Below are 57,671 nucleotides of genomic sequence, written 5' to 3'. Positions count from 1 at the left end.
CGCCGAGGACTGCGTCACGCAGCAGGGCATACGCCTCGCGGTGCGCGCGGTATGCGTGTTCAAGGTCGGCGACGACGCCGTGTCGATCGCCAACGCGGCCCGGCGCTTCCTGTCCGAGCAGAACCGGATGGACGAACTGGTCGGCCGTATCTTCGCCGGACACCTCCGGTCCATCATCGGCGGGCTGACCGTCGAACAGATCATCCGCGAGCGCAACCGCGTGGCCCAGGAGGTCGTCGCGGGCAGCCACGGCGAGATGGAGAAGCTCGGCATCGTCGTGGACGCCCTTCAGATCCAGGAGATCGAGGACGCCACCGGCTACATCAACAACCTCGCGGCTCCGCACGCGGCGGCGGTCGCGAGCCAGGCGAGGATCGCCCAGGCCAGGGCCGACCAGGAGGCCACCGAGCGCGAGCAGCAGGCCGCCGCGCTGAAGGCCGAGTACGAACGGGACACCGCGATCAAGCGGGCCGGTTTCCTGGCCGAGACCGAGCAGTACAACGCCCGTGCGGCGCAGGCGGGCCCGCTCGCCCAGGCCAAGGCGACCCAGCAGGTCATCGAGGAGCAGACGGCTCTGGCGGAGCGGCAGGCCGGGCTAGCGGCGCAGCGTCTGGAGGCCGAGGTCAGGCGTCCGGCGGACGCCGAGGCGTACCGGCAGCGCACGCTCGCCGAGGCCAAGCGCGACCAGGTCAAGTTCGAGGCGGACGGCGGTGCCTACGCCGAGCGGACCCTCGCCCAGGCCCAGGCGGACGCGAACTCCGCGCGCGCGGCCTCGCTGCGCGACGGCAACCAGGAGCTGATCGCGGCCAACCGGGTCGTGGAGAACCTGCCGGCGCTCGCCGAGGCGGCGGCCCGCGCCATGTCCGGCGCGACGCTCACCGTCCTCAACGGCACCGACGGTGTGAACGAGGTGGCGGCCGGCGTGGTCGGGCAGGGCCTGGCGATCCTGCACTCGCTCCAGCCGGCGACTCCCCCGGCGGAGCCGGCGGACCCGGCGGTCAACGGCCGCCCGTCGCTCCGCGCGGCGGACAAGGCACCCGAGAAGAAGTGAAGAACGAGGAGGACCGGGCATGGACGAGCAACGGGCGGGCCGTCTGGTCGCGGCACTGCGGGCGCGGAACGTGATGGCGCACGTGGTCGACGCGGGGGTCTACGAGTTCGGCGTACGGGTGGTCCTGGACGAGGACCTGGAGGCCCTCTGGGACATCGACGGGGCGGCGGGACTGGACGCGGAGGTCGTCAGCGAGGGCACCCTGGTCGGCTTCGTCCCGCACATCCCCGGCTCGGAGGACTTCACGGACGACCAGATGGTGGAGGCGATAGCCCGAACGGACTACTCAACAGAGGGCCTACACCCCCCAACAGACACCCCACCCAAGACAAACCAACAACCCCCCACCCCCCGCAGATCCCACTGGCTACACCGCTCATAGCCAACGGCACACACACAAGGGGCGCGGGGAACTGCGCAAAACCCCAGCCCCGCACGGCCCGCACTGCACAACGATCCGCACCCCCCGACAAGGGGCGCGGGGAACTGCGCAAAACCCATCCAACGGCTACCTCACAGGATGCCCAGCCTCCCGCAACACCCTCTTCACATCCCCAATCCGCAAATCCCCAAAATGAAAAACAGAGGCAGCAAGCACCGCATCAGCGCCGCAGGCAACCGCGGGCGCAAAATCCGCGAGGCGCCCCGCACCGCCGGACGCGATGACCGGAACGGAAACATGCTTGCGAACCGCCGCGATCATCTCCAGGTCGTACCCGTCCTTGGTCCCATCGGCGTCCATCGAGTTGAGCAGAATCTCCCCGGCCCCCAACTCGGCGGCCCGGTGCGCCCACTCCACGGCATCGATGCCCGTACCCTCACGCCCTCCGTGCGTCGTCACCTCGAACGTCCCGGCAGGGGTCCGGCGGGCGTCCACGGACAGCACGAGGACCTGCCGCCCGAATCGCTCCGCGATCTCCCGGATCAGCTCGGGCCGCGCGATAGCCGCGGTGTTGACGCCGACCTTGTCCGCGCCGGCCCGCAGCAGCTTGTCCACGTCGTCGGCGGTCCGTACGCCACCGCCGACGGTGAGCGGGATGAAGACCTGCTCGGCGGTCCGGCGCACCACGTCATAGGTGGTCTCGCGGTTGCCGGACGAGGCGGTGATGTCGAGGAAGGTGAGTTCGTCGGCGCCCTCGGCGTCGTACACCTTGGCCATCTCGACGGGGTCGCCCGCGTCGCGCAGGTTCTGGAAGTTGACGCCCTTGACGACCCGGCCGTTGTCCACGTCCAGGCAGGGGATGACCCGGACGGCCAGGGTCATGTCACCCTTCGTCATCGGCTCTCCTCCGCCGTGTCTCCGGCGGGGGCTCCCCGGAAGGCTTCGATCTCCACTTCGACCAGGATGCGCGGGTCGACGAAGCCGGTCACGACGACGAGGGTCGCCGCGGGGCGGACCGCGCCGAACAGCTCCAGATGCGCGCGGCCCACCGCGTCCACGTCCCGTACATGCGTGAGGTACATCCGCGTACGGATCACGGAGTCGGCACCGAGGCCGAACTCGCCGATCGCCGCGAGGGCGTTGGCGAAGGCGACCTTGGCCTGCTCGTAGGGGTCGCCCTCGCCGTGCAGCACGGGACCCCGGAACGAGGTGGTGCCGGCGACCAGGACCCGGTCGCCCGCCGCGACGGCGCGCGCGAAGCCGATGGAGTCCTCCCACGGGGACCCGTTCTGCACCCGCCGGACGGCCTCGGTCATGACGCGACCGCCTTCAGCGCCTCTTCCAGCGTGAACGCCTTGGCGTACAGCGCCTTGCCGACGATGGAGCCCTCGACGCCCTGCGGGACCAGTTCGGCGATGGCGCGCAGGTCGTCGAGCGAGGAGACGCCGCCGGAGGCGACGACCGGGCGGTCCGTGGCCGCGCAGACACTGCGCAGCAGGTCCAGGTTGGGGCCCTGGAGGGTGCCGTCCTTGGCGATGTCGGTGACGACATAGCGGGCGCAGCCCTCGGAGTTGAGGCGCTCCAGCGTCTCGTACAGATCGCCGCCGTCGCGGGTCCAGCCCCTGCCGCGCAGCGTGGTGCCGCGTACGTCGAGGCCGACGGCGATCTGGTCGCCGTGCTCGGCGATGACCTTGGCGACCCAGTCGGGGGTCTCCAGGGCCGCCGTGCCGAGGTTGACGCGGGTGCAGCCGGTGGCGAGGGCGGCGGCGAGCGAGGCGTCGTCGCGGATGCCGCCGGACAGTTCGACCTTGATGTCCATGGCCCGGGTGACCTCGGCGATCAGCTCCCGGTTGTCGCCGGTGCCGAACGCGGCGTCCAGGTCGACCAGGTGCAGCCACTCGGCGCCCGACCGCTGCCACGCGAGGGCCGCCTCCAGCGGGGAGCCGTACGAGGTCTCCGTACCGGACTCGCCGTGCACCAGGCGGACGGCCTGGCCGTCGCGGACGTCTACGGCGGGGAGGAGTTCTAGCGTCTGAGCCATGATCAGAGGGTCTCGATCCAGTTGGTGAGGAGCTGGGCGCCGGCGTCACCGGACTTCTCGGGGTGGAACTGGGTGGCCCACAGGGCGCCGTTCTCGACGGCCGCGACGAAGGGATCGCCGTGGGTTGCCCAGGTGACCAGCGGGGCGCGTATCGCCGGGTTCGTCGTCTCCAGGGTCCAGTCGTGGACCGCGTAGGAGTGCACGAAGTAGTAGCGGGCGTCCGTGTCGAGGCCCGCGAAGAGCCGTGAATCCGCGGGGGGTACGACGGTGTTCCAGCCCATGTGGGGCACGATCTCGGCCTTCAGGGGCGTGACGGTGCCGGGCCATTCGTCCAGGCCCGCCGCCTCGACGCCGTGCTCGATGCCGCGCGCGAAGAGGATCTGCATACCGACGCAGATGCCGAGGACGGGCCGGCCGCCGGAGAGCCGACGGTCGATGATCCAGTCGCCGCGCGCGCCGAGCAGGCCCTTCATACAGGCGGCGAACGCGCCGACGCCGGGCACGAGGAGTCCGTCGGCGTTCATGGCCTTGTCGAAGTCGCGGGTGATCTCGACGTCGGCGCCCACGCGCGCGAGGGCGCGTTCGGCGGAGCGCACGTTCCCGAAGCCGTAGTCGAAGACGACCACCTTCTTGGGCGAGGTGCTCATCGGCGGCCTCCTCAGTTCCAGTAGTCGAGCCGCAGCACACCGGCGACCAGGCACATGCCGGCGCCGATGGACAGCAGGGTGATCAGGGACCGGGGCATCCCCTGCTTGAAGAAGGAGATGATCCCGCCGACGAGGAAGAGCCCGACGACGATGAGGACGGTGGCGAGTCCGTTCATGGGATTACAGCGCGCCCTTCGTGGAGGGGAGGATGCCGACGGCGCGCGGGTCGCGCTCACTCGCGTACCGCAGGGCGCGGGCCAGGGCCTTGAACTGGCACTCCACGATGTGGTGGGCGTTGCGCCCGTACGGCACGTGGACGTGCAGCGCGATCTGCGCCTGCGCGACGAAGGACTCCAGGATGTGCCGGGTCATCGTCGTGTCGTACGCGCCGATCATCGGCGCCATGTTCTCGGGCTCGGTGTGCACGAGGTAGGGCCGCCCGGAGAGGTCGACGGTGACCTGGGCGAGCGACTCGTCCAGCGGGACCGTGCAGTTGCCGAAGCGGTAGATGCCGACCTTGTCGCCGAGCGCCTGCTTGAAGGCGGCGCCGAGCGCGAGTGCGGTGTCCTCGATGGTGTGGTGCGAGTCGATGTGCAGATCGCCCTCGGTCTTCACCGTGAGGTCGAACAGGCCGTGCCGGCCGAGCTGGTCGAGCATGTGGTCGTAGAAACCGACCCCGGTCGACACCTCGACCTTGCCGGTGCCGTCCAGGTCGATCTCGACCAGGACGGAGGTCTCCTTGGTGGTGCGTTCGGTTCGGCCGACGCGGTTCATGCGCTCTGCTCCTTCTTCAGTTCACGTACCGCGTCGAGGAACGCGTCGTTCTCGTCGGGGGTTCCCGCGGAGACCCGCAGCCACCCCGGTACGCCGTTGTCCCGGACCAGGACGCCCCGGTCGAGGATGCTGCGCCAGGCCTCGTGCGCGCCGCCCTCGCCCTCGAAGCGGCCGAACTGCACGAAGTTGGCGTCGGACTCCACGACTTCGTAGCCGATGGCCCGCAGTTCGGTGACGAGCCGGTCCCGCTCGGTCTTCAGCTGCTCGACATAGCCGAGGAGCGTGTCGGTGTGCTCCAGGGCGGCCAGCGCAGTCGCCTGGGTGACGGCCGACAGGTGGTACGGCAGCCGGACGAGCTGCACGGCGTCCACGACGGCGGGGTCCGCGGCGAGATAGCCGAGGCGCAGCCCGGCCGCGCCGAACGCCTTCGACATGGTCCGCGAGACGACGAGATGCGGCCGTCCCTCGATGAGCGGCAGCAGCGAGTGGCCGTGGCTGAACTCGACGTACGCCTCGTCCACGATCACCATCGACGGCTTCGCGGCCTGCGCCGCCTCGTACAGCGCGAGGACCGTCTCGGGCGGAACGGCGTTGCCCGTGGGGTTGTTGGGGGTGGTGAGGAAGACGACGTCGGGCCGGTGCTCGGCGATGGCGCGCCCGGCCGCCTCGGTGTCGATCGTGAAGTCGGGGCGGCGCGGCCCGGAGATCCAGCCGGTGCCGGTGCCGCGCGCGATGAGGGCGTGCATGGAGTACGACGGTTCGAAGCCGATCGCCGTGCGTCCGGGGCCGCCGAAGGTCTGGAGGAGCTGCTGGATGACCTCGTTGGAGCCGTTGGCCGCCCAGACGTTCTCGCGGGTGACGGGGTGCCCGGCGGTGCGGGTGAGGTAGGCGGCGAGTTGGGTGCGCAGCTCCACCGCGTCCCGGTCGGGGTAGCGGTTGAGGTTCCGTGCGGCCTCACGGACCCGCTCGGCGATCCGCTCGACCAGCGGTTCGGGCAGCGGGTACGGGTTCTCGTTGGTGTTCAGCCGCACGGGGACGTCGAGCTGGGGCGCCCCGTAGGGCGACTTGCCGCGCAGCTCCTCGCGGACGGGGAGGTCGTCGATGCGTACGCCGGTCGCGTGGGGTACGCCAGTCTGGTGCACGTCGCTCACTTGCTCTCGGGAACCTTCCATCCGAACCTCGCCTTGACCGCCGCTCCGTGCGCGGGCAGGTCCTCCGCGTCCGCGAGCGTCACGACATGGTGGGCCACGTCGGCGAGCGCGTCGCGGGTGTAGTCCACGATGTGCAGGCCGCGCAGGAAGGACTGTACGGACAGGCCCGAGGAGTGGCAGGCGCAGCCCCCGGTCGGCAGGACGTGGTTGGAGCCCGCGCAGTAGTCGCCGAGCGAGACGGGCGAGAAGGGGCCGACGAAGATCGCGCCGGCGTTCTTGACGCGGTCGGCGACGGCGGCGGCGTCGGCGGTCTGGATCTCCAGGTGCTCGGCGCCGTAGGTGTCGACGACACGCAGGCCCTCGTCCACTCCGTCGACCAGGACGATCGCGGACTGGCGGCCCTCCAGGGCGGGCACGATCCGGTCCTCGACGTGCTTGGTCGCGGCGATCTGCGGTTCCAGCTCCTTGGCGACCGCGTCGGCCAGCTCGGCCGAGTCGGTGACGAGGACGGCGGCGGCGAGCGGGTCGTGCTCGGCCTGGCTGATCAGGTCGGCGGCGACGTGCACCGGGTCGGCGGTGTCGTCGGCGAGGATCGCGATCTCGGTGGGGCCCGCCTCGGTGTCGATGCCGATCCGGCCGGTGAAGTACCGCTTGGCGGCGGCGACCCAGATGTTGCCGGGGCCCGTGACCATGTTCGCCGGGGGGCAGGACTCGGTGCCGTACGCGAACATCGCGACGGCCTGGGCGCCTCCGGCCGCGTACACCTCGTCGACGCCGAGGAGGGCGCAGGCGGCGAGGATCGTGGGGTGCGGCAGCCCGCCGTACTCCTTCTGCGGCGGCGAGGCGAGCGCGATGGACGCGACGCCCGCCTCCTGCGCCGGGACCACGTTCATGATCACGGACGAGGGGTAGACGGACCGGCCGCCCGGCGCGTACAGGCCGACGCGCTCGACGGGGACCCACTTCTCGGTGACCGTGCCGCCCGGGACGACCTGGGTGGTGTGCGGGGCGCGGCGCTGGGCGCGGTGCACGGTCCGGGCGCGGCGCACGGACTCCTCCAGGCTCGCGCGGACCGCCGGGTCGAGCCGGTCCAGCGCGTCAGTCAGCGCGGCGGCCGGCACCCGGACGTGGTCGAGCTGGACGCCGTCGAACTTCTGCGCGTACTCGATGAGCGCCGCGTCGCCGCGATGATGCACGTCCTCGCAGATGGGCCGGACCTTCTCCAGGGCGGCTTCCACGTCGAACTCGGCACGGGGCAGCAGATCGCGGAGCGCTCCGCCCTCGGGGAGGGCGTCGCCGCGCAGATCGATTCGGGCCAGGGAAAGAGAGTGCACGAGCCCAATTCTCGCAGACCGGCCGAGATCGCCGGGCGCCCGTATCAGTGGCTGATACACCACCCCTCGGACCCCATGGACGCACTCAGCGTGAAACCATCCTCACCTTTCGTGTTCGGACAGTGACTGAGCGGGCATCCCGACTATGGCGAACCCGTGAGTAGGTGAGTCACGCGGGGCGCGGACAGCACGGGGAGCCACGGGGAGCACGCACAGCAACAAACGATCAACGACGACGAACAACGGGGACAACACGGAGAGTCACGGAGCGCACGGAGAGGGCGAGTGTGGTGATCGACGGCACCGGGATCGGCATCGGGGACCCGCCGGACGGGCTCACCGCCACCGAGATCGGCATGTGGCAGGCGTTCCGCAACGGCAGTGTGTACGACCTGCGCAGAGGTGACCCGGCGGCCGACGACCCGCACGGCGGCCTCCCCTGGGGTCCCGAGCGGACAGTGCGGGCGCGCGTGATGTGCATGCTCCTCCTGGACGGACCGCCACCGCTGTCCGGCCGCGTCGCGTCCCTGAAGCTGACGGGCCTGCGCATCACGGACGTGCTGGACCTGGCGGGCGGACAGATCGTGCCGTATGTCGAGCTGAAGTGGTGCCGCTTCGACCACGAGGTGCTGCTGCCTGAGGCCCGGTTCACCACGCTGCGCCTTGTCGACTGCTCCGTGCCGCGCCTGGAGGCGGCCCGGGTGCACACCGAGGGCGACCTCCATCTGCCGCGCTGCCGCTTCCGCCACGGCATCCGCCTCACCGACGCGCACATCACCACGGACCTGCTGCTCAACCAGGCCGTGGTGCACGGCGACCGGCGCGGCAAGGCGCTCATGGGCGACGGAATGAGCGTGGGCCAGGACCTCCAGGCCGAGCTGATGGAGGCGCACGGCGAGCTGAGCCTGCGCGGCGCCAAGGTCGGTGTCTCGCTCAGCCTGCGCGGCAGCCGGCTCAGCCATCCGTACGGCAGGCAGGCGCTCAACGCCCCGCAGCTGACCGTCGAGCGGTCCCTGTATCTGACCCCGGCGAGCGTCGGCGACCCGCTGTTCACCAGCGGCACGACGCCCGCGCGCGGGACGCTTGTGCAGCGGTTCGAGTGCCAGGGCGGGATCCGGCTCGACGACGGGCGGTTCGGGGACGCGCTCGACCTGACGCACGCCCGGTTCACCCTCAAGGACGACCAGGAGCTGTCGCTGCGCCGGGTGCAGACCCCGGAGCTGCGGTTTCTCGGCGAGCGGCCCCCGCACGGCCGGGTCGTCCTGTCGGGCGCCCGCGTGGTCAACCTGGTCGACAAGTCCACCAGCTGGCCGGGCCCCGGCAGCCTGCAGATGGGCGGCTTCAGCTACGAGAACCTGGTGCCGGTCGGCAGTTTCCCGCTCACCCGGCGCCTGGAGTGGATCGCGGCGGCGACCCCCGAGTACAGCCCGGAGCCGTACGAACGCCTCGCGGCCGTGCTGCGCGACAGCGGCGAGGACGCCGACGCGCGCGAGGTCCTGCTCGCGAAGCAGCGCCGCCGCCGCGAGACCCTGCCGCCCGCCGCGAAGCTCTGGGGGTACGCCCAGGACTGGACCGTCGCCTATGGGTACCGGCCGGGCCGGGCCGCCGTATGGATGGCGGTGCTCTGGGCGGTGTCCGCGATCGCGTTCTCGCACGCGGACCACCCCCCGGTGAGACCGGGCGAACACCCCGAGTGGAACGCGCCACTCTTCGCCCTGGACCTCCTGGTCCCGGTCATGAACCTGGGCCAGGACGGCTACTGGAGACTGACGGGCACCTGGCAGTGGGCGGCGACGGCGGTCATCATCCTGGGCTGGATCCTGGCGACGGCGGTGGCGGCGGGCGCGACGAGACTTCTCAGCAGGGGCTGACACCGGGGCTCACGGAGGCCGACGGGACGCCTGGGGCAGCCGCCCCGGATCCCGCCAGGCCCGGAGGCCATTAGGCTTGCCCGTCGTGACCACCGTCCGGCTCCCGCTGTTCCCGCTCAACTCGGTTCTGTTCCCGGGGCTCGTTCTCCCGCTGAACGTGTTCGAGGAGCGCTATCGCGCCATGATGCACACCCTGCTCAAGACTCCGGATGGGGAAGCGCGCCGGTTCGCCGTCGTCGCGATCCGCGACGGCCACGAGGTCGCGTCCACCGCTCCGGGGCTGCCCGACCAGACGGCCGTACCCGAGCGCGGCCCCACGGCCGGCTTCGGCGACGACCCGATGGCGGCGTTCCACACCGTCGGCTGCATCGCCGACGCGGCCACGCTGCGGGAGCGCGCCGACGGCGGCTTCGAGGTCCTGGCCACCGGCACGACCCGGGTGAAGCTCCTGTCGGTCGACGCCTCGGGCCCGTTCCTCACGGCCGAGTTGGAGGAGCTGCCCGAGGAGCCCGGGGACGAGGCGGGCGCCCTGGCCGAGGGCGTGCTGCGGGCGTTCCGCGCCTATCAGAAGCGCCTCGCGGGCGCCCGTGAGCGTTCGCTGTCGACCAGCGCGGACCTGCCGGACGAGCCGTCCGTGGTGTCGTACCTGGTCGCGGCGGCGGCCGTACTCGACACGCCCACGAAGCAGCGGCTGCTCCAGGCCCCGGACACGGCGTCACGCCTCCGCGACGAACTGACCCTGCTGCGCGCCGAGACGGCCGTGATCCGCAATCTGCCGTCCCTCCCCGCGATCGACCTGACCCGAGGCCCCACCAGCCTCAACTAGTCCCCACGAGAGTTCCGAGAGTTCCTTCACCCATGGCCAAGAAGTCCAAGAAGCAGCAGCAGTCCGGTGGTACGCCCGCCACGGTCGCCCTCACGGCGGCGGGTACGGACTTCACGGTCCACGCGTACGAGCACGACCCGGCGCACCCCTCGTACGGCGAGGAGGCGGCCGAGGCGATGGGGGTCTCTCCGGAGCGGGTGTTCAAGACGCTCGTCGCGGACGTGGACGGCGAGCTGACGGTGGCCGTGGTGCCGGTCGCCGGTTCGCTGGACCTGAAGGCGCTGGCGGCGGCGGTCGGCGGCAAGCGCGCCACGATGGCCGACCCGGCGGCGGCGGAACGGGTCACCGGCTATGTGCGCGGCGGTATCTCCCCGCTCGGTCAGCGCAAGAAGCTGCGGACGGTCCTGGACGAGTCGGCGGGGACGCATCCCACGATCTGTGTGTCGGCGGGCCGCCGGGGCCTCGAAGTCGAGCTGACCCCGGGCGACTTGGCGGCCCTCACGGACGCGGTACTCGCCCCGGTGGGACGCGGCTGACGCACGCCCCTGACCGCCGCGCGACCCCTCGACGGCGACGCCGTCTTCGGTTAAGTACCGAGGACATGTCGAAGAGGACGCGGAAGCGCAAGTGGCGGATCAGGAAACGCCGGGCGAACCATGGACGGCGCCCGGCCTGAGAACGTGAGCACGGCCCCGTCGCGTACCCGCGCTACGGCTGATCGCGTGGCGGTCGCGCGTCGCGCGGGGGCGGCTGCTTCCCGTAGGGCCCGACCGGCGGCGCGGGGGGACGGCCGTCCTGGGGGCCGTAGGTGAAGGGGTGCGGGCCCTGCGGAACGTACGGGCTGGGGTACGGGTACGGATCGGGGTCGCGCGGTCCGAACAGGCCCGTCAGACCGAGGTGCACCAGAAGGGCGGCGACCGGCCAGGCGAGCAGGGCGCCCTTCGCCTTGAGTTCCAGCGGGGCGTCGAAGGTGATGCCCTTGCCGACCTCCTTGGCGTGCGCCACGACGTCCTGCGTGGGACCCAGCCAGACACCGAAGCGCCAGGCGACGACCGAGCCGAGCAGTCCGCCCAGCGCCAGCGCGGCGACCAGCGGGATCCCGCCGCGCCTGCGCACCAGGAACACCACCAGGGCGGTGACGGCGCCGAACCCCAGGCCGAGCAGGGTAAACGTTCCGTCGATGGCGATGGCCTGCTCGCCCTCGGTGTCCTTGAGGTACACGGCGTCGGCGGACGCGATCAGCGGCACGCGCGGGGACAGCCAGAGCCACAGGAGCCCGAGGAGGAGTCCGCCGACGGTGATCGCGAGGGTGATCACGGCGGCCTGCCGCAGTTCGGTCTTCATACCGGGGCCGTCCTCCTCGTACGCCGTAGGGGGTACCTGCCCACCGGTGTACGCGGCCCCCCAGGGCTGGTGCGGCGGCTGGTGGTGCGGCGGCGGAGTCAGCGGTGCGGTCACCCTGACATCGTGCCAGGCCCACCGCGCCCGCGCGTCACCGGACGGCTGCCCGGCGGTACGCCCAGGTGGCCGCCGCCAGGGAGACGACGCCGACGGCGGCACAGACCCCCAGGTCGACCGCGACGGCCGCCCAGTCCGGGTCGGGTCCGAAGGTACGGGCGAACGCCTCGACGCCGTAGGTCGAGGGCAGGAGGTCACGGGCGTACTGCACCGCGACGGGCAGCCGGTCGGCCGGCAGCACGCCGAGGAGCAGCGCCGCCGACATGCCCAACTGGCCGAGGAGCGTTGCCAGTTCGGGCCGGGGTGCGAGCAGGCCGAGGGCGGCGCCGAGCCCGGCGAGCGCGGCCCCCGCGAGCGGGACGACTGCGGCGAGGATCCACAGATGCGTGAGGGGCAGTTGGAAAAGAGCGCAGCCGACGACGGCGGTGGCGAGGGTGCCGGGCACCGTGAAGGAGGCGTACGCGGCGGCGGCGCCGAGGACGACGGCGGCCGGGGGGACCGGGAGCGTGGCGTAGTGGTCGAGGCCGCCGTCGGCGCGGAGCCTGCCGAAGTACTGGGCGAGCAGGTTCAGGGCGACGAAGGCGACGACCAGGACGCTCGATCCGGCGACCACGGCGCGCGCTTCTCCCCCGCCGTCGACGACGCCCCGCATCAGGACCATGATCCCGACGGACTGGAAGGTGGCGACGAACAGCAGCGGGATCCTGGCGACGCGGGCGCGGGAGAGCTGGGCGCGGTAGACGGCGGCGAGGGCCGGGCGGAGCCGGGTGCGGGGCGCGAGGGGCGCGGGGCCCTCCGGGGCGGCCGGGTGTCCGTGCTGCGTCCGGCGGGCACCGGACAGCGCCTCAGCGGGTACGACACTCACCGTGCGAGGCTCCTGTCTCTGCGAACGTCTGTGCGGCTGACCGTGTGACCGTTTGTGCGGCTGTCGCTGACTTCGCGGCTGCGGGTGGTCGAGGTGATCGAGGTGGTAGGGGTGGTCGGGATCACGCCTTCACCAACCCCTTGGCGGTGCTGTCGCTGCCGCCGAGCGCCAGGTAGACGTCCTCCAGGCTGGGGGTGGTCAGTGTGAAGTCGTCCAGGGCGGCGAAGGCGGCGCCGCCGGTGACGGCCGCGACGGCGGCGCGGGCCTCGTCGGGGGCGAGCCGCATGACCCAGCGGCGCCCCTCCTCGACGGCGGACGACCGCAGCGCGGCCACCTCCGGGATGTCCAGCGGCGCGCGCTCGCGCCAGACCAGGTCGACCCGTACCTCACCGGCGACCTGCTCCTTGAGCCCGGCCGGGGTGTCGCAGGCGATGACGCGGCCCCGGTCGAGTACGGCGACGCGGTCCAGTACGGTCTCGGCCTCGATGACGTTGTGCGTGACCAGCAGGACCGTGGTGCCGTGTTCGGCGCGGCGCCGGTCGACGGCGGCCCATACGGCGCGGCGGGCGACCGGGTCCATCGCGGTGGTGGGCTCGTCCAGGACGAGCAGCGACCGCTCGCCGACGAGGGTCGCGGCGACGCAGGCGAGGCGGCGCTGTCCGCCCGAAAGCTTGCTGAGGGGGCGCCCGGCGAGCGGGGTGAGGGCGAGTTCGTCCAGGACGGTGTCCCGTGCCCTGCGCGCCGCCCGGAGGTCGAGCCCCCGCAGCCGCGCGGTGGTCTCGGCGGCGAGCGAGACGGTCAGCTCGTCAAGGGCGCTGGACTCCTGCCCGAGGTAGGCGAGGATGCGGGCGGCCCGGTCGGGGTGGCGGACGATGTCGTGGCCGAGGATCTCGACGCTGCCGGAGTCCGGCCGCATCAGACCGGTCAACTGGCGTACGAGGGTGGACTTGCCGGCGCCGTTGGGGCCGAGCAGGCCGAAGATCTCGCCCCGGCGGATGTCGAGCCGTACACCGTCGTTGGCCCGCACCTCGGGCGCCGCGGGTGTGCCGCGCCGGCCACGGGTGGCCGGGTAGGTCTTCACCAGATCGCGCACCGCGCACACCACATCGCCGTCTTGTCCCGGATGTGCGGTGCGCGTACTCACGGGCAGAGAGCCTACGGGGTCCCGCCGCCCCGGTAGGGCTCCGGGGTCGGCGTCACCCTCCTACCGCTGGGGACACCGGCTGGGTACGCCGGTGGGGACCGGTCAGTTTCCAGGCACCGGTGCGGCCGGTTCCGCCGTGCTGATGTCGATTTCCCGCCAGAATCCGGCTCTGATCGCATACCGGTCGTGCTCGTCGATCTGGTCGTCCTTGTGCGCGAGCAGACCGAACCGGGCGGCGTACCGCAGCAGTTCACCGTCGATGCGGTGCGGGATACGCGGATACATGGTCGACAGCTTCTGGAGGACCGCCGGGTCGGGCATCCGTGCCATCCAGCGCCGTGCGAACACCTGCCCCACCTCGTAGGGGTCGCCGCCGACCGTGGTGATGTCCTCCTCGCGGTCGGCCCAGCGCTGTTCCGCGGTGGTGAGCTGCGCGAGCGTCGGCAGGGACGCGGCGTCGGCGGGCTCGGTGGTCAGCCCAGGCCGGTCCACCCAGCCCTTGTCCGACGACCACCGGAGGGTGGCGCCGGCCGGGTGCTGGGCGGGGTGCTGCTGGGCGGGCTGTGCCCCGGGACCGCGCAGGGCGGCGAGGTCCTTGGGGGTGGGTACACCCTTGGCGGCGGCCCCGCGCTCCCCCGAGCCGTTCTCCGTACGGGCCGCCGACTCGTGCTGCACCCCGGCCTGCTCCTCGATCCCGGCCCGCTCCACGGCGGCGCGCTCGACGGCGGCGCGCTCGGCTGCGGCGGCGGCCATCGCGGACTCGGGCAGGGGCGCCGACAGGATCGCCGCGATCTCGGGCCGGGGCGCGGGCGGCGGCGCGCACACCCCGCCGAGGTCCTTGGCGCGGACGGCCTTGGTGATCCAGGCCCGGTCGAGCACCCGCCGCTCGTCGGCCTCCGCGACCAGGTCCTCGGACTGGTTGTAGTCGCCGTCGGCGGCCTGTACGGCCCACAGGTGGACGGCGACGCCGTGTTCCTTGGCGGCCATCATCCCGGGCAGCAGATCGCCGTCGCCGGTCACCAGGACGACATCGGAGCACGCTCCGTTACGGGCGAGTTCCGTCAGCTCTGCGTGCATGGCGGCGTCGACGCCCTTCTGCGCCCACCGTCCGTCGCTCCGGGTCAGCGCACCGAGCCGTACCGTCACGCGCGGCATCACGCGCAGCCTGCGGTGCTCCGGCTGCGGCACCCGGTCCGGGGCGCCGTCGAACCAGTAGATCCGCAGCAGCGGGCGCTCCGTGTCGGACTCGGCGCGCTCGCGCAGTCCCTGGATCAGGGCGGCGTGATCGACGGTGATGCGTGAGCGGGACGGCTCCCCGGCGAGGAGACTCGCGGCGGCCCCCAGCAGATACCCGGCGTCCACCAGGACGATGCAGCGGTCCACGCGATCCACCCTCTTTCCCTGATGAGGTGTCCTGAAGGACCCCTCCAGGACAGTCGGAGGCCCGCACAGGTCAACGCATGCGGGTTCGCTTCGGGTTTCCTTCGAGTCTGCCCGACCGTGCGGGGCTTAACGGCCCGAACTCGATCTTCGGCGTGGCGGATCCGGAGTTCACTCTCCGACAACCCCTGTTTCGCTCTCCGACAACCCTTATTACGCACGGTAATTCTCCGAAATGCGCTGCTTGTCATCGTATGTGAGTCTGGTCGCGGTCCTGGAGCCCAGATCCACCTCAGGAGGCAGATCACCATGGCCAAGAACAAGAACCGCAAGCAGGGCAGTGAGCAGAAGCGGGCCTCGCAGGCCGAGCGCGCCGCCGAGCGGGCGCAGTCGGCCTCGACGGAGTCCCGTTCCGAGTCGCAGTCGATGGGACAGGGCACGCCCTCGGACGTTGCCCGCAAGCACCAGCGCCGCTTCGGCCACAACTGACCTTGCCGCCACAGAGCGCGCACCTTTCACCTGTGCATCACGCGGAGGGGCACCCGGATCACCGGGTGCCCCTCCTGCATGCCGGGCGTGTGCCGGGCGCGGGCCTGCCGCGCGGGTCGGTCTCAGCCCGCCAGGCAGGACGGGCCGAGCAGCACCTTGAGGTCGCCGAAGAGCGCGGGGTCGGGCTGCACCCGGTGCCGGTCGAGCCGCAGCACCGTGGTCTTCCGGACGCCCTGGAGCTTGATCCGTACCTCGCTGTTGCCCTTGTGGTGGCTGAGGATCTCACCGAGGCGACTGACCATCGGCGGGGTGACCTTGACCGTCGGAATGGTGATCACCACGGGCGCGTTGGTCCCGGCGTTCGACAGGTCGGGGACCTGCATCTCCATGGCGACGAGCCGGGGCACGTCCTCGCGCTTGTCGAGCCGGCCCTTCACGAACACGACCGCGTCCTCGACGAGTTGCGTCGACACCAGTTGATACGTCGCCGGGAAGAACATGCACTCGATGGAGCCCGCCAGATCCTCCACCGTGGCGATGGCCCACGCATTGCCCTGCTTGGTCATCTTCCGCTGAAGCCCCGAAATGATGCCCCCGATGGTGACCACGGAACCGTCCCCGTAATCACCCCCGGTCAACTGCCCGATTCCCGCGTCCGCCTTGTCGGAGAGCACATGTTCCAGACCGAACAGCGGATGATCGGAGACATACAGGCCGAGCATTTCCCGCTCCTGCGCGAGGAGATACGTCTTCTCCCACTCGTCCTCGGTGAATTCGACATCGAGCCCGAACCCCGGCTCACCGTCCGCCTCGTCGCCCGCACCGCCGAACAGGTCGAACTGACCCTCGGCCTCCTTGCGCTTGACCTGCACCACATTGTCGATCATCGGCTCGTACTGCGCGGTCAACCCCTTACGGGTGTGCCCCATCGTGTCGAACGCACCCGCCTTGATCAAGGACTCCGTCGTGCGCTTGTTGCACACGACCGCCTCCACCTTGTCGAGATAGTCCGGGAACGACGCGTACTTCCCCTTCGCCTTACGGGACTTGATGATCGACTCGACCACGTTCGTACCGACATTCCGCACCGCCGACAGACCGAACAGGATCACGTCGTCACCCTGCGCCGCGAAGTTCGCCATCGACTCGTTCACATCCGGCGGCAACACCTTGATCCCCATACGCCGGCACTCGTTCAGATAAACGGCCGACTTGTCCTTGTCGTCCTTGACCGAGGTCAGCAGCCCTGCCATGTATTCGGCGGGGTAGTTCGCCTTGAGATACGCGGTCCAGTACGAGACGAGTCCGTACGCGGCGGAGTGCGCCTTGTTGAACGCGTATCCGGCGAAGGGGACCAGGACGTCCCACAGGGCCTGGATCGCCTCGTCGCTGTAGCCGTTGTTCTGGGCGCCGGCCTGGAAGATGGTGAAGTTCTTGGCCAGTTCGTCGGGCTTCTTCTTGCCCATCACACGGCGCAGGATGTCGGCCTCGCCGAGCGAGTACCCGGCGATGATCTGGGCGGCCTTCTGCACCTGCTCCTGGTAGACGATCAGGCCGTAGGTGACGTCCAGGACCTCCTTGAGGGGCTCCTCCAGCTCCTTGTGGATGGGGGTGATCTCCTGCTGGCCGTTCTTGCGCAGGGCGTAGTTGGTGTGCGAGTCCATGCCCATCGGGCCGGGACGGTAGAGCGCCGAGACGGCGGAGATGTCTTCGAAGTTGTCCGGCTTCATCAGCCGCAGCAGCGAGCGCATGGGGCCGCCGTCGAACTGGAACACGCCGAGCGTGTCACCGCGCTGAAGGAGTTCGAAGGTCTTCGGATCATCGAGCGGGAGACCCAGAAGATCGATGTCGACGCCCTTGTTGGACTTCACCATCTTGACGGCGTCGTCCATGATCGTCAGGTTGCGCAGGCCGAGGAAGTCCATCTTCAGCAAGCCGAGCGATTCACATTGCGGGTAGTCCCACTGTGTAATCGTCACGTTGTCCGTGTGCCGCACCCAGATCGGCGCGTGGTCCACGATCGGTTCGCTGGACATGATCACGCCGGCCGCGTGCACGCCCATCTGCCGGACCAGGCCCTCGACGCCCTTGGCGGTGTCGATGACCTTCTTCACGTCCGGCTCGTTCTCGTACATTCCCCGGATCTCGCCCGCCTCGCTGTAGCGCGGGTGCGTGGGGTTGGTGATGCCGTCCAGATCGATGCCCTTGCCGAGGACGTCGGCGGGCATCGCCTTGGTGAGCCGGTCCCCCATCGCATACGGATAACCCAGCACGCGCGCGGAGTCCTTGATGGCGTTCTTCGCCTTGATCTTTCCGTAGGTGCCGATCATGGCGACCTTGTCGGCGCCGTACTTCTCGGTGACGTACCGGATCACCTCGACGCGCCTGCGCTCGTCGAAGTCGATGTCGACATCGGGCATCGAGACGCGCTCGGGGTTGAGGAACCGCTCGAAGATCAGACCGTGCGGGATGGGGTCGAGGTCGGTGATGCCCATGGCGTACGCGACGATCGAGCCGGCCGCCGAGCCGCGCCCCGGGCCGACCGCGATGCCCTGCTTCTTGGCCCACATGATGAAGTCGGCGACCACGAGGAAGTAGCCGGGGAACCCCATCTGGATGATGACATCCATCTCGTAGTCCGCCTGCTTCTGGCGGTCGTCGGGGACTCCGCCGGGGAAGCGGCGCTCCATACCGAGCCGGACTTCCTCCTGGAACCAGGTGACTTCGGTGAAGCCGTCCGGGATGTCGAACTTCGGCATCAGGTTCCGCGACTCGAACATGCCCGACGTGTCGACCTGTTCCGCCACCAGGAGCGTGTTCGCACACCCCTCCTGCCAGGCATCCGACGCGTCGACCGCGTACATCTCGTCCGTCGACTTCAGGTAATAACCCGTACCGTCGAACTTGAACCGGTCCGGATCCGACAGGTTCTTGCCCGTCTGGATGCACAACAGCGCGTCATGCGCCGTCGCCTCATGCGCATACGTGTAATGCGAGTCATTGGTGACCAGCGGCGGAATCCCGAGCTTCTTGCCCACGCGGAGCAGGTCATCCCGGACCCTGCGCTCGATGTCGATGCCGTGGTCCATCAGCTCCAGGAAATACCGGTCCTTGCCGAAGATGTCCTGATAGTCGGCGGCGGCCTTCACCGCCTCGTCGAACTGGCCGAGCCGCAACCGGGTCTGAAGCTCACCCGAAGGGCACCCGGTCGACGCGATCAGCCCCTCGGACCACTGCGCGATGGTCTCCTTGTCCATCCGCGGCCACTTCTGCAACCAGCCCTCGGCATACGCGTCCGACGACAACCGGAACAGATTGTGCAGACCCTTGCTGTTCGCCGCCCAGATCGTTTTATGCGTGTACCCACCCGAACCGGACACGTCGTCCCGCTTCTGGTGCGGCTGCCCCCACTGGATCTTCCGCTTGTTGCGCCGCGACTCCGGCGCCACATACGCCTCGATCCCGATGATCGGCGTCACCCCCGCCTTCTTCGCCGTATGGAAGAAGTCGTACGCCCCGTGCAGATTGCCGTGGTCGCTCATGGCGATATGGGACATGCCCATCTCATTGCACGCCTTGAACATGTCCTTCAGCCGCGCGGCACCGTCCAGCAGCGAGTACTGGGTGTGGACGTGCAGGTGCGTGAACGGCGGTTTCGACACGGTGCGGCCTCCAGCGGAAAACGGTCGGCGACAGTCTGGGGGAACAGCGTGGAAGTCTACGTCTCCGCACTGACAACGGACGGGCGGTCGGGGGTACGGTCGGCCCCGCGCCCGGATGCGCCGAGGGGCGTCCGGGGAGTATCCGGGGACTACCCGCGGGAGTACCGTCACCGGGCACTGACGGACGGTCTCGTCCGTTGGACCGGTAGGGCGGCTGTCACGGGCGCCCTCCCCCATGCCGCGCGTCACCCACCACGGTCCCGCACGATCCGCACCACCAGGAGGCACCCAGCGATGTCGGTCCCGCAGCCCAGCGCCGAGCAGCGTGGCGAAGAGATACTCGCCGTTTTCGACACCGCCTTCGGTGAGCTGCTGGCCGCCGATCCGGCCGCGTTCCGGGTGAAGTTCCGCAAGATGGCGTCCTCGGCGTTCGCCTTCTACCGCGGCACGGCCTGCCTCTTCTACCACGACCTGGACGCGGCGGGCCCGGAGCGTTCCGACGGCGGCGCCGTCGGCGGTTCCTACCTGGACGACCGCACCGCGCGCGTATGGATCCACGGCGACCTGCACGCGGAGAACTTCGGCACGTACATGGACGCCCAGGGCCGCCTGATCTTCAATGTGAACGATTTCGACGAGGCGTATGTCGGCCCCTTCACCTGGGACCTGAAGCGCTTCGCCGCGTCGGTCGCGCTCGTGGGGTACGGCAAGGCGCTGAGCGACGAGCAGATCACCGAGCTGGTGCGGATCTACGCGGGTGCGTACCGCGAGCGCATCCACGCGCTGGCGACGGGCGCGAAGAGCGACGAGGTGCCGCCGTTCACGCTGGACACCGCCGAGGGGCCCCTCCTGGACGCGCTGCGGGACGCCCGCTCGCTGACCCGGTTCGGGCTGCTCGACTCGATGACGGAGATCCGTGACTTCGAGCGCCGTTTCGCGCCGGGCGGCGGCTCCATCGAGCTGGACGCGGCCACGCGGTACAAGGTGCTCGCGGCCTTCGACGGCTATCTGGAGACGCTGCCGGACTCGTCCCTGGATCGCCCGGACTCGTATCGCGTGAAGGACGTCGTGGGGCGGCGCGGGATCGGGATCGGATCGGCGGGGCTGCCGTCGTACAACATCCTTCTGGAGGGCAACAGCGACGCCCTGGAGAACGATGTGGTGATCTACCTCAAGCAGGCCCAGACCCCGGCGGTCTCGCGGCATGTCACGGACCGCGCGATCCGGGAGTACTGGCAGCACGAGGGGCACCGCACGGTCATCTCGCAGCGGGCGCTCCAGGCGCACGCCGACCCGTGGCTGGGCTGGACCGAGCTGGACGGCGCGGGACAGCTCGTCGCGGAGGTGTCGCCGTACGCGGTGGACCTCGACTGGTCCGACATCGACGACCTGGAGGAGATCGCGGCGGTCGTCGCGGACCTGGGCCGGGCGACGGCGACGATGCACGCGGCGGCGGACGACGAGAGCGGCCACTCGGAGCTGGTCCCGTTCTCCACGGAGCGCGCCATCGACGCGGCGATCGCCGCCGACGAGGACGGCTTCGGCGACCTCCTGGTGGACTTCGCGCACAGCTACGGCGCCCGCGCGCGCAGCGACCACCAGACCTTCGTGGACCTCTTCCGCAACGGCCGGATACCGGGCCTGTAGGACCGGTCGACCACCGGGGCCCAGGCCCCCGACCCCGACCTCCGGCACCCACAGGAACCCTTTAGGGGTCTCTTATGGGCGGCCATGGGACACTCCTCGGCGATGGACATATCAGGGACGCAGCTCAGGGCCGTGCGCGCGGCGCTGTTCACGGCGGTTGTCGTGACGCTCTCCACCGCGTCGCACGTCCTGCTGTCCCGGGCCCCGCTGCCGCTGGCCACGGTCGGCGTGATCGCGGCGGCCGTCTTCGTCCTCGCCTTTGTGCTCGCCGGGAGCCGTGAGCGCGGCTTCGGCCGGATCGCGGCGCTGCTGATCCCCCTTGAGCTGGCCGCCGACACCGTGTTCACGACCGGGCAGCACGTCTGTTACGGCCCGGCGGGCGGCCCGGTCGCGGGCCCGCTGCGCTCGGTCGGCCTGGACGTGCTGTGCGGTGGTACGAGTGTGGGCGCCCCGCTGGCCCGGATGACGGGCGGCGAGGACAGCCGAGCGGCGGCCCTTCTCGCGCAGGCCCAGCCGGGCACCGCCTGGCTGCTGCTCGGCGCGCATGTCGGCGTCGGACTGCTCGCCGCGGCCTGGCTGCGGCGGGGCGAGCGGGCGCTGGCCCAGCTCATCGGCGCGGTGGCCGCGAGCACGTTCCGGCCGCTGCTGATCGCGGTCGCCGCGGTCACGGCGCGCCGGGAGCCGGTGCGCCGCGTGCCGCGCCCGGCGCTCACCGCGCGTATCGCGCGCCCCCGGCTGTGGGCGCACTCCGTGGGACGCCGGGGACCACCCCGCGCACCGGCCTTCGGCTGAGCAGGTTCCGCCCGAGCGGGATCCAAGGCCCGTCGGCCGAGCAGGAGCAGTCCCCCACCCCGTACCCCGCCCCGGGCGGGTGCGTCATCACGTCATCACACGGAGAACCCCATCATGAGCAAGAGGAACAGCCAGGCAGCGAAGTCGGCGGCGCGTGAGCGGCTTCGGGTCGAGCGCGAGCAGCAGGCGAAGCGGGCGAAGGCCAAGCGCCAGGTGGTCGTGGCCCTGTCGATCGTCGGTGTGCTGGCCGCCGCGGGCGGTATCTCGTACGCGGTCGTGCAGGCGAACAAGCCGACGTACTGGGAGTCCGCGAAGAACGCCAAGCTGGTCGAGCCGGCGAACACCTCCGGCAAGAACGGCACGACCGTGATCATCGGCGAGGACAGCGCCAAGAAGACGCTGAAGGTGTACGAGGACGCGCGCTGCCCGGTCTGCGCCCAGTTCGAGCAGACCGTGGGCTCCACGGTCGAGAAGGACCTCAAGGACGGCAAGTACAAGATCCAGTTCGTGGGCGCCACCTTCCTCGACCGCACCGGTGAGGGCTCGCGGAACGCGCTCAGCGCGCTGGGCGCCGCGCTGAACGTCAGCCCGGACGCCTTCCTCGCCTACAAGACGCAGCTCTACTCGGCGAAGTACCACCCCGAGGAGACGGACGACAAGTTCAAGAACGACGCGTACCTCATCGAGATCGCCGACCAGGTGCCCGCGCTGAAGGGCAACGCGAAGTTCGAGTCGGCGGTCAAGGACGGCACGTACGACCGCTGGGCGCTGGAGATGTCGAAGGTGTTCGACGACAACAAGGACGGTGTCCAGGGCACCCCGTCCTTCGTCATGGACGGCAAGAAGGTCACCGACTCCGGCGGGCAGAACGCGCCGATGACGGTCGAGGAGTACAACACCGCGATCGACGCGGCGCTCAAGGGCTGAGCCACCGCCCGGCGGTCCGGCGGGCCGGGCGGCCGATAGCCGGGGGGACCCTGCGGGGCGACGTACGGCGAAAGGGCGGGCGAACACTTCTACGTTCGCCCGCCCTTCGGCTCTACCCACCAGTAATGTCATCGTCCGTGACTCACGGACCTCACGGACACGACACATCCAGCAGCCCCAACTCCCTTGCGCCGCGCCGTCGTACGGTCGTCAAGGCCGCCGCCGTGACCGCCGCGCTCGCCCCGCTCGCCCTCCCCGCGCAGGCGCGTGCCGCCGCCGACGGGCCGGCCTTCCTGCACGGCGTCGCCTCCGGCGACCCCCTGCCCGACGGCGTCCTGCTGTGGACCCGGGTGACCCCGGACCCGGACGCCGTGCCCGGTTCGGGGCGCGGCGCGGACACCGAGGTGCGGTGGGAGGTCGCGGCGGACCGGGACTTCACGCGGCTCGTGGCCGAGGGCACGACGACCGCGCGCGCCGCGAGCGACCACACCGTCAAAGCCGATGTACGGGGTCTTGCGCCGGCCACCGTCCACTGGTTCCGGTTCCGCGCCGGGGACGCCGTCTCACCGGTGGGGCGCACGCGCACCACACCCGCGTACGACGCCTCCGCTTCCGGGGTGAGGTTCGGTGTGGTCTCGTGCTCCAACTGGGAGGCGGGCTGGTTCTCCGCGTACCGGCATCTCGCCGCCCGCGCCGACCTGGACGCGGTCCTCCATCTCGGGGACTACCTCTACGAGTACGCGTCGGGCAGCTATCCGGCCCAGCCCGTGCGCCGGCACGAGCCGCGCCACGAGATCCTGACGCTCGCCGACTACCGCACCCGGCACGGCGCCCACAAGACCGACGCCGATCTCCAGGCGCTGCACGCCGCGCATCCGGTGATCGCGATCTGGGACGACCACGAGTTCGCGAACGACGCCTGGTCGGGCGGCGCCGAGAACCACAGCCCGGACACCGAGGGCGACTGGGCGGCGCGCCAGGCGGCGGCCAAGCAGGCGTACTTCGAGTGGATGCCGGTGCGGCCGTCGATCGCGGGCACCACCTACCGGCGGCTGCGGTTCGGCAGGCTCGCCGATCTGCACCTGCTGGATCTGCGGTCCTTCCGCTCGCAGCAGACGACCGTCGGCAACGGCGCGGTGGACTCGGCGGACCGCACGATCACCGGCCGGGCGCAGCTCGACTGGCTGAAGTCGGGCCTCGCGTCATCGGACGCGGCCTGGCGGCTGGTCGGCACCTCGGTGATGATCTCGCCGGTCGCCTTCGGTGCGCTGCCGGCCCATCTCCTGGGACCGCTCGCCGAGTTGCTGGGCCTGCCGCAGGGCGGACTCGCGGTCAATGTCGACCAGTGGGACGGCTACACCCACGACCGTACGGAACTGCTCACGCATCTGCGGGACCGCGCCATCCGCAACACGGTGTTCCTCACGGGCGACATCCACATGGCGTGGGCCAACGACGTGCCCGTGAAGGCGGCGACGTATCCGCTGACGCCGTCCGCCGCCACCGAGTTCGTGGTCACGTCGGTGACGTCGGACAACCTCGACGACATCCTGGGGGTGGCGCCCGACACGGTGTCGCTGATCGCGGAGACCGCCGTGAAGGCCGCGAACCGGCATGTCAAGTGGGTGGACATGGACGCGCACGGCTACGGCGTCCTCGATGTCACCGCCGAGCGGGCGCAGATGGACTACTACGTCCTGTCGGACCGCACCGACCCCCGGGCGACGGCCTCGTGGGCCCGCTCCTACCGGACGCTGAACGGCACGCAGAAGGTGGAGCGGGTGGGGGCGCCGGTGCGCTGAGCCCGGCAACGACTGAGTCTCCCGACGGCTACAGGGTCTCCAGGAAGCCGAGGGCCGTGCGCCACGTGGCCTCGGCGGCCTCCTCGTCGTAGTCCGGGAGGTCCGGGTCGGTGTAGAGGTGTCCCGCTCCCGCGTAGCGGTACACCTCCACGTCGGCGCCCGCCCCGCGGATCTGGAGATACCAGGAGCTGAGCCAGTCGTCGGTCTCGAAGGGGTCCGGCTCGGCGACATGCAACTGCACCGGCAGGTCGTCGACGTGGGCGCCCTCCGCGATGTCCGAGGTGCCGTGCAGCAGGAGCAGGCCCTTCGCGCGGTCGTCGCCGAGGGCGAGGGTCTGTGCGATGGAGGCGCCGAGCGAGAACCCGGCGTACACCAGGCCCCGCTCCGAGTAGGGCGCCGCGGCCAGGACCGCGCGCTTCAGCAGCTCGTCCTTGCCGATCTCGTCCTTGAAGACCATGCCGTCCTCGACGGTGTCGAAGGTGCGGCCGTCGAAGAGGTCGGGGGTCCACACCTCGTGTCCGGCCGCCCGCAGCCGGTCCGCCGCCGCGCGCACCGCGGGCCGCAGTCCGAAGGTCGAGTGAAAGAGCATGATGTTCATGGCGCCCATGGTGCCAGCCACCAGGAGCCATGTTCATGAGGGGCAGGGTCCGGTTACGGTCTGAGGCATGGAGAACGTCCTGCGTCCGCTGATCGTCATCGGTGGCTCGGTCGTGCTCACGCTGCTGGTCGGCTGGGCGGTGGACCGGCTGCTGCGCCGCACCGACGCACGCCACAGCGAGACCCCGCTGTGGGGCCTGCTGCGCCGCTGCCGGCTGCCCTTCCACCTCGTGCTCTGCGCGGCCCTGCTGAGAGGGTCGTACCGGGAGACGGGTCTCGCGGACGGGCATGTGGCGGGTGTGGGCCGGGCCCTGACGCTGGTGCTGATCGGCGCCGCGGCGTGGCTCGCGGTGCGGATCGCGAACGCCGTCGTGGACGCCACGTACACCCGCTACGCGAGCGCGCACCGCGATCCCGCGCGCGTGCGCCGGGTGCGGACGCAGGTGACGCTGATCCAGCGGGTGGTTTCGGCGGTGGTCGGCGTCGTGGCGGTCGCGTCGATGCTGCTGACCTTCCCGGCGATGCGGGCGGCCGGTGCGTCGCTCCTCGCGTCGGCGGGGGTCCTCGGGGTGGTCGCCGGTATCGCCGCGCAGTCCACGCTCAGCAATCTCTTCGCGGGGCTCCAGATCGCGTTCGGGGACATGGTGCGGCTCGGGGACACCGTGGTGGTGGACGGCGAGTGGGGCACGATCGACGAGATCACGCTGACGTTCCTGACGGTACGGACCTGGGACGAGCGGCGCATCACGATGCCCGTGTCGTACTTCACCAGCAAGCCGTTCGAGAACTGGTCGCGCGGGGGCGCCGAGATGACCGGGACCGTCTTCCTGCATCTCGACCACAGCGCCCCGGTCCACGAGATGCGTGAGAAGCTGCGGGACATCCTGCGCGCGTGCCCGGCGTGGGACGGCCGTGACTACGGGCTCGCGGTGACCGACACGACACCCACCACGATGCAGGTCCGCGCGCTGGTCACGGCGAAGGACGCGGACGACATCTGGACGGTACGGGTCACGGTCCGCGAACAGTTGATCGGCTGGCTCGCGGAACACCATCCGTATGCGCTGCCCCGGGTCACCACGGCCCTGGCGATCCCCTCGCCGAACGGCGTCCCGCACCCGGGCCACGCGCCGGAGCAGGCGCCGGACGGTGAGGTTCCACGCCGGGGCCGGGGCTGACACCCCGAGCCGCACCGGACACGCCTCTGATCACCGCAGGCTGCGCACATCCAGATGCCGCAGTACCCGGTCCACGACCTCGGGGTCCGCGCCGGGCTCGCTGCGCGCCGCGAGCACCTCGTGGCGCGCGGCGGACATCATCTCGTTCTGGATCCGCCGGGCCTTCTTGATCCGCTGGATCCGCTGGGCGTGCGCCTCGCGCCGCTCGTCGTCGCCCAGGTCGGGGCTGATGCGTACGCCGATCTCGTAGGCGCGGCGCAGCAGTTGTTCGGTGAGTTCCTCGGGAAGCTCCTCGACGTCCTCGATCTCCTTGAGGCGCCGGCGGGCGGCCCTGGCGGCGCGGACGGCGAGTTCCTTCTCGAACGCGGCCTCGGCGTCGGTGTCGGCCCGGACGTCGAGCTTCCGTACCAGCCAGGGCAGGGTGAGCCCCTGGACGACGAGGGTGGCCATGATCACCCCGAAGGCGATGAAGACGATTTCGTCGCGGTCCGGGAACGGCGATCCGTCGTCCATCTTGAGCGGAATGGCGAGCGCGAGGGCGACCGAGGCGACACCGCGCATTCCGGCCCACCACATGACGACGGTCTCGCGCAGGCCCGTCGGGATCTCCTCGTCGACGTCCCTGCGCGCGTGCAGCCGTTTCGTCAGCCAGCTCGCCGGGAGGAGCCAGAGGAGGCGGACGACGATGACGACGGCGACGATCGCCCCGGCCCAGCCGAGCATCTGGCTCCAGTGGCCCTGGGCGGTCCTGATGGCGTTGTGCAGTTCGAGCCCGATGAGTCCGAACGCGACTCCGGTGACCAGGGTGTCGACGATCTCCCAGAAGGTGTTGCCCGCGAGCCGGGCCGTGACGTCGTCGGCGCCGAGCGCGTACTCGGCGAGGAACAGCGCGGTGACCAGGACGGCGAGCACGCCGGAGCCCCTGAGTTCCTCGGCGAGCACGTAGGACACGTAGGGCACCAGGAGGGTGAGGCCGATCTGGAGCGTCGGGTCGTCCAGGAAGCCCATCAGTTTGTTGGCGGCCCAGCCGAGCCCTAGTCCGACGGCGAGGGCGACGACGGCCGACAGGACGAGGGCGAAGGCGGCGTGCGGGAGCGAGAAGCTGCCGCTGACGGCTGCGGCGATGGCGACGTGGTAGAGCACGATCGCGGTCACGTCGTTGAACAGCCCCTCGCCCTCCAGGATCGACACCAGTCGGCGGGGAAGGCCGAGTTGTCCGGCTACGGCGGTCGCGGCGACCGGGTCGGGCGGGGCGACCAGCGCGCCGAGCGCGACGGCGGCGGCCAGCGGCAGTCCGGGCACGATCAGGTTGGCGACGAAGGCGACGGCGGCCGTGGTGACGAAGACCAGGGCGACGGCGAGCAGCAGGATCGGCCGCAGATTCGCCGTGAACTGCCGCCAGGAGGTGCGCTGTACGGAGGCGTAGAGCAGCGGCGGCAGGACAGCGGGCAGGATCAGCTCGGGCGGGATGTCGACATTCGGGACGAACGGGAGCAGGGCCAGGACGATACCGGCGAGCGTCATCAGGACCGGCGCCGGCAGTCGGAGCTTGTCGCCGAGCGGCACGCTCACCACGGCCCCGAGCAGCAGGACGAACAAGAGGGCCAACTGAGTCACAGGGTGCGCTCCGACGACGGTTCGAGGATCAACGGGTTCAGCCTGCCACGCGATTGGGCGGTAATCGGACCAAGGGTGGGCGAATTCTTGGGCCGGGTGGCGAACTGACGGTGACTTTCATCCGATGTCTGTGGCGCACAGGGGGTTCCGGTCCGGGGCCGGTACGGGCACTATGCGGGGTGCACCGATCAGGAACCAGAACACTCACCACATATGTGACCAACACCTTGAGCCGAGCCGTCGACCGCTGACTGGAGTGCGTATGCCCACCGCAGGCCACCCCGCGACGCCCGCCCGCCCCGAACCCCCCGCGCCGCCCACCCGGCGCGCCTTCGTCACCGCCGCCGCCGCGACGACGGGCGCCGCCCTCTGGTCGGCCTCCTCCGGCACCGCGTGGTCCGCACCGGGCCGACCCGTCGACCACCCCGCCACCGCCGCCCACGGCCATGAAGTCCACGCCCCCGACATCCACGCCCCCGACATCCACGAACAGATCGCCCGAGCCGCGTCCCCCCTCTGGCGGCGCCTCCCCACCAGCTGGCAGGACGGCCCCTTCCTCGGCAACGGCCGCCTCGGCGCCCAGCTCTACGCGGGCAAGGAGCCCCGCACCCTGAAGCTGATGCTCAGCCACACCGAGGTGCAGGACCAGCGCGGCCAGTGGCGCGGCGGCATCGGCTACTCACGCCTGCCCATCGGGTACTTCACACTGACCCTCGCCGGCGCGATCACGGGCGTCGACTGGACGCTCGACGTGTACGACGCCGAGCTGCGCGGCACGGTCACCACGACGCGCGGCAGCCTGGCGTTCACGGCGCTGATCCACAACGACACGGGCGCCCTCCTGGTGGCGACCCGGCCCAGCGCGGGCGAGGAGTCCGCCGCCTGGACGTTCACCTGGCTGACCGCCGCGACCACCCGCACCTCGGGCAAGCCCCCCGAGTACACCCCGAACCCGGACCCCGAGGTCGGCGACGGCTACGTACAGCAGCCGCTGCTCGCGGGCGGCGGCTGGACGACCGCGTGGCGCGAACGGCGTGAGGGCGGCGGCCGGTTGCTGGCCGCGCACCTCGTGTACCGCTTCCCCGGCGAGGTCACGGAGGCGACCCGCGCGGCCCGCGGCGCGGTGGACCGGACCCTCGGGCAGGATCTGGAGGCGTCGGTGGCCCGGCACCGCCGCTGGTGGCACGGCTTCCACCACCGCAGCCTGCTCTCCGTACCGGACAAGCGACTTCAGTCCTTCTACGTCGTCCAGCTCTACAAGCTCGCCTCGGCGACCCGGTCCGGCGGGCCGACGATCTCCGAGTGGGGGCCGTGGTTCCCGGAGGTCGGCAACAACTGGACGGCCGTGTGGTGGAACCTCAACGTCCAGATCGGTATGGCGCCCGTACTCGGCTCGAACCATCCCGAACTCGACTCGGTCACCAGCACGTTCGCCCGCTTCGAGAAGAACCTCCCGACCTCCGTCCCGGCCGCCTACCGCGACGGCGACACCTACGCGCTCGGACACCCGTCCGACTGGCAACTGCGCGCCGGCGACACGTACGACGTGGGCACCCCGGGCGGCGACCGGATCTCGGACAACTTCGGCAATCTCACCTGGGCCCTGCACAACGTGTGGCAGGCGTACCGGCATTCGATGGACCGCGCGGTCCTGCGCGATGTCGTCCTGCCCGTCCTGGCGCGTGCGATCAATTTCTACGCGCACTTCCTGCACGAGGGCCCCGACGGAAAGCTGCACCTCCTGACGACCCGCTCCCCCGAGTACGCCAACGCCGCCGACTGCACGTACGACCTCTCGCTGATCCGCTGGGGCGTCCGCACCCTCCTCGACGCGGCGCGGCTGCTGCGGACCGACGACCCGCGGGCGCCGCGCTGGCGGGACATCGCCCGGCGCCTCACCCCGTACGCCGAGGACCCGACCGCCGGGGTCATGATCGGCAAGGAGGTGCCGCTCGCCGACTCGCACCGCCACCACTCGCATCTGCTGTGGCTGTATCCGCTGCGCGAGCGGAGCTGGGACCGGCCCGGCGACCGTGACGTGATGCGCCGCAGCATGGACCACTGGGTGTCGATGCAGGACCTGTGGCACGGCTACAGCTATGCGACGGCGTCCTCGATGTACTCGGTGATGGACCAGCCCGAACAGGCCCTCGACTACCTCACCTTCTTCACGGATCTGAAGGTGGTCGCGGACTGCGCGATGACGCGGAACACCATGTACCGCGAGGGCCGGAACTTCGCCCTGGAGAGCCCGCTCAGCGCGGCCCAGTCGCTCCTCGACATGGCGGTGCAGGGCCATGACGGCGTGGTGAAGGTCTTCCCGTCGGTCTCGGCCCGCTGGCCGGACGCGTCGATCGCGTCCCTGCGCACACCGGGCGCCTTCCTGGTCGACGCGGACCGCCGTGGCGGTACGACGCGATGGGTCCGGGTGCACAGCGAGGCGGGGTCACCGCTGACGCTTCAGCACGGGATACCGGGCACGGTGACGGTACGGGACGAGCGGGGCCGTGCGCTGCGGTGGCGCGAGACCGGGCCGGGCCGGGTGGGCGTCGACCTGCCGAAGGGGCGCACCGCGGTGATCACCCCGAGGGGCGGGACGGCCGGCAGCGGCCCTCGGGACGTGCCGTCGCTGGGGGCGTGGACGGGGTGGGGCCTGCCGGACTGACAAGCCCTTCCATGATCGCGGGGTGAGGTCAGAGCGGCTTGCGCATCGCCCGGTGCGGCATCCCGGCGTCCGGGAACTCGGGCCCGTACGCCTCGTACCCCAGCCGTGCGTAGAAGCCGAGCGCGTGGGTCTGCGCATGCAGGTCCACCGCGCTCAGCCCGGTCTCCCGGGCCGCGTCCTCTATGCCCCGCACCAGCGCGGCCCCGATCCCGAGGCCACGGGCGGCCCCGACGACGGCGAGCCGGCCGAGCGAGCCGACGGCGGGGTCGCCGCCGGTCCTGCCGAGCGCCGCGGGGCCGTGCAGCAGCCGTCCCGTGCCGAGCGGCACCCCGTCGGCACGGACGGCCAGCAGATGCACCGCTTCGGCGTCGTACGCGTCGTACTCGATGTCCTCGGGGACCCGCTGCTCCACGACGAAGACCTCTTTGCGGACGGCGAAGCACGCCGCGCGGTCCGCTTCGTCCCGGGCGACCCGCACCACGAACCGGCCGCCGGAAGCGCCGGGCGCACCGGTAGGGGCACCGGCAGCCGGGGCGCTCACGCGCTCTCCGCGCGGACCCGGTCGAGCGCCTGCTGAAGATCGTCGGGATAGCCGCTCTCGAACTCCACCCAGCGGGCCTCGCCGGGGTGCTCGAAGCCGAGCCGCTTCGCGTGCAGCCACTGCCGGGTCAGGCCGAGCCGCTTGGCCAGCGTGGGATCGGCGCCATACGTCAGATCGCCCACGCACGGGTGCCGGTGGGCCGCCATGTGCACGCGGATCTGATGCGTACGGCCCGTCTCCAGCTTGATGTCGAGCAGCGAGGCCGCGCGGAACGCCTCGATCAGGTCGTAGTGCGTGACGGACGGCTTGCCCTCGGCGGTGACCGCCCACTTGTAGTCGTGGTTCGGGTGCCGTCCGATGGGGGCGTCGATGGTGCCGCTGGTCGGGTCGGGGTGGCCCTGCACCAGCGCGTGATAGCGCTTGTCGACCGTCCGCTCCCGGAACTGCTGCTTCAGCGAGCTGTACGCGTACTCCGACTTGGCCACCACCATCAGGCCCGAGGTCCCGACGTCGAGCCGGTGCACGATGCCCTGGCGCTCGGACGCGCCGGAGGTGGAGATCCGGTACCCGGCGGCGGCGAGGCCACCGATGACCGTGGGGCCCGTCCAGCCGGGGCTGGGGTGCGCGGCGACACCGACCGGCTTCACGATGACGACCACGTCATCGTCGTCGTACACGATCTCCATGCCCTCGACCGGCTCCGCGACGATCTGCACGGGCGCGGGGGCCCCCGGCATCTCGACCTCCAGCCAGGCACCGCCGTGCACCCGCTCGGACTTCCCGACCGCCGCGCCGTCGACCAGCACCTTGCCCGCCGCGGCCAGCTCGGCGGCCTTGGTACGGGAGAAGCCGAACATGCGGGAAATGGCGGCGTCGACGCGCTCGCCTTCCAGGCCGTCGGGCACGGGCAGGGTTCGGATCTCGGGAAGCGTACTCACCTGTCGAGTATGCCGGACGCCTCCGACACCGCCGACCGCCGGTCTTGCGGGGGCTCAGTCCTTGTGGACCGTGCCGTCCGGGTCGAGACCGCGGAAGGAGAGAATGACGATCAGGATGCCGCCGCAGACGATGGCCGAGTCGGCGAGGTTGAACACGGCGAAGTGCTTCGGCGCGATGAAGTCGACGACCGCGCCCTCGAAGACGCCGGGCGCGCGGAAGATCCGGTCGGTGAGATTGCCGAGCGCCCCGCCGAGGAGCAGTCCTAGCGCGACCGCCCAGGGCGTGCTGTACAGCTTGCGCGCGAGGCGGGCGATCACAATGATCACGGTCGCGGCGATCGCCGTGAAGATGACGGTGAACGCCTCACCGATGCCGAAGGCCGCACCCGCGTTACGGATCGCCTCGAAGCGGAGCCAGTCGCCGATCACGTCGATCGGCGCGTGGTGCTCCAGTTTGGCGACGACGAGCATCTTGCTGCCGAGGTCGAGCGCGTACGCGAGGACGGCGACGGCGAAGAGCACGGCGATACGGCGCTTGCCGCGGGGCCGCTCCTCGCTCTCGCCTTTGTTCTCGTCCCGCTCATCGGCGCTCTCGTGCCGCTCGTCGGCGCTCTCGTCCCGCCCGTCGGCCGGGTCCGGCCCGGCTCCGGCGATGTCGGGGGTGTCCGGCGTACCGATGATGCGCTCCGCCTCTGCCACGTGAGTCCCTCAAGTTGGGTACCTGACTGAGGACGAGGGTACGGCACGGGTCCGCGGCCCCCGGCGCCTCACCACCCCTGTCAGGTGCCGCTGCTTGGGTACCCCCGATCTCTGGCCGGCGCGCCCGTTCAGTACCTGCGTTCCTGCTTCTGCTTGCACTCCACACAGAGGGTGGCGCGGGGGAACGCCTGCATGCGGGCCTTGCCGATCGGGTTGCCGCAGTTCTCGCAGATGCCGTAGGTACCGGCGTCGAGGCGTTCCAGCGCGCGTTCGCTCTGTTCGAGCATTTCGCGCGCGTTGGCTGCGAGGGCCATCTCATGTTCACGGGTGATGTTCTTGGTGCCCGTGTCGGCCTCGTCGTCGCCCGCGCCGTCACCGGAGTCCCGCATCAGGCCGGCGATCGACGCCTCGGACGACGCGATCTCGTCGCGCAGGCGCTGGGCCTCCGTGAGGAGCCCCGCGCGGGCCTCCTCGACCTCTTCCGGGGTCCAGGGGTCCTCGCCCGGTCGGACCGCGAGTTCGCCCGGCACGGTGGCGACGCGCGCCTTGGGCACGGGGGTGGGCTTCTTGGCCGCAGTGGCCGTGCCCCGGGTCTTCTTCGCAACCACCGTCGTGGCTCCCGTCATCTTCGCAGCCGATTTCTTACCAGACGCCTTCACACCGCCGGAGGCCCGACCTCCGGTCACCTTGAGACCTTCGCCACCAGCGGGAACAGCCTCCGTGCCGTCAGCGGGGACGGCAACGGATTTCTTCCCGCCGACCGCTTTCCTGCCACGGACGGCCTTTTTCGCGGGCACAGCTTCGCCGGACGCCGCTTTCTTGGACACGGCCTTCTTGGACGCCGCCGCCTTGGACGCCGCCGCCTTCTTGGCGGGCGCCTTCTTGGCGGCACCCCCACCACCGGCGGCCTTCCGAGCGGCGGCCTTCGCGGGAGCGACCGTCGGCGCCACGGCTTCCTCACTCTCGGCCACGACCCCGACCTCACTCTCAGCCACGGCCCCGACCTCCGCAGGCGGCCCGGCCCGCCCCGCACCCGCCTTCGTACCGGCCGACGGCCTCTTGCCGGTGGTCTTCCGACCAGTGGCGTTCCGACCAGCGGCCTTCCGACCAGTGGTCTCACGAGCGGCTGCCCCGGCCTTCGCCCCCGGCGCAGCCGCCTCACCGTGCGCGACGCTCTTCTTCGTGGCGGGCTTCTTCACGGCGGGCTTCTTCACGGCGGGCTTCTTCACGGCCGTGCCGCCGGCCGGCGCCGCCACCGGCCGGGTGGATCTGCTGGACGCCGAACGCTGTACGGCGGTCTTCTTCGCCACCATGGCCGCGGCCCCTTCACATATTGTGATCTTGCACGCGAATCGTGCTGGGACGATAAATCGACAACAGCGCGGCGGCAACGGGGCACGCCGCCCGATTCGCCCGCCCCACGGGTTGTGCCCCGCTCCCCGCCGGGTAATCCGCCCGGTAATCGAACGGGTCCCCGCACGGACGGCCGCGTGCCCGGATCCCGTACCGCATCTGTGGCCATTCGAGTCACACCGGTCGCACCGGTCACGCCGCAGCCCGCCCGGAAAACCGGAGCGCCGCGCACTCGCGGGCCCCGTACACTGGGCAGAGCGAAAAGCGTGGATGGGGACGAGTAGCGCCGTGAGCGGCCAGGAGCGACCCGGGGACGGTGAGAGCCCGGGGGCGAGCGCGACGTGAAGATCACCCCGGAGCCGCCGGAAGAAAGCCGCAGTCCCTGGCGAGTAGACCCGGATTCGCGACCCCAATGAGGGGGCTCCCCGGCGAGCGCGCCGGAGGGCCAAGGAGGGTGGTACCGCGGGAGCAGCGCCGCACGGCGACCGGCTCTCGTCCCTCCGACGGAAGGAAGCAGTCCGTTGGAGGAGCCGTCGATGACGCCGCCGCAGTACCGCCAGGTGCCCGCCCAGGTAGACCTGCCCGCCCTTGAGCATGCCGTGCTCGACTTCTGGCGCGAGAGCAAGATCTTCGCCAAGAGCCTGGAGCAGTCCGAGGGCCGCCCCGAATGGGTGTTCTACGAGGGCCCGCCCACGGCCAACGGCATGCCGGGCGCCCACCACATCGAGGCCCGCGTCTTCAAGGACGTCTTCCCGCGCTTCCGCACCATGCGCGGCCACCACGTAGGCCGCAAGGCCGGCTGGGACTGCCACGGCCTCCCGGTCGAGCTGGCCGTCGAGAAGGAACTGGGCTTCAACGGCAAGAAGGACATCGAGGCGTACGGCATCGCCGAGTTCAATGCCAGGTGCCGTGAGTCCGTGACCCGGCACACCGACGCCTTCACCGAGCTGACGACCCGCATGGGGTACTGGGTCGACCTCGACGACGCCTACCGCACGATGGACCCGGAGTACATCGACTCCGTGTGGTGGTCGCTGAAGGAGATCTTCAGCAAGGGCCTGCTGGTCCAGGACCACCGCGTCGCCCCCTGGTGTCCGCGCTGCGGCACGGGCCTGTCCGACCACGAGCTGGCACAGGGCTACGAGACGGTGATCGACCCGTCCGTCTTCGTCCGTTTCCCTCTCACCTCCGGTCCACTCGCGGGCGAGGCCGCCCTGCTGGTCTGGACGACCACGCCCTGGACCCTGGTGTCCAACACGGCGGTCGCCGCGCACCCCGACGTCACCTATGTCGTCGCTACCGACGGCACCGAGAAGCTGGTCGTCGCCCAGCCGCTGGTCGAGAAGGCGCTCGGCGAGGGCTGGGAGACCACGGGCGAGACCTTCACCGGCGCCGACATGGAGCGCTGGACCTATCAACGTCCGTTCGAGCTGATCGAGTTCCCGGCCCCGGCGCACTACGTGGTGAACGCGGAGTACGTGACGACGGAGGACGGCACCGGCCTCGTCCACCAGTCCCCCGCCTTCGGTGAGGACGACCTCAAGGTCTGCCGGGCGTACGGCCTGCCGGTGGTCAACCCGGTCCGCCCCGACGGCACCTTCGACGAGGACGTCCCCCTCGTAGGCGGCGTCTTCTTCAAGAAGGCCGACGAGGCCCTGACCAAGGACCTGCACGACCGGGGCCTGCTCTTCCGGCACGTGCCGTACGAGCACAGCTATCCGCACTGCTGGCGCTGCCACACGGCGCTGCTCTACTACGCACAGCCGTCGTGGTACATCCGCACGACCGCCGTCAAGGACCGCCTCCTCGAAGAGAACGAGAAGACGAACTGGTTCCCCGACTCCGTCAAGCACGGGCGGTACGGGGACTGGCTGAACAACAACATCGACTGGGCCCTGTCCCGCAACCGCTACTGGGGCACGCCGCTGCCCATCTGGCGCTGCGACGACGACCACCTCACGGTCGTGGGCTCCCGCGCGGAGCTGACCGAGCTGACCGGCACCGACCAGTCGGCCCTGGACCCGCACCGCCCGTTCATCGACGAGGTCACGTTCCCCTGCCCGCAGTGCGCGGCCACGGCGACCCGGGTCCCGGAGGTCATCGACGCCTGGTACGACTCGGGCTCGATGCCGTTCGCGCAGTGGGGCTACCCGTACAAGAACAAGGATCTGTTCGAGAGCCGCTATCCGGCGCAGTTCATCTCGGAGGCCATCGACCAGACCCGCGGCTGGTTCTACACGCTGATGGCGGTCGGCACCCTGGTGTTCGACAAGTCCAGTTACGAGAACGTGGTGTGCCTCGGCCACATCCTCGCCGAGGACGGCCGGAAGATGTCCAAGCACCTGGGCAACATCCTTCAGCCGATCCCGTTGATGGACCAGCACGGCGCGGACGCGGTCCGCTGGTTCATGGCGGCCGGCGGCTCCCCGTGGGCGGCCCGCCGCGTGGGCCACGGCACGATCCAGGAGGTCGTCCGCAAGACCCTCCTCACGTACTGGAACACGGTCGCCTTCCAGGCGCTCTACGCCCGCACGTCGGGCTGGGCACCGTCCGCCGCCGACCCGGCGCCCGCCGAGCGCCCCCTCCTGGACCGCTGGCTCCTGTCCGAGCTGCACGCCCTCACCGACCAGGTGACCCAGGCCCTTGAGGGGTACGACACCCAGCGCGCCGGCAAGCTCCTGTCGGGCTTCGTCGACGACCTGTCGAACTGGTACGTACGCCGGTCCCGGCGCCGGTTCTGGCAGGGCGACAAGGCGGCCCTGCGCACCCTGCACGAGGTCGTCGAGACGGTGACCCGGCTGATGGCGCCGCTCACCCCGTTCATCACCGAGCGGGTCTGGCAGGACCTGGTGGTGCCGGTGGTCCCGGACGCCCCCGAGTCGGTGCACCTGTCGTCGTGGCCGGAGGCGGACCTGTCCGCGATCGACCCCGAGCTGTCCCGGCACATGGTCCTCGTCCGGCGGCTGGTCGAGCTGGGCCGCGCGACCCGCGCCGAGTCGGGCGTCAAGACCCGCCAGCCGCTGTCCCGCGCGCTGGTCTCCGCTGCGGGCTTCGAGTCCCTGTCGCCGGAGCTGCACGCCCAGATCACCGAGGAGCTGAACGTGTCCTCACTGGCGTCGCTCTCCGAGGTGGGCGGCTCGCTGGTGGACACGACTGCGAAGGCGAACTTCCGGGCGCTCGGCAAGCGTTTCGGCAAGGGCGTCCAGGCGGTCGCGAAGGCCGTCGCCGATGCCGACGCCGCCGCGCTGTCGATCGCGCTGCGCGACGGCACCGCCTCCGTCGAGGTCGACGGCGAGACGGTGGTGCTGGCCCCGGACGAGGTGATCATCACGGAGACGCCGCGCGAGGGCTGGTCGGTGGCGTCGGACGCGGGTGCCACGGTCGCCCTCGACCTGGAGATCACGGAGGAGCTGCGCCGCGCGGGGCTCGCCCGTGACGCGATCCGGCTGATCCAGGAGGCCCGCAAGAACAGCGGCCTGGACGTCGCCGACCGCATCGCCCTGCGCTGGACGTCCACGGACCCGACGGTCATCACGGCCCTCGCGGACCACGCGTCCCTGATCGCGGACGAGGTCCTGTCCACGGACTTCGCCCAGGGAGAACCGGACGCCACATACGGCCCGCCCTTCACGGACGAACCCCTGTCCCTGACCTTCCACCTGCGCAAGGCGTAGCAACCCCCCACCCGCGCCCACCCACCCCCGAACCCGTTGTGGGCAGGCGTTCCGCACGGCGGAACGGGTGGGCACAACCCAGGGCGCCGGGCACGCAGAAATGAAAGTCCTGCCCAGCACCGTAAAAAGCAGTGGACCAACGCAAAAGGGCGGGGCCCCGGAAATCTCCGGGGCCCCGCCCTTTAGGCTGCCGACGCCTACGACCTACTGGCGCCGCTCAGTTGTCATCCTCGTCGATGAGGAATCCCCGCATCGGCGAAGGAGCCTGCTGCATCGGCTGCGGAGCCTGAGGCCGCACCGGCGCCATGGGCTGCGTCATCGCAGGCGACATCTGCTGCTGCCCACCGTACGAAGGCGCACCGGGCGGGTTGCCGCCCATGCCGCCGCCCATACCGCCACCCATGGACGGATTCCCGCCATAGGACGGCGCACTCGCACCGGCCGGCGCCATCGAGGGCGCGGGCGACGGCGGCAGAGAGGCCGCGGCAGGCGCCCGCGGCGGAGCCAGCGAGTCATCGGCCTGGGTCTCCAGCTGACGAAGCTGCGACTCCAGGTACGACTTCAGCCGGGTCCGGTACTCACGCTCGAAGCCCCGCAGATCCTCGACCTTGCGCTCCAGGGTCGCGCGGGCGGACTCCAGGGAGCCCATCGCGACGCGGTGCTTCTCCTGGGCGTCCCGCTCCAGGGCGTCGGCCTTGGAACGGGCGTCCCGCTCCAGACCCTCGGCACGGCTGCGCGCCTCGCCGACGATCTTGTTGGCCTCGGAACGGGCCTCCGCGATCGCCTGGTCGGCGGTCTGCTGCGCGAGGGAGAGCACCCGGGCGGCGCTGTCGCCACCGGGGCCGCCCTGACCGGGCTGCTGCTGCTGTTGCATCGGGTGACCCATGGGACCGCCCATCGGGCCGCCCATCTGCTGCCCCATCGGACCCTGACCCATGGGGCCCTGACCCATCGGACCGCCCTGACCCATCTGCTGGCCCATCGGACCGCCCTGACCCATGGGGCCCTGGCCCATCGGACCCGGGCCGTGGCCCTGCGGTCCGTGGCCGCCGGGGCCTGCGGGAAGCTGCGGAGCGCCACTCGGGAGCTGGGGCGGGCCGCCCATCTGATGCTGCTGCGGCGGGCCCCCCATCTGGTGCTGCTGGGGCGGTACCGGCTGCGGTCCGGATATGGCGGCGGGGACGGGAGCCCCGGGCCGGTCCTGCTGTTCTGGCGGCTTGCGCATACCGCCCTGTTGCTGGTTCTGGGCGGCGGCGCGCGTCGCGGCGGCCAGCTTCGCCCGCAGGTCCTCGTTCTCCCGGAGCAGGCGGGTCAGCTCCGCCTCCACCTCGTCGAGGAAGGCATCGACCTCGTCCTCGTCATAGCCTTCTCGGAGGCGGACGGTCGTGAACTGCTTGTTCCGCACGTCCTCGGGGGTCAATGGCATCTCTTCACCTCAACGTAGTCGTCGGCAATCGGCAAGACCGTATCGGGATACCCCTGGACACGAGGGACCCCATCATCGTTCACAGCCGGATCACCACGGAGATCAGGATGTAGACGATGATCATCAAGACGAAGAAGGACAGGTCGAGCGCCACGCCCCCGAGACGCAGCGGCGGGATGAACCGCCGCAGAAGCTTGAGCGGTGGATCAGTGACAGTGTAGGTGGCCTCCAGAATGACCACCATCGCCTTGCCGGGTTGCCATGAGCGGGCGAACTGGAACACATAGTCCATGACCAACCGGAAGATGAGCACGATGAGGAAACACATCAGCGCGATGTAGACCACATCCAAGAACACGCGCATCTCGTGCGTCCCTCTCCCCTGTTTCGCGTCTGCTGACCGGTACTGCGTCTCAGCTCTGGTTGAAGAACCCGCCCTCTGCGATGCGAGCCTTGTCCTCCGCCGTGACATCGACGTTAGCAGGCGACAACAGGAACACCTTCTGCGTCACCCGCTCGATGCTCCCATGGAGACCGAAGACGAGGCCGGCGGCAAAGTCGACAAGTCGCTTCGCATCCGTGTCGTCCATCTCCGTCAAATTCATGATCACCGGGGTGCCTTCGCGGAAGTGTTCCCCGATGGTACGGGCCTCGTTGTAGGTCCGTGGGTGAAGCGTGGTGATCCGGTAGGGCTCCCGCTCGGACACGACCTTGGGCATGATCACCGGTGCGTTCTTCTCCAGGCTCTGACGTTCAGGTGTGATGGATGCCACGGGGGCGATTCGCGCCGGACGCCCTGATTCCGAGGGCAGCGCGGTGGCGCGGGGAACTGGATCACGCGGGGCGGGCGGCTGCACCACTCGTACCGATTCGTCCCGTTGGGGCTGATGGGACTGGTGGGACTGGTGGGGCGGTTCGTGCCGCCGGCGGTCCCGTTCGGGCTCCGGATCCAGCTCGGGTTCGAAGTCGTCGTCGGGGTCGAAACCCCGGCCGTCGTACCCATCGTCCTCCACGAGGCCGAGGTAGACCGCCATCTTGCGCATCGCGCCGGCCATGCTCTGAGTCCTCCGCTCTGTGGTGGATCGGCGTGGTGGATCGGCTGACGCCAACCAAGCTTCCGCGATCCACGAGGCCCGCCCCGCCGATCAGCGGGAATGACCATATTTTCTGCTGTGGTCCGACTTCTTGGCGACGTTACCCGAGCCCGGGGCGGACTCCGAGTACCGCAGTGCCGACGCGCACATGTGTCGCTCCCGCCGCCACGGCCTGTTCGAGGTCCGCACTCATCCCTGCTGACACCATGTTCGCAGCAGGATGGTCCGCGCGCAGGGCAGTCGACAAATCCATCAACCGCTCGAACGCAGCCTGTTGCCGACCGGCGTACGGACCCGTGAGCGGCGCGACCGTCATCAGCCCGCCGAGCCGCAGCCCGTCGGCCCCGGCGACGAGCCCTGCCAACTCCCCGATCCCTTCGGGTCCGACGCCGCCGCGCTCGCCGCGTCCGCTCTCCCCGGCGTCCAGCGCCACCTGGAGGAGACAGGTGATCTCCCGCTCGGCGCGTACCGCTTCCCTGGAGAGCGCGGTGACGAGCCGGGCCCGGTCGATGGACTGCACGAACCGGGCATAACCCGCCACGGAACGCACCTTGTTGGTCTGCAACTGACCGACGAAATGCCACATGAGGGGCAGATCGGCGCAGGCGGCGGCCTTGGGGGCGGCATCCTGGTCACGGTTCTCGGCGACATGACGTACACCGAGTTCCGACAAGATCCGCACATCGCTCGCGGGGTACGTCTTGGTGACCACGACGAGGGTCACTTCTTCACGATCGCGTCCCGCCGCGGAGCAGGCCGCGGCGATCCGGTCCTCCACTTTCGCCAGATTCCGGGCGAGTTGTTGCCTACGGTCCGTCATGCCCCATCAGTCCAGCCAGACATAGCCCGCGAGGCGGCCGGTGGTCCGGTCGCGGCGGTACGAGAAGTGGTCGTGCGACTCCCGCGTGCAGACCGGCGAACGCTCCCGGTCGCGCACCCCCAGCCGCTCCAGTTGCGCGTGCACCCCGGCGGCGACATCCACGGCGGGGGTGCCCCAACTCGTCTCGGCGTACGCCGCGGGCTCCACGGCGGCGACCTCGGCGCGCATCGCGTCCGGCACCTCGTAACACCCGCCGCAGACGGCGGGTCCGGTGCGGGCGACGATCCGTGCGGGGTCGGCGCCCAGGGACTTCATCGCGTCGACGGCGGCGGGCACGATCCCGGCGACCATGCCGGGCCGTCCCGCGTGGGCGGCGGCGACGACTCCGGCGACCGGATCGGCGAGCAGGACCGGGACGCAGTCGGCGGTGAGCACGGCGAGGGCGAGTCCGCGCCGGGCGGTCACCAGTCCGTCGACCTCGGGGGTGAGCCGCGTGGTCCACGGCCCCTCGACCTCGGCGACCTCGTTGCCGTGCACCTGGTTCATCCAGACCACGCGCCCCGGTTCGAGCCCGAAGGCCCGTGCGGCGCGCTCCCGGTTGGTCCGTACGGCGTCCGGGTCGTCGCCGACCGCTCCGCCGAGGTTCAGCTCCTCGTACGGAACGGCGCTCACCCCGCCCCACCTGTCGGTGAAGGCGAAGTGCGCGCCGCTCTCGGAGGTCACTGCCGCATGCCGGGCTATCACTTGAGGAAGTCCGGCACATCCAGCTCTTCGGCGGCGCTGTCCTGGAAGCGCGCGGGCGGAACCTGCGGCGAGGAGTGCGGGCCGGAGGGCAGTTCGCTCGCCGAAGAGGTCTCGGCGGGCTCGGACTTCACGGGCTCGTCGCGGGTGACGCTGCCGAGTCCGCCGAAGGACGGACGGGCCTCGGTGCGGCTCGGGGTCGGCTCGTCGCGCTTGGCGGACGCGGACCCGAGGACGGTGTCCCGCTTGGCCGGCGGCTGGCCGCCGTCGAATCCGGCGGCGATGACGGTGACCCGGACCTCGTCGCCGAGCGCGTCGTCGATGACGGCGCCGAAGATGATGTTGGCCTCGGGGTGCGCGGCCTCGCTGACCAGTTGGGCGGCCTCGTTGATCTCGAAGAGACCGAGGTCCGAACCGCCGGAGATGGAGAGGAGCACGCCGCGGGCGCCGTCGATCGACGCTTCGAGCAGCGGCGAGGAGATCGCCATCTCGGCGGCGGCCACCGCGCGGTCGTCGCCGCGTGCCGAGCCGATGCCCATGAGCGCCGAACCCGCCTCGGACATCACGGACTTGACGTCGGCGAAGTCGAGGTTGATGAGGCCGGGTGTGGTGATGAGGTCGGTGATGCCCTGGACGCCGGAGAGCAGTACCTGGTCCGCGGACTTGAACGCGTCGAGGACACTGACCTGGCGGTCCGAGATGGACAGCAGCCGGTCGTTGGGGATGACGATGAGGGTGTCGACCTCTTCGCGGAGTTCCGCGATGCCGTCCTCCGCCTGGTTGGCGCGGCGGCGGCCCTCGAAGGTGAAGGGCCGGGTGACCACGCCGATGGTGAGGGCGCCGAGGGAGCGGGCGATGTTGGCCACGACGGGGGCGCCGCCGGTGCCGGTGCCGCCGCCCTCTCCGGCGGTGACGAAGACCATGTCGGCCCCCTTGAGGACCTCCTCGATCTCCTCGCGGTGGTCCTCGGCGGCCTTGCGGCCGACGGCCGGGTTGGCGCCGGCCCCGAGGCCGCGGGTGAGTTCACGGCCCACGTCGAGCTTGACGTCGGCGTCGCTCATCAACAGGGCTTGCGCGTCGGTGTTGATGGCGATGAACTCGACGCCCTTGAGACCGACCTCGATCATCCTGTTGATGGCATTGACACCACCGCCGCCGACACCGATGACCTTGATGACTGCGAGGTAGTTCTGCGGTGCTGCCACGTCGAGAGCCTCTCGCCTCGATTACGTGTCGTCGCTCGCTCTGTCGCGGTGCGACGACTTGATGCCGAATGGGACGGTCCGAACGCCGACCCGAACCCTAACGCTGAAGTTTAGGGTTACCAGTGTGTCCGTTGCTGCGTTTCTTCTCACGCTTCCGAACAGGACACTAAGTCGACAAGTGGCGCACGTTCAACGAACACGCCGAACCTCCCGTTTTTCTTTTCACCCTATGTGATCAGCCGTTGCGCTGCCCAGCCAGGGGGTTGGCCTGCGCAGATGTGCGTCAACTCCCCGATGACGCAGGGGCGGTGGGAACGCTCACGTCGAAGTGCCTGGCCTTCGGAGCGGCTTTCATGAGTGCGGTGAGGGTGGCCCTCTTCGCCTCACCCTTCTCGCTGCTTCCCCAGTCGATGGTGCGTCCTCCGTTCAACTCCAGGGAGAGGGAGTCGTATGAACGGACTTTGATGTTCAGGGTGTCGCGGGCGACCCCGGCCGGAAGGTCACCGGCGACGCGCACGGCGGCGAGCACCAGACGGTCGGTCCCGAATCGGCGCAGACTCGGCGATCCACCGGCCGCCAATTCCAGTGTCGGCACCCCCTTGGGCGGTTCGGATACGGTCGCGAACCGTACCCCGTCGGCGTCCACTTCGATGAACTTTCCGCCCTTTTCGACAATCAGCACCGGAACCCGCTCGACCACTTTCAGTCCGATTCCCTGAGGCCAGGAACGGACGACATCAACCGAGTCAATTCGGGGCAATTTCTGCCGAAGTCGTTCTTCAATGAGACCGGTGTCGACGGAAATCAAAGGCGAGCCGACCGGTACGGCAGCCGCCGTACGGACCTCGTCGGCCGTCAGGACGCGGGCGCCCGACACGGTCACCCGGTCCACGCGCAGCCACTGCGAGCCGTAGAGGAGCCAGGCGCCGCCCCCGGCGAGCAGGGCCGTGCCGGCGAGCAGGACGAGCAGCGCGCGCCCGCGCGGCAGCCGGGGGCGGGGAGGCCGCAGGCGCCGCAGCAGCGGGCGCCGGGGCGGCCCGGGTGGGCCGGACTTCGACTGCTGCCGTGTGCCGCGCTCGGCGGTCGTCGGTCCGGCCACGCTCCCTGCCTTCTGTCACACGCGCTGGTGTGACGCGCCCTGGGTCACGCCCTGGCGCGTGACGCGATCGCTTCGTAGACCATGCCGACCAGGAGGTCGTCGGCGTCCCGGCGGCCGAACTCCGACGCCGCGCGGGACATCTCGTACAGCCGGTGCGGATCGGCCAGCACCGGCAGGACGTTGCCCTGCAACCACTGCGGCGTCAGCTCGGCGTCGTCGACGAGCAGTCCGCCGCCCGCCTTCACCACCGGCTGGGCGTTCAGCCGCTGTTCGCCGTTGCCGATGGGCAGCGGGACATACGCGGCCGGCAGCCCGACGGCGGAGAGTTCGGCGACGGTCATCGCGCCCGCACGGCAGAGCATCATGTCCGCCGCGGCGTACGCGAGGTCCATCCGGTCCACGTACGGTACCGGGACATAGGGTGGCATCCCGGGCATGTTGTCGATGTGCGGCAGTTCGTTCTTCGGTCCGACCGCGTGCAGGATCTGGATTCCGGCCTGCTGGAGGTAGGGCGCGGCCTGCTGGACGACCTCGTTGAGGCGCCGCGCGCCCTGCGAGCCGCCCGAGACCAGCAGCGTCGGCAGGTGCGGGTCGAGCCCGAAGGCGGCGCGGGCCTCGGGGCGTACGGCGGCCCGGTCGAGGGTGGCGATCGAGCGGCGCAGCGGGATGCCGATGTAGCGGGCGCCGCGGAGCTTGCTGTCCGGGGTCGAGACGGCGACCTGGGCCGCGTACCGGGAGCCGATCTTGTTGGCGAGGCCGGGGCGCGCGTTCGCCTCGTGGATCACGATCGGTACGCCGAGCCGCTTGGCCGCGAGATAGCCGGGCAGCGCGACATAGCCGCCGAAGCCGACGACCGCGTCGGCCTTGGTGCGCTCCATGATCTGCTCGGCCGCCTTGATCGTGCCGCGCAGCCGCCCCGGCACGGTGATCAGCTCAGGGGTCGGTTTGCGGGGCAGCGGGACGGCGGGGATCAGCGCGAGTTCGTAGCCCCGCTCGGGAACGAGCCGGGTTTCGAGGCCGCGTTCCGTGCCGAGGGCCGTGATACCCACGGTGGGGTCCTGCCTGCGCAGGGCGTCCGCGAGGGCGAGCGCGGGCTCGATGTGGCCGGCGGTCCCCCCACCGGCGAGTACGACATGCACCGAAATTCACCGCTCTCCGGACGAACGCGTACTGACGCGCCGTCTCATCGTGTTCCATCTGCGAGGTCCCCGCTCCGTCCGGGACCCTCTCACCGCGGCCCGCTTTCTGGCAAAGGCGGACTGCCTCATCGCGAGCGCCGCCCGCGCGGCGGGTTCGTCGCGCGCGAAGGCGATCAGCAACCCGACGGCGAACATGGTCGGCAGCAGGGCGGATCCCCCGTACGAGAACAGCGGGAGCGGGACTCCGGCGATCGGCAGCAGGCCGAGCACCGCACCGATGTTGATCACGGCCTGGGCCGTGATCCAGGTGGTCACGCCACCCGCGGCGTACCTCACGAAGGGGTCCTCCGTGCGTCCGGCCACGCGGATACCCGCATAGCCTAGAGCCGCGAAGAGGGCGAGCACCGACAGCGTCCCCGCGAGACCCAGTTCCTCCCCGGTGATGGCGAAGATGAAGTCCGTGTGCGCTTCCGGCAGTTGACCCCATTTTTCCACACTCGCACCGAGCCCGGAACCAAAGAATCCGCCGGACGCCAGGGCGTAGATCCCGTGGACGGCCTGCCAGCACGAATCGCCGGGTCCCGGCTCGGTCGCGCCGAGGCAGGCGAGCCGGGACATCCGGTTCGCGCTGGTCTTGATGAGGATGACGCCGATCAGCGCGGCGACCGAGAGGACCCCCGCGAACAGCCGGGTCGGCGCGCCCGCGAGCCAGAGCAGCCCGAAGAGGATCGCCGTGAGAATGATCGCGGTGCCCATGTCGCCGCCGAGCATGATCAGCCCGAGCAGCAGGAACGCCATCGGCACGAGCGGCACCAGCATGTGCTTCCACTGCGCCAGCAAGCGCTTGTCCTGCTTGCGGGCGAGGAGATCCGCGCCCCACACGACGAGGGCCAGCTTGCCGAACTCGCTCGGCTGGAGCTGGAAGGGCCCCACGAGCGCGATCCAGTTCTGGTTGCCGCCCCGGGTCATCCCTATCCCGGGCACCTGCACCAGGACCATCAGGAACACGGACCCGGCGAGCATCGGGTACGCCAGCGCGCGGTGCAGCTTCACCGGCATCCGGGAGGCGAGCAGCAGCAGGGCGGCGCCGAGCACGGCGGCCACGAACTGCTTGCGGAAGAAGTAGGAGGCGGGCAGCGAGAGCTGGAGCGCCTTGATCATCGAGGCCGAGTAGACCATCACCAGACCGAGCACGATGATCAGCAGAGCGCTGCCGAGGATCAGGTAGTACGCGGTCAGCGGCCGGTCCCAGGCCCGTTTGACCTGCCCCCGCAGCCGGCGCAGCGGATTGTCGCGCCGCTGCCGGGGCACCCGTACGGCGGGCCGCCCGACGGTCCGGGCGGAGGACCGCCCACTAGCGCCGACCACGGCCACCTCGCCGGTACGGCGCCCTGCCACCGGCGGACAGCCGCCCACGGAATCCTGGCCACATCGCGGTCACCGCGTCCCTCCCGGAGGGCTCAGGCGTCGGCGGCGCCCAGCGCACGAACCGCGTCCGCGAAAGCCTCACCGCGCCGGTTGTAGTTGGTGAACATGTCCATCGAGGCGCACGCCGGAGCCATCAGCACCGTATCGCCCGGCCGCGCAAGCCGCCGCGCGGCCCGGACCGCCTCGGACATCGCCCCAGTGTCGGTCCGGTCGAGGTCGACCACCGGGACCTCGGGCGCGTGTCGCGCGAGCGCTTCACGGATGAGGGCACGGTCGGCGCCGATCAGCACCGCGCCGCGCAGCCGCTTCGCCGACTTGGCCACCAACTCGTCGAAGGTGGCGCCCTTGGCGAGCCCGCCGGCGATCCACACGATCGACTCGTAGGCGGCGAGGGACGCCTCGGCGGCATGGGTGTTGGTGGCCTTGGAGTCGTCGATGTAGGCGACCTGGTCGACATCGGCGACGTGTTCGATCCGGTGCGCGTCGGGGCGGAAGGCCCGCAGTCCGTCCCGTACGGCGGTGGCGGGCACCCCGAAGGCGCGGGCGAGCGCGGCGGCGGCGAGGGCGTTGGCGATGTTGTGCGGCGCGGGCGGGCGGACGTCCGCGACCTCCGCGAGTTCCTGCGCCTGCCGCTGCCGGTCCGCGACGAACGCGCGGTCGACCAGGATGCCGTCCACGACGCCGAGTTGGGACGGTCCCGGCGCCGCGAGGGTGAAGCCGATCGCCCGGCAGCCCTCCTCGACGTCGGCGGCGCGCACCAGGTCCTCGGTGGCCTTGTCGGCGGCGTTGTACACGCAGGCGACCTGGTTGCCGTGGTAGATACGGCCCTTGTCGGCGGCGTACGCCTCCATCGAGCCGTGCCAGTCGAGGTGGTCGGGGGCGAGGTTGAGTACCGCGGCGGAGTGGGCGCGCGGGGACGGCGCCCAGTGCAGTTGGTAGCTGGAGAGTTCGACGGCGAGCACGTCGTACGTCTCGTCGCCGGTGACCACGTCGATGATCGGCGTCCCGATGTTGCCGACGGCGGCGGTACGCAGTCCGGCGGCGGTCAGGATCGACGCGAGCATCTGGGTGGTCGTGGTCTTGCCGTTGGTGCCCGTGATGGCGAGCCAGGGCGCCGCGTCGGGGCCGCGCAGCCGCCAGGCGATCTCCACGTCCCCGACGACGTCGACGCCCGCGCCGGCCGCCGCCGCGAACAGCGGTGAGGAGGGCTTCCAGCCGGGTGAGGTGACCACCAGATCGGTGCCGTCGGGCAGGGTGTCCGCGTCCCCGAGGCGTACCGCGATGCCGTCCGCCGCCAGGGCGTCGGCCCGTTCCCGGTGGGCCGGTGAGGAGCCGCCGTCCACGACGGTGACCGATGCGCCGAGGCCGGCCAGGGCGCGGGCGGCGCTGATGCCGCTCACCCCCAGACCGGCGACGGTGAGGTGCCGCCCCGCGAACTCCGACGGTCCCCCCGGGGACGAGTGCGTCACTTGTCGGCCGCCCACCCTGCGTAGAAGAGGCCGAGTCCGACGATCACGCACATGCCCTGGATGATCCAGAAGCGGACGACGACCAGGACTTCGGACCAGCCTTTGAGTTCGAAGTGATGTTGCAGCGGGGCCATACGGAAGACCCGCTTGCCGGTGAGCCGGAAGGAGCCGACCTGGATGACCACCGACATGGTGATGAGGACGAACAGGCCGCCGAGGAGCGCGAGCAGCAGTTCGGTGCGGGAGCAGATCGCGAGACCGGCGAGCGCGCCGCCGAGCGCCAGCGAACCGGTGTCGCCCATGAAGATCTTCGCCGGCGAGGTGTTCCACCACAGGAAGCCGAAGCAGGCACCCATCAGGGCGGAGGCGACGACGGCGAGGTCGAGCGGATCGCGTACCTCGAAGCAGGCGGCCGGGTTGGTCAGGGTCGCCGCGTTGGCGCAGGACTCCTGGAACTGCCAGACACCGATGAAGGTGTAGGCGCCGAACACCATCACGGACGCGCCGGTCGCCAGACCGTCCAGACCGTCCGTCAGATTCACGCCGTTGGACATCGCGAGAATCATGAACAGCGCCCAGACCACGAAGAGTACGGGTCCGATGTGCCAGCCGAAGTCCGTGATGAAGGACAGCTTGGTGGACGCGGGGGTGTTGCCGCGGTTGTCCGCGAACTGGAGCGCGAGGACCGCGAAGGAGATGCCGACGATCAGCTGTCCGGCCATCTTCGCCTTGGCCCGCAGACCGAGCGACCGGCGCTTGACGATCTTGATGTAGTCGTCGAGGAAGCCGACCAGACCCATGCCGGTCATCAGCCCGAGGACCAGCAGGCCGGAGAAGGTGGGCGGTGCGCCCGTGATCACCTTGCTCATGAAGTACGCGATGATCGTCGCCAGGATGAAGGCGATACCACCCATCGTCGGCGTACCGCGCTTGGCGTGGTGCTCACGCGGGCCGTCGTCGCGGATGTACTGGCCGTACCCCTTGCTGGCAAGGAGTTTGATCAACAGCGGGGTGCCCACGAGAGTCAGGAAGAGGCCGATGACTCCCGAGAACAGGATCTGCTTCATCATCGGGCGGCAACCTCACCCTCGCCGGTCGCGTCCGCGTCGAGCAGCGCCATGGCAACCCGCTCCAGACCGATCGACCTGGATGCCTTCACGAGAACGACGTCCCCCGGGCGCAGCTCGCTGCGCAACAGGTCGATCGCCGCCTGTGCGTCGGACACGTGCACCGACTCCTCACCCCACGAACCCTCGTTATAGGCGCCCATGCGCAACCAGGCCGCTTCCCTGCCCCCGACTGCCACGAGCTTGCTCACGTTGAGCCGGACGGCGAGCCGTCCGACCGCGTCGTGTTCGGCGAGCGCCTCGTCGCCCAGCTCGGCCATCGGGCCGAGCACCGCCCACGTACGTCCCCCTCGTTCCCGTGCGCCGCCCATCGCGACCAGCGCGCGCAGAGCGGCCCTCATGGACTCGGGGTTCGCGTTGTAGGCGTCATTGACCACGGTGACGCCGTCCCGGCGCTCGGTGACCTCCATCCGCCAGCGGGAGAGGGTGTCCGCCTCGGAGAGCGCGAGAGCGATCTCCGAGGCGGACATGCCCAGCTCATGGGCGACGGCGGCTGCTGCGAGCGCGTTCGACACGTGGTGCTCACCGTACAGGCGCAAGGTCACGTCGGCGTACCCGGAGGGTGTGTGAAGGCTGAAGGCCGGCTGTCCGGTGCCCGTGAGCCGGACGTTCTCCGCACGTACGTCCGCTTCGCCGGATTCCCCGAACAGGACGACACGTGCCTTGGTGCGGGTGGCCATCGCGCGGACGAGCGGATCGTCCGCGTTGAGGATCGCGACACCGCCGTTCTCGCCCTGCGGGGGAAGGGATTCGACGAGTTCGCCCTTGGCCTCGGCGATCTGCTCCCGGCCGCCGAACTCGCCGATGTGCGCGGTCCCGACATTCAGGACGAGGCCGATGCGTGGCGGGGTCAGTCCGGTGAGGTAGCGGATGTGGCCGATGCCGCGCGCGCCCATCTCCAGGACGAGGTAACGGGTTTCGTCGGTGGCGCTCAGCGCGGTCAGCGGCAGCCCGATCTCGTTGTTGAACGAGCCGGGTGTGAAGACCGTGGGCGCCCGGCGCCGCAGCACTTGTGCGATGAGGTCCTTGGTACTGGTCTTGCCCGCGGAGCCCGTGAGCGCGACGAGGGTCGCGCCGAGGCGCTCCACGACGGCCCGTGCGAGGGCGCCGAGCGCGGTCTGCACATCGTCGACGACGATTGCGGGGACGCCGACGGGCCGCGCGGCGAGGACCGCGACGGCGCCCGCCGCGACCACGTCGGCCGCGAAGTCGTGGCCGTCCACGCGCTCGCCCGCGAGGGCGACGAAGAGGCTGCCGGGTACCACTTCACGGGAGTCCCGCACGACCGGCCCGGTGACGCGCACCGACGGATCCGGTATGTCGTGGGTCTGCCCGCCGACGACTGTGGCGATCTCGGCGAGAGAGAGGGCGATCACAAGTTCATCCCTGGGTCTTCTGGATTGCTGCGCGCAGCACCTGGCGGTCGTCGAAGGGACGGACCACCCCGGCGATGTCCTGGCCCTGTTCATGGCCCTTGCCGGCGACGAGCACGGTGTCGCCCGGCTCGGCGCGGGCGACGGCGGCGGCGATGGCGGCGGCCCGGTCCTCGAACACCTGGACCTCGCCGCGTTCGTGTGCGGGTACCCCCGCGGCGCCCGCGAGCATCGCGGCGAGGATCGCGAGGGGGTCTTCGGAGCGGGGGTTGTCGGAGGTCAGTACGGCGGTGTCGGCGAGCCGGGCGGCGGCTGCGCCCATCGGTCCGCGCTTGGTGATGTCCCGGTCGCCGCCGCAGCCGAGCACGATGTGCAGTCTGCCCTCGGTGACCTTGCGCAGCGCCCGCAGGACCGATTCGACGGCGTCCGTCTTGTGGGCGTAGTCGACGACGGCGAGGTAGGGCTGGCCCGCGTCGACGCGCTCCAGGCGGCCGGGGACGCCGGGGACCGCGGCGACGCCGTCGGCGACGGTCTGCGGGTCGAGTCCGGCGGTGGCGAGGGTGACGATCGCGGCGAGGGTGTTGGCGACGTTGAAGGGGCCTGGCAGGGGCGCCCTGGCGGTGATCCGTTCGCCCCGGGGGCCGAGGACGGTGAAGGTGGAGCCGAGCGGCCCGACCTCGACGCCGTCGGCGCGCCAGTCGGCGTCCGGGTGGCCTTCGGCGGAGAAGGTGGTGACCGGGACGGACGCCTCCTTGACCAGCCTGCGGCCGTACTCGTCGTCGTAGTTGACGACGCCCTGTTTGCTGCGTTTCGGCGTGAACAACTGCGCCTTGGCCCGGAAGTAGTCCTCCATGTCGGAGTGGAACTCCATGTGTTCCGGGCTGAGGTTGGTGAAGACGGCGAGGTCGAAGACGCAGCCGTCGACGCGGCCGAGCACCAACGCGTGGCTGGAGACCTCCATGGCGACGGACCGTACGTCCCGCTCGCGCATGACGGCGAACAGCGCCTGGAGGTCGGTGGCTTCGGGCGTGGTCCGCTCGGACTTGACGCTCTCGTCGCCGATCCGGGTCTCGACGGTGCCGATGAGCCCGGAGACACCGCCCGCCGCCGCGTCCAGGCCGCCCTGGACGAGGTACGCGGTCGTGGTCTTGCCGGAGGTTCCGGTGATGCCGATCTGGAGGAGCCCGTCACCGGGGTGGCCGTAGACCGTCGCGGCCAGCTCGCCCATCCGGCCGCGCGGGTCGTCCACGACGAGGACCGGCAGTCCGGTGGCGCCCGCGCGGGCGGCGCCCGCCGGGTCGGTGAGGACGGCGGTGGCGCCGAGGTCGGCGGCCTGCGCGGCGAAGTCGGCGCCGTGTACGCGGGCGCCGGGCAGGGCGGCGTAGAGGTCGCCGGGGCGTACCGCCCGTGAGTCGTGGGTGACGCCGGTGACCTGGCCCGATCCGGGGGCGGCGATGCCCAGCTGATCGGCGAGTTCCACGAGCGGTGTCGCGGAGACGTGAACCGGTCGTGGCGGTCCCGGGTAGGTCACGGAAGCGCCCTTCTGGGTGGTTTGGGAGTGATCAGCGTGTGGCACGGCGGTGAGCGTACCGGGCGCGGCGGCCCGGGAGCGAAGTGAGGGGCGTGGCGCGGGGTGGCCGTCGGGCGGGTTCCCCGAGCCGGGAGTGATCATGGTCACGGGCGGTTCCTGAGCGGTTCCTGTGGGTCCTCGGTGGTCACAGCGTGTAGGCGGTCACGGGGTACAGGTGGTCACGGGGTGTAGGTGACGGGGAGCCGGGCGGGCTGGGTGCCGGTGGGCGGCACCTGGAGGGTCTTCAGGGCGAACTCCATGACCTGCTTGTAGATGGGTCCGCAGATCTGACCGCCGAAGTAGCTGCCCTTGGTGGCGTTCTGGATCGCGCAGTAGACGGTGATACGGGGGTTGTCGGCGGGGGCGAACCCGGCGAACGACGAGGTGTAGCCGCGGTACTTGCCGGTGGCCGGATCGACGCGGTTGGCGGTGCCGGTCTTGCCCGCGACCCGGTAGCCGGGGATGCGGGCCTTGACGCCGGTGCCCTCCTCGTCGTCGACCACCGACTCCAGCATCCGGGCCAGGGTCTTGGCGGTCTCCGCGCTGACCACCCGGTTCTTCTCGGGCTCGGGCGCGGGGGTGAAGCGGCCGTCGGGGCCCTTCGTCCCGCGCACCAGGGTGGGTTCGACGCGGACGCCGCCGTTGGCGATGGTGGAGTAGACGGACGCCGCCTGCATCGCGTTGATCGACACGCCTTGGCCGAAAGGGATCGTGTACTGCTGCGAGGTCGACCACTTGTCGGGGGGCGCGAGGATGCCGGGGGTCTCGCCGGGGAAGCCGAGCCCGGTGGGGCTGCCGATGCCGAACTTGCGCAGATACGAGTAGAGGACGCGGTTGGCCTCGGGCTGGGTCTTGCCGAGCTGTCCGGTGGCGAGGATCGTGCCGATGTTGCTGGACTTGGCGAGGACGCCGTTGAGCGTGAGGTACCAGGTCGGGTGGTCGATGTCGTCCTGGAACAGCCGGTCGCCGCGGTGCAGCCGGTTGGGCACCGTGACCCGGGTCGCGGGCGTCGCCGCCTTCTCCTCCAGGACGGCGGCCATCGACATGACCTTGGCGGTGGAGCCGGGTTCGTAGGCGTCCTGGAGCGCCGCGTTGCCGAGCGAGCCGGCTCCGGCGCGGGACAGGTCGTTGGGGTCGAAGCCGGGCGCGCCGGCCATCGCCAGGACCTCGCCGGTACGGGTGTCCTGCACTATCACGTACCCGCGGTCCGCCTTGGACTCCTTGACCTGCTCCGCGATGGCGTTCTGCGCGGCCCACTGGATGTCCCGGTCGATCGTCAGCTCGACCTCGGAGCCGGGCACGGCGGGCGTCTCGGTACTGCCCGCGGTGGGCACCTGACGGCCGCCGGACTGCGCGTAGGTGATCTCGCCGGCCTTGCCTGCGAGGTCCTTCTCCCACTGCTGTTCGACCCCGCCGCCGCCCTTGCCGTCGGCGTTGACCCAGCCCAGTATCCCGGCGGCGAGGTCCCCGTTCGGATAGACGCGTTTGCTGCTGGGGTCCTGGAAGACGCCGGCGAGGACGTTCGGCGCGGTCTTGTCGCTGCGGGCCTTGTCGGCGAGCGTGCTCTTCAGGTCCTTGATCTGCTTCCAGACCTGCGGGGTCTGGCGGCGGGCGAGCATCACGTACCGCGTCTTGGGCGTCCTGAGCTTCTTGGCCACGTCGCCGGGGTCCTGGCCGAGGATCGGCGCGAGCAGCGCGGCGGCCTGCTCGGGCGCGTCCTCGGTCTTGGTCTCCTCGCGCGTGAACATCGTCGGGTCGGCGGTGATGTCGTACGCGTCGACGCTGGTGGCGAGGGCGACACCGTTGCGGTCGGTGATGCCGCCGCGCTCGGCGGCCAGGACATGGGTGAGATAGCGGTTCTTCTCGGCCTTGCCCGCGTAGGCGTTCGCGTCGACGGCCTGCACCTGGAGCAGCCGTACCACGAAGACCATCAGGACCAGGGTGAGGCCGAGGCTGATCATGCGCAGGCGGGGCCGGGGGCTGCCCAGTCGCAGGGTGCCGGGCTGTGAGGGCGCGGCCGGGCGGGGGCGGCGCGGGGGCCGGGCGCCGGGTCCGGGGCGGCGGGCGGCGGGGCGGCCGGCTCGGTCGCGTCCGGGGCGTTCCGAACGGTCGGGCCTGGCGGGTCCTGGCACCCGGCGACGTGGCGGTTCCCTGTCGGTCACGGCGTCACCTGCCGGAGGTCGTCGGGGCGGGGGCGGAGGCGGGCGGCGCCGCGGGGGCGGGGGTGCCGGAGCCCGGTGGGGGTGCGGCGGGCGCAGCGGGTGCGGGGGATGCGGCGGGCGGGGAGCCGCCGGGGGTGCCGCTCGGCCCGGGTGCCGGGGGTTCCGGCGACGGGGACGGGGCGGGCGGCGGTCCGAGCGGCGCCGCGGGCTCGCCGAGCGTGGAGGGCGAGGCGGCGCCCGGCACGCCGCGTACCTTCCCGTCGGGGCCCAGGAAGACGGGGTCGCCGCCGGGGACCATGCCCAGCTCACGGGCGCGGCGCTCCAGCGCGTCGGGCGCGGCATAGGCGTCCACGTCGCGCTGGAGCGCCTGTTCCTCGTCGGTGAGTTCGGTCGTCTCCCGCTTGAGCGCGCTCAGCTGGAACGACCCTTCGTTCAGTGAGGAGTTGAGCATCAGCAGCGTGATGAGACCGCCGCCGAGCAGCAGCACCACGAGCAGCACGAAGGGGGTACGGGCGGCCTGGCTGGGCCCGGCGGGCAGCAGCCGCGCCAGCCGCGCGGCCCGGCCCCGCAGCCGCGGCTTCCCGCTCATCCCGGCTCCTCCTCGCGGATCCGTTCGGCGCCGCGCAGCCGCGCGGGGGCGGCCCTGCGGTTCGCGGCGACCTCTTCCTCGGTGGGCAGTTCGGCGCCGCGGGTCAGCAGCCGGAGGCGTGGCTGGTAGCGCTCGGGCACGACGGGCAGCCCCGGCGGCGCGGTGGTGGCGGCGCCCGCCGCGAACACCTGCTTGACGAGCCGGTCCTCCAGCGAGTGGTACGAGAGCACGGCGATCCGGCCGCCGACGGCAAGCGCCCCGACGGCGGCGGGTACGGCCCGTTCCAGGACGGAGAGTTCGCCGTTGACCTCGATGCGCAGCGCCTGGAAGGTGCGCTTGGCCGGGTTGCCGCCGGTGCGCTTGGCGGCCTGCGGCAGGGCGTCCCTGATCAGGTCGACGAGCCGGCCGCTGGTGGAGAACGGTTCCTTCTCACGGTCCCGCACGATCGCGCTGACGATCCGCTTGGCCTGCTTCTCCTCGCCGTACTGGCGCAGGATCCGCACCAGCTCGCCGGGCGGATAGGTGTTGAGGACCTCGGCAGCGCTGATCCCGGTGCTCTGGTCCATGCGCATGTCGAGGGGGGCGTCCTGGGCGTACGCGAAGCCGCGCTCGGCCTCGTCGAGCTGCATGGAGGAGACGCCGAGGTCGAACAGGACGCCCTGGACCTTGGGGGTGCCGAGCCGGTCGAGTACGTCGGGCAGCTCGTCGTAGACGGCGTGCACGAGGGTGGCCCGGTCGCCGAAGGGGGCGAGGCGTTCACCGGAGAGCCGCAGGGCCTCCTTGTCGCGGTCGAGTGCGACGAGACGGGCCTCGGGGAAGGCGGTGAGCAGGGCCTCGCTGTGGCCGCCGAGCCCGAGGGTGCAGTCCACGACGGTCGGCGGCGCGCCGCCGGCGGCGCGGTGGTCGAGTGCGGGGGCCAACAGGTCCAGGCACCGTCGCAGCATCACCGGGACATGTCGGGTCTGGCTCAAGGCGCCCTCTCAGGTCCGGCGCGGCGCACGCACCGCCGGGTCCCCGCCCGCTCGTGAAGGGGATGGCCGACCGGCGCCGGGAATGGCGTCAGCCGACCGGGAGCGGGAGGAGGCCGAGCCGTACGTACGCGACCGCGCGCGCGGGGAGATCGCCAGATCTCCGGGAACAACAGTCCAGCGGGGAGCGTGTCCGGCCTCCCACTTCGCGTCACTTTAGTCCACGGTGTCGCACGGTCAATCAACCGGCGTGCGCGGCGCGGCTTCCCTTCGTCCGAAGCCGTAAACCCGGCGCGGCCACCCGTACGGGTGAGTCCCTGCCCTCCTTGTGGGTTACCTCACAACAAGGCTCATTGACCTTCTTTGTCCACTCTCGCCCCCTGCCCGGACCGCCTCTGACCACTACCGTCGTACCCATGACGACTTCTGCATCCCTCCCCGCAGGCACCGAAGGCGCCATACGAACCGGTGGCACGGTCACGGACCGTCTCGTCGATGCGAATCAGCGCTACGCCTCCGCCTTCTCCGATCCCGGCATGGACGCCCGTCCTGTCCTCCACGTCGCCGTGGTGGCCTGTATGGACGCCCGGCTCGACCTGCACGACGCGCTCGGCCTGGAGCTGGGCGACTGTCACACCATCCGCAACGCGGGCGGTGTCGTCACCGACGACGTGATCCGCTCCCTCACCATCAGCCAGCGCGCGCTGGGCACCCGCAGCGTGGTGCTGATCCACCACACGGGCTGCGGCCTGGAGAGCCTGACCGAGGAGTTCCGCCACGATCTGGAGATGGAGGTCGGCCAGCGCCCCGCGTGGGCCGTCGAGGCGTTCCGCGACGTCGACCAGGACGTACGGCAGTCGATGCAGCGGGTACGGACCAATCCGTTCCTGGTGCACACCGACGACGTCCGGGGTTTTGTCTTCGACGTGAAGACGGGACTGCTGCGCGAGATCGACCCGGCGTGAACCTGGCGTGTGCGGCAGCCGCGAACCTTTGAGAATCCTCTGAGAACCGTCTGAACAAGCCCTCACGCGTGCGGACCGCCTACCCTGAGATCACCGGAGCGATCAACAGAGCGAGCGTTCAACGGAACGCCGGGAAGCTGGACATATCACCGCCAGTTGTCCACAGCGAGTGACACGAACCGGTAACGGCAACAAGAATGCGGAGGGGACGGCACGCTGAACGATTCGCGCGTGGTGTCCGTTGTTTCGGGGTGGGCCGGTCCGCATCGCAGCGCACCGGCCCGGAAGTTGGGGTATCCCCCGCTCCTGACCGAGCGCGGGGAAGGGCCGAGGAGGGCCGGGTGACGACGTATGACGATCGAGCGAGCCTCACTGATCTGACCACCACAGCGGAGCGTGTCCGCAGGTCGGTGGAGGGTGTGATCGAGGGCAAGCCGGAGGTCGTACGGCTTTCGCTGACCGTGCTCCTCGCCGAGGGGCATCTGCTCATCGAAGATGTACCGGGCGTGGGAAAGACCATGCTCGCCAAGGCGCTCGCGCGGTCGATCGACTGCTCGGTGCGCCGCATCCAGTTCACGCCCGACCTGCTGCCTTCGGACATCACCGGTGTGTCCATCTGGGACCAGCAGCAGCGGGACTTCGAGTTCAAACCGGGCGCGATCTTCGCGCAGATCGTGATCGGCGACGAGATCAACCGCGCGTCGCCCAAGACGCAGTCGGCGCTCCTGGAGTCCATGGAGGAGCGCCAGGTCACCATCGACGGGCAGACGTACGAACTGCCGAGCCCCTTCATGGTGGTGGCGACGCAGAACCCGGTCGAGATGGAGGGCACCTACCCGCTGCCGGAGGCGCAGCGCGACCGTTTCATGGCGCGAGTGTCCATCGGCTATCCCAGCGCGGAAGCCGAACTCCAGATGCTGGACGTGCACGGCGGTGCCTCGCCCCTGGACGACCTCCAGCCGGTGGCGCACGCGCACGACATGGTGAAGCT

At 70.7% G+C, this 57,671-nt stretch carries 50 protein-coding genes (2 of these 50 cut by a window edge); 15 read left to right on the top strand and 35 right to left on the bottom strand.

What is annotated here, in order from left to right:
• Positions 1-1,051, top strand: partial view of an SPFH domain-containing protein gene (locus ACIQNU_RS06705; protein ID WP_401361599.1) — the 3' portion only. It extends 167 nt beyond the left edge of the window; only the last 1,051 of its 1,218 coding nucleotides appear in the window; its start codon lies off the left edge, out of view; its stop codon occupies positions 1,049-1,051.
• 19 nt (positions 1,052-1,070) lie between these two features.
• Positions 1,071-1,433: a hypothetical protein gene (locus ACIQNU_RS06700; protein ID WP_401361597.1), complete on the top strand. Its 363-nt coding sequence runs from the start codon at positions 1,071-1,073 to the stop codon at positions 1,431-1,433.
• 126 nt (positions 1,434-1,559) lie between these two features.
• On the opposite strand, the gene hisF is transcribed toward ACIQNU_RS06700, so the two are convergent.
• From hisF to hisD, 8 genes are read right to left on the bottom strand one after another with little or no spacing between them, the layout of a single operon-like run.
• Entirely contained in the window at positions 1,560-2,315 is a 756-nt protein-coding gene (hisF, locus tag ACIQNU_RS06695; protein WP_401362500.1) for an imidazole glycerol phosphate synthase subunit HisF, read from the bottom strand.
• An 11-nt stretch (positions 2,316-2,326) separates the two neighbouring features.
• Complete coding sequence (locus ACIQNU_RS06690; RefSeq protein ID WP_401361595.1) at positions 2,327-2,749, bottom strand: RidA family protein; 423 nt, start codon at positions 2,747-2,749, stop codon at positions 2,327-2,329.
• Positions 2,746-3,474, bottom strand: a complete 729-nt coding sequence (gene priA / locus ACIQNU_RS06685; protein WP_401361593.1) for a bifunctional 1-(5-phosphoribosyl)-5-((5-phosphoribosylamino)methylideneamino)imidazole-4-carboxamide isomerase/phosphoribosylanthranilate isomerase PriA — start codon at positions 3,472-3,474, stop codon at positions 2,746-2,748. The genes ACIQNU_RS06690 and priA overlap by 4 nt, the downstream gene beginning before the upstream one ends.
• A gap of 2 nt (positions 3,475-3,476) precedes the next feature.
• Positions 3,477-4,121: an imidazole glycerol phosphate synthase subunit HisH gene (hisH, locus tag ACIQNU_RS06680; protein ID WP_401361591.1), complete on the bottom strand. Its 645-nt coding sequence runs from the start codon at positions 4,119-4,121 to the stop codon at positions 3,477-3,479.
• Positions 4,122-4,132: 11 nt separating this feature from the next.
• On the bottom strand, positions 4,133-4,297 hold the full coding sequence (locus tag ACIQNU_RS06675; RefSeq protein WP_389891622.1) for a hypothetical protein: 165 nt from the start codon (positions 4,295-4,297) through the stop codon (positions 4,133-4,135).
• Positions 4,298-4,301: 4 nt separating this feature from the next.
• On the bottom strand, positions 4,302-4,895 hold the full coding sequence (gene hisB / locus ACIQNU_RS06670; RefSeq protein WP_401361589.1) for an imidazoleglycerol-phosphate dehydratase HisB: 594 nt from the start codon (positions 4,893-4,895) through the stop codon (positions 4,302-4,304).
• Positions 4,892-6,037: a histidinol-phosphate transaminase gene (locus ACIQNU_RS06665; protein ID WP_401362496.1), complete on the bottom strand. Its 1,146-nt coding sequence runs from the start codon at positions 6,035-6,037 to the stop codon at positions 4,892-4,894. The genes hisB and ACIQNU_RS06665 overlap by 4 nt, the downstream gene beginning before the upstream one ends.
• 5 nt (positions 6,038-6,042) lie before the next feature.
• Positions 6,043-7,380: a histidinol dehydrogenase gene (gene hisD / locus ACIQNU_RS06660; RefSeq protein WP_401361587.1), complete on the bottom strand. Its 1,338-nt coding sequence runs from the start codon at positions 7,378-7,380 to the stop codon at positions 6,043-6,045.
• A 290-nt stretch (positions 7,381-7,670) separates the two neighbouring features.
• Here hisD and ACIQNU_RS06655 point away from each other — a divergent pair, with 290 nt between their 5' ends.
• The 3 genes from ACIQNU_RS06655 (at position 7,671) to ybaK (ending at position 10,613) form a co-directional block, all read left to right on the top strand.
• Complete coding sequence (locus ACIQNU_RS06655) at positions 7,671-9,251, top strand: oxidoreductase (protein ID WP_401362494.1); 1,581 nt, start codon at positions 7,671-7,673, stop codon at positions 9,249-9,251.
• Between the two features lie 85 nt (positions 9,252-9,336).
• Positions 9,337-10,077, top strand: a complete 741-nt coding sequence (locus ACIQNU_RS06650; protein WP_401361585.1) for an LON peptidase substrate-binding domain-containing protein — start codon at positions 9,337-9,339, stop codon at positions 10,075-10,077.
• A gap of 32 nt (positions 10,078-10,109) precedes the next feature.
• Complete coding sequence (gene ybaK / locus ACIQNU_RS06645; RefSeq protein WP_401361583.1) at positions 10,110-10,613, top strand: Cys-tRNA(Pro) deacylase; 504 nt, start codon at positions 10,110-10,112, stop codon at positions 10,611-10,613.
• Between the two features lie 172 nt (positions 10,614-10,785).
• Here ybaK and ACIQNU_RS06640 read toward each other — a convergent pair whose 3' ends face one another.
• From ACIQNU_RS06640 to ACIQNU_RS06625, 4 genes are all read right to left on the bottom strand, one after another.
• Entirely contained in the window at positions 10,786-11,535 is a 750-nt protein-coding gene (locus tag ACIQNU_RS06640) for an AAA family ATPase (protein ID WP_401361581.1), read from the bottom strand.
• Between the two features lie 34 nt (positions 11,536-11,569).
• The gene (locus ACIQNU_RS06635) at positions 11,570-12,400 is read right to left on the bottom strand and encodes an ABC transporter permease (protein WP_401361579.1); all 831 of its coding nucleotides are present in this window, start codon (positions 12,398-12,400) and stop codon (positions 11,570-11,572) included.
• Between the two features lie 121 nt (positions 12,401-12,521).
• Positions 12,522-13,544 carry an ABC transporter ATP-binding protein gene (locus ACIQNU_RS06630; RefSeq protein ID WP_401361577.1) on the bottom strand — a complete coding sequence of 341 codons (1,023 nt, stop codon included), beginning with the start codon at positions 13,542-13,544 and terminating at the stop codon, positions 12,522-12,524.
• A gap of 102 nt (positions 13,545-13,646) precedes the next feature.
• Positions 13,647-14,927 carry an NYN domain-containing protein gene (locus ACIQNU_RS06625; protein ID WP_401361575.1) on the bottom strand — a complete coding sequence of 427 codons (1,281 nt, stop codon included), beginning with the start codon at positions 14,925-14,927 and terminating at the stop codon, positions 13,647-13,649.
• A gap of 306 nt (positions 14,928-15,233) precedes the next feature.
• Here ACIQNU_RS06625 and ACIQNU_RS06620 point away from each other — a divergent pair, with 306 nt between their 5' ends.
• The gene (locus ACIQNU_RS06620; protein WP_401361573.1) at positions 15,234-15,413 is read left to right on the top strand and encodes a hypothetical protein; all 180 of its coding nucleotides are present in this window, start codon (positions 15,234-15,236) and stop codon (positions 15,411-15,413) included.
• A 122-nt stretch (positions 15,414-15,535) separates the two neighbouring features.
• On the opposite strand, the gene dnaE is transcribed toward ACIQNU_RS06620, so the two are convergent.
• Entirely contained in the window at positions 15,536-19,075 is a 3,540-nt protein-coding gene (gene dnaE, locus ACIQNU_RS06615) for a DNA polymerase III subunit alpha (protein WP_401361571.1), read from the bottom strand.
• A gap of 294 nt (positions 19,076-19,369) precedes the next feature.
• Here dnaE and ACIQNU_RS06610 point away from each other — a divergent pair, with 294 nt between their 5' ends.
• The 4 genes from ACIQNU_RS06610 (at position 19,370) to ACIQNU_RS06595 (ending at position 24,243) form a co-directional block, all read left to right on the top strand.
• The gene (locus tag ACIQNU_RS06610; RefSeq protein WP_401361569.1) at positions 19,370-20,722 is read left to right on the top strand and encodes a DUF2252 domain-containing protein; all 1,353 of its coding nucleotides are present in this window, start codon (positions 19,370-19,372) and stop codon (positions 20,720-20,722) included.
• A 102-nt stretch (positions 20,723-20,824) separates the two neighbouring features.
• The gene (locus tag ACIQNU_RS06605; protein ID WP_401361567.1) at positions 20,825-21,514 is read left to right on the top strand and encodes a hypothetical protein; all 690 of its coding nucleotides are present in this window, start codon (positions 20,825-20,827) and stop codon (positions 21,512-21,514) included.
• Positions 21,515-21,628: 114 nt separating this feature from the next.
• The gene (locus ACIQNU_RS06600; RefSeq protein ID WP_401361565.1) at positions 21,629-22,441 is read left to right on the top strand and encodes a DsbA family protein; all 813 of its coding nucleotides are present in this window, start codon (positions 21,629-21,631) and stop codon (positions 22,439-22,441) included.
• A 125-nt stretch (positions 22,442-22,566) separates the two neighbouring features.
• Positions 22,567-24,243, top strand: coding sequence for an alkaline phosphatase D family protein (locus tag ACIQNU_RS06595; protein WP_401361563.1), 1,677 nt, complete (start codon positions 22,567-22,569; stop codon positions 24,241-24,243).
• A gap of 28 nt (positions 24,244-24,271) precedes the next feature.
• Here ACIQNU_RS06595 and ACIQNU_RS06590 read toward each other — a convergent pair whose 3' ends face one another.
• Entirely contained in the window at positions 24,272-24,841 is a 570-nt protein-coding gene (locus ACIQNU_RS06590) for a dienelactone hydrolase family protein (protein ID WP_401361561.1), read from the bottom strand.
• A gap of 67 nt (positions 24,842-24,908) precedes the next feature.
• Here ACIQNU_RS06590 and ACIQNU_RS06585 point away from each other — a divergent pair, with 67 nt between their 5' ends.
• The gene (locus ACIQNU_RS06585; protein ID WP_401361559.1) at positions 24,909-26,018 is read left to right on the top strand and encodes a mechanosensitive ion channel family protein; all 1,110 of its coding nucleotides are present in this window, start codon (positions 24,909-24,911) and stop codon (positions 26,016-26,018) included.
• Between the two features lie 30 nt (positions 26,019-26,048).
• On the opposite strand, the gene ACIQNU_RS06580 is transcribed toward ACIQNU_RS06585, so the two are convergent.
• A complete protein-coding gene (locus ACIQNU_RS06580; RefSeq protein ID WP_401361557.1) occupies positions 26,049-27,635 on the bottom strand; it encodes a Na+/H+ antiporter in 1,587 nt (528 codons plus the stop codon).
• 262 nt (positions 27,636-27,897) lie between these two features.
• Between ACIQNU_RS06580 and ACIQNU_RS06575 the strand changes: the two genes are divergently transcribed.
• Entirely contained in the window at positions 27,898-30,300 is a 2,403-nt protein-coding gene (locus tag ACIQNU_RS06575) for a glycosyl hydrolase family 95 catalytic domain-containing protein (protein WP_401361554.1), read from the top strand.
• Positions 30,301-30,328: 28 nt separating this feature from the next.
• Here ACIQNU_RS06575 and ACIQNU_RS06570 read toward each other — a convergent pair whose 3' ends face one another.
• The 4 genes from ACIQNU_RS06570 to ACIQNU_RS06555 all read right to left on the bottom strand — a co-directional run bounded on the left by ACIQNU_RS06570 (position 30,329) and on the right by ACIQNU_RS06555 (position 33,791).
• The gene (locus ACIQNU_RS06570; RefSeq protein ID WP_401362491.1) at positions 30,329-30,781 is read right to left on the bottom strand and encodes a GNAT family N-acetyltransferase; all 453 of its coding nucleotides are present in this window, start codon (positions 30,779-30,781) and stop codon (positions 30,329-30,331) included.
• Between the two features lie 56 nt (positions 30,782-30,837).
• Positions 30,838-31,779, bottom strand: coding sequence for an RluA family pseudouridine synthase (locus ACIQNU_RS06565; protein WP_401361552.1), 942 nt, complete (start codon positions 31,777-31,779; stop codon positions 30,838-30,840).
• A gap of 54 nt (positions 31,780-31,833) precedes the next feature.
• Entirely contained in the window at positions 31,834-32,478 is a 645-nt protein-coding gene (gene lspA / locus ACIQNU_RS06560) for a signal peptidase II (protein WP_401361550.1), read from the bottom strand.
• Positions 32,479-32,606: 128 nt separating this feature from the next.
• Positions 32,607-33,791, bottom strand: coding sequence for a TraR/DksA family transcriptional regulator (locus tag ACIQNU_RS06555; RefSeq protein ID WP_401361548.1), 1,185 nt, complete (start codon positions 33,789-33,791; stop codon positions 32,607-32,609).
• Between the two features lie 576 nt (positions 33,792-34,367).
• On the opposite strand from ACIQNU_RS06555, the gene ileS reads away from it, so the two are divergent.
• Positions 34,368-37,505 (top strand): isoleucine--tRNA ligase, encoded by a 3,138-nt coding sequence (gene ileS, locus ACIQNU_RS06550; RefSeq protein ID WP_401361546.1) that lies wholly within the window; start codon positions 34,368-34,370, stop codon positions 37,503-37,505.
• Between the two features lie 217 nt (positions 37,506-37,722).
• Here the strand turns inward: ileS and ACIQNU_RS06545 are convergent, their stop codons facing one another.
• The 16 genes from ACIQNU_RS06545 to rsmH form a co-directional block, all read right to left on the bottom strand.
• Positions 37,723-38,931: a DivIVA domain-containing protein gene (locus ACIQNU_RS06545; protein WP_401361544.1), complete on the bottom strand. Its 1,209-nt coding sequence runs from the start codon at positions 38,929-38,931 to the stop codon at positions 37,723-37,725.
• A 79-nt stretch (positions 38,932-39,010) separates the two neighbouring features.
• Positions 39,011-39,295 (bottom strand): YggT family protein, encoded by a 285-nt coding sequence (locus tag ACIQNU_RS06540; protein WP_389891689.1) that lies wholly within the window; start codon positions 39,293-39,295, stop codon positions 39,011-39,013.
• 49 nt (positions 39,296-39,344) lie between these two features.
• Complete coding sequence (locus ACIQNU_RS06535) at positions 39,345-39,986, bottom strand: cell division protein SepF (RefSeq protein ID WP_401361542.1); 642 nt, start codon at positions 39,984-39,986, stop codon at positions 39,345-39,347.
• A gap of 139 nt (positions 39,987-40,125) precedes the next feature.
• The gene (locus tag ACIQNU_RS06530) at positions 40,126-40,845 is read right to left on the bottom strand and encodes a YggS family pyridoxal phosphate-dependent enzyme (RefSeq protein WP_401361540.1); all 720 of its coding nucleotides are present in this window, start codon (positions 40,843-40,845) and stop codon (positions 40,126-40,128) included.
• 6 nt (positions 40,846-40,851) lie between these two features.
• Complete coding sequence (gene pgeF, locus ACIQNU_RS06525; protein WP_401361538.1) at positions 40,852-41,568, bottom strand: peptidoglycan editing factor PgeF; 717 nt, start codon at positions 41,566-41,568, stop codon at positions 40,852-40,854.
• Between the two features lie 17 nt (positions 41,569-41,585).
• Positions 41,586-42,791, bottom strand: coding sequence for a cell division protein FtsZ (gene ftsZ, locus ACIQNU_RS06520; protein ID WP_401361536.1), 1,206 nt, complete (start codon positions 42,789-42,791; stop codon positions 41,586-41,588).
• Positions 42,792-43,074: 283 nt separating this feature from the next.
• Positions 43,075-43,890 (bottom strand): cell division protein FtsQ/DivIB, encoded by an 816-nt coding sequence (locus tag ACIQNU_RS06515; RefSeq protein WP_401361534.1) that lies wholly within the window; start codon positions 43,888-43,890, stop codon positions 43,075-43,077.
• 44 nt (positions 43,891-43,934) lie between these two features.
• Positions 43,935-45,029: an undecaprenyldiphospho-muramoylpentapeptide beta-N-acetylglucosaminyltransferase gene (gene murG, locus ACIQNU_RS06510; RefSeq protein ID WP_401361532.1), complete on the bottom strand. Its 1,095-nt coding sequence runs from the start codon at positions 45,027-45,029 to the stop codon at positions 43,935-43,937.
• Positions 45,030-45,035: 6 nt separating this feature from the next.
• Positions 45,036-46,427, bottom strand: coding sequence for a putative lipid II flippase FtsW (gene ftsW, locus ACIQNU_RS06505; RefSeq protein ID WP_401361530.1), 1,392 nt, complete (start codon positions 46,425-46,427; stop codon positions 45,036-45,038).
• A gap of 62 nt (positions 46,428-46,489) precedes the next feature.
• Positions 46,490-47,926 carry a UDP-N-acetylmuramoyl-L-alanine--D-glutamate ligase gene (gene murD / locus ACIQNU_RS06500; protein WP_401361528.1) on the bottom strand — a complete coding sequence of 479 codons (1,437 nt, stop codon included), beginning with the start codon at positions 47,924-47,926 and terminating at the stop codon, positions 46,490-46,492.
• Positions 47,923-48,996 carry a phospho-N-acetylmuramoyl-pentapeptide-transferase gene (gene mraY, locus ACIQNU_RS06495; protein WP_401361526.1) on the bottom strand — a complete coding sequence of 358 codons (1,074 nt, stop codon included), beginning with the start codon at positions 48,994-48,996 and terminating at the stop codon, positions 47,923-47,925. Before mraY ends, murD begins: the two co-directional genes overlap by 4 nt.
• Positions 48,993-50,429, bottom strand: coding sequence for a UDP-N-acetylmuramoyl-tripeptide--D-alanyl-D-alanine ligase (murF, locus tag ACIQNU_RS06490; RefSeq protein WP_401361524.1), 1,437 nt, complete (start codon positions 50,427-50,429; stop codon positions 48,993-48,995). Before murF ends, mraY begins: the two co-directional genes overlap by 4 nt.
• Positions 50,430-50,433: 4 nt before the next feature.
• On the bottom strand, positions 50,434-52,104 hold the full coding sequence (locus tag ACIQNU_RS06485; RefSeq protein ID WP_401361522.1) for a UDP-N-acetylmuramoyl-L-alanyl-D-glutamate--2,6-diaminopimelate ligase: 1,671 nt from the start codon (positions 52,102-52,104) through the stop codon (positions 50,434-50,436).
• A gap of 71 nt (positions 52,105-52,175) precedes the next feature.
• Positions 52,176-54,158 (bottom strand): peptidoglycan D,D-transpeptidase FtsI family protein, encoded by a 1,983-nt coding sequence (locus ACIQNU_RS06480; RefSeq protein WP_401361520.1) that lies wholly within the window; start codon positions 54,156-54,158, stop codon positions 52,176-52,178.
• A gap of 4 nt (positions 54,159-54,162) precedes the next feature.
• Positions 54,163-54,747, bottom strand: a complete 585-nt coding sequence (locus ACIQNU_RS06475) for a septum formation initiator family protein (RefSeq protein WP_401361518.1) — start codon at positions 54,745-54,747, stop codon at positions 54,163-54,165.
• Entirely contained in the window at positions 54,744-55,718 is a 975-nt protein-coding gene (gene rsmH / locus ACIQNU_RS06470) for a 16S rRNA (cytosine(1402)-N(4))-methyltransferase RsmH (protein WP_401361516.1), read from the bottom strand. Before rsmH ends, ACIQNU_RS06475 begins: the two co-directional genes overlap by 4 nt.
• 413 nt (positions 55,719-56,131) lie before the next feature.
• Between rsmH and ACIQNU_RS06465 the strand changes: the two genes are divergently transcribed.
• A complete protein-coding gene (locus ACIQNU_RS06465) occupies positions 56,132-56,680 on the top strand; it encodes a beta-class carbonic anhydrase (protein WP_401361514.1) in 549 nt (182 codons plus the stop codon).
• A 341-nt stretch (positions 56,681-57,021) separates the two neighbouring features.
• Positions 57,022-57,671: the 5' portion of an AAA family ATPase gene (locus ACIQNU_RS06460; RefSeq protein WP_401361512.1), read on the top strand. 409 nt of this gene lie beyond the right edge of the window; only the first 650 of its 1,059 coding nucleotides appear in the window; it begins with the start codon at positions 57,022-57,024; the stop codon falls past the right edge of the window.

Source organism: Streptomyces sp. NPDC091292, assembly GCF_044757265.1.
In the GTDB taxonomy this organism is placed as follows: Bacteria; Actinomycetota; Actinomycetes; order Streptomycetales; family Streptomycetaceae; genus Streptomyces.
The sequence above is the reverse complement of the archived record's forward strand: the minus strand, read 5'-3'. Positions and strand labels throughout refer to the sequence as shown.

What these genes read in the sequence shown, in the direction of transcription:
- ACIQNU_RS06540 (WP_389891689.1), bottom strand. Translation starts at nt 39,295, where the DNA reads ATGCGCGTGTTCTTGGATGTGGTCTACATCGCGCTGATGTGTTTCCTC.
- ACIQNU_RS06605 (WP_401361567.1), top strand. Translation starts at nt 20,825, where the DNA reads ATGGACATATCAGGGACGCAGCTCAGGGCCGTGCGCGCGGCGCTGTTC.
- ACIQNU_RS06555 (WP_401361548.1), bottom strand. Translation starts at nt 33,791, where the DNA reads ATGGTGGCGAAGAAGACCGCCGTACAGCGTTCGGCGTCCAGCAGATCC.
- ACIQNU_RS06610 (WP_401361569.1), top strand. Translation starts at nt 19,370, where the DNA reads ATGTCGGTCCCGCAGCCCAGCGCCGAGCAGCGTGGCGAAGAGATACTC.
- hisB (WP_401361589.1), bottom strand. Translation starts at nt 4,895, where the DNA reads ATGAACCGCGTCGGCCGAACCGAACGCACCACCAAGGAGACCTCCGTC.
- hisF (WP_401362500.1), bottom strand. Translation starts at nt 2,315, where the DNA reads ATGACCCTGGCCGTCCGGGTCATCCCCTGCCTGGACGTGGACAACGGC.
- ACIQNU_RS06585 (WP_401361559.1), top strand. Translation starts at nt 24,909, where the DNA reads ATGGAGAACGTCCTGCGTCCGCTGATCGTCATCGGTGGCTCGGTCGTG.
- mraY (WP_401361526.1), bottom strand. Translation starts at nt 48,996, where the DNA reads ATGATGAAGCAGATCCTGTTCTCGGGAGTCATCGGCCTCTTCCTGACT.
- ACIQNU_RS06465 (WP_401361514.1), top strand. Translation starts at nt 56,132, where the DNA reads ATGACGACTTCTGCATCCCTCCCCGCAGGCACCGAAGGCGCCATACGA.
- ACIQNU_RS06595 (WP_401361563.1), top strand. Translation starts at nt 22,567, where the DNA reads ATGTCATCGTCCGTGACTCACGGACCTCACGGACACGACACATCCAGC.
- ACIQNU_RS06530 (WP_401361540.1), bottom strand. Translation starts at nt 40,845, where the DNA reads ATGACGGACCGTAGGCAACAACTCGCCCGGAATCTGGCGAAAGTGGAG.
- priA (WP_401361593.1), bottom strand. Translation starts at nt 3,474, where the DNA reads ATGGCTCAGACGCTAGAACTCCTCCCCGCCGTAGACGTCCGCGACGGC.
- ACIQNU_RS06535 (WP_401361542.1), bottom strand. Translation starts at nt 39,986, where the DNA reads ATGGCCGGCGCGATGCGCAAGATGGCGGTCTACCTCGGCCTCGTGGAG.
- ACIQNU_RS06590 (WP_401361561.1), bottom strand. Translation starts at nt 24,841, where the DNA reads ATGAACATCATGCTCTTTCACTCGACCTTCGGACTGCGGCCCGCGGTG.
- ACIQNU_RS06675 (WP_389891622.1), bottom strand. Translation starts at nt 4,297, where the DNA reads ATGAACGGACTCGCCACCGTCCTCATCGTCGTCGGGCTCTTCCTCGTC.
- ileS (WP_401361546.1), top strand. Translation starts at nt 34,368, where the DNA reads ATGACGCCGCCGCAGTACCGCCAGGTGCCCGCCCAGGTAGACCTGCCC.
- ACIQNU_RS06620 (WP_401361573.1), top strand. Translation starts at nt 15,234, where the DNA reads ATGGCCAAGAACAAGAACCGCAAGCAGGGCAGTGAGCAGAAGCGGGCC.
- ACIQNU_RS06545 (WP_401361544.1), bottom strand. Translation starts at nt 38,931, where the DNA reads ATGCCATTGACCCCCGAGGACGTGCGGAACAAGCAGTTCACGACCGTC.
- ACIQNU_RS06700 (WP_401361597.1), top strand. Translation starts at nt 1,071, where the DNA reads ATGGACGAGCAACGGGCGGGCCGTCTGGTCGCGGCACTGCGGGCGCGG.
- hisH (WP_401361591.1), bottom strand. Translation starts at nt 4,121, where the DNA reads ATGAGCACCTCGCCCAAGAAGGTGGTCGTCTTCGACTACGGCTTCGGG.
- ACIQNU_RS06475 (WP_401361518.1), bottom strand. Translation starts at nt 54,747, where the DNA reads ATGAGCGGGAAGCCGCGGCTGCGGGGCCGGGCCGCGCGGCTGGCGCGG.
- ACIQNU_RS06690 (WP_401361595.1), bottom strand. Translation starts at nt 2,749, where the DNA reads ATGACCGAGGCCGTCCGGCGGGTGCAGAACGGGTCCCCGTGGGAGGAC.
- ACIQNU_RS06600 (WP_401361565.1), top strand. Translation starts at nt 21,629, where the DNA reads ATGAGCAAGAGGAACAGCCAGGCAGCGAAGTCGGCGGCGCGTGAGCGG.
- ybaK (WP_401361583.1), top strand. Translation starts at nt 10,110, where the DNA reads ATGGCCAAGAAGTCCAAGAAGCAGCAGCAGTCCGGTGGTACGCCCGCC.
- ACIQNU_RS06575 (WP_401361554.1), top strand. Translation starts at nt 27,898, where the DNA reads ATGCCCACCGCAGGCCACCCCGCGACGCCCGCCCGCCCCGAACCCCCC.